Raw genomic sequence first — 54,419 nt, 5'->3', positions numbered from 1 at the left:
CGCCGCCGACGATGATGACCGTCCAGATGAATCCGATGAGCACGCCTTCCATGCGTCCCACCATATACGGTGTCCGGGTGGCCGTGCCCCTTGTCGGCCGCCCGGCTGCGTCGGAAGGTGGGAGCATGATCCGGATCGGTTCCATCGTGTGGGGCGTGCGCGACCTTCCGCGTGCCGTCGGGTTCTGGTCGGCTGCGCTCGGCTACCGGCCGCTGCGGGAGCCGGACGTCGACTGGGCCATCCTCGTCCCCGTCGCCGGGGTCGGGCCGCAGCTGGCGCTCAAACTGGTCGGCAGCGAGGCGAATCCCTCGCCGCGGCACCATCTCGACCTGTACGCCGACGATCAGCAGGCCGAGGCGGCGCGGCTGCGCGGGCTCGGCGCGGCCGACGTCGAGTGGGAGTACGAGGACGGCGCCGACTACGTGGTCCTCGCCGATCCGGACGGCAACCGGTTCTGCGTCATCGCCGCCGGGGAGAAGGCAGCCGAGCCCGCGCAGGAGGCCGCGGGTTCCGGTTCCTGAGTGCGCGAACGGGATATCCGCTGCGCTGAGAGGTCCTTCAGGTCGCCCCAAGGGGGCACCCACCCTGGCCGTGCACACTGGGTGCCGACACCCTTTCTGGTGAGGTGTCCTCCGACCCGGCTGGAGCCCGAGATCCCCCGACGCAAGGCTCCAGCCGGGTCTTCTTCGTCTCCGGCGGAGGTGCCTCGTGCGGGTCGGCTAGGCTCGGCCGGGTGACCGACACGCGATGCCCCTGCGGGACCGGCGAGACCTACGCGAACTGCTGCGGGCCGCTGCACGCCGGCGCCGCGGCTCCGACGGCCGAGCGGTTGATGCGGTCCCGGTTCAGCGCGTTCGCGCTCGGGGACGCCGGCTACCTGCTGCGGAGCTGGCACCCGTCCACGCGGCCGGAGGCGCTCGAGCTGGATGACGGGCTGCGCTGGTACCGGCTGGACATCGAGTCCACCGAGCGGGGCGGCCCGTTCGACCGGGACGGCGTGGTGGCGTTCACCGCGTACTACAAGGGCTCCGAGCGCGGCAGCGTGCACGAGGTGTCCCGGTTCGTCCGGGAGGGCGGCGACTGGTTCTACGTCGCCGCGCTCTGAGCGCGAGCGACGAAGCGCGAGCGAGGGAGTGTCAGCGCGCGGGCTCCACGTACCGCTCCCACAGCCACACCGACAGCCCGACCACCGCGAACGCGACGGCGGCGATCACGACCGCGACGACGCCGGCCCCGGTCTGCGCCAGCGACGCCACCGGAAGCAGCAGCGCGAACAGCACCGTGTAGACGACGAGCGCCAGCGCCAGCCAGAGGAGGCGTGACCACTGCAACACGGCGCGTCCGGCGAGCCGGCCGAACGGGAGCAGTGCGATGGAGGTAGAGCCGATCGCGACGAGGGCGAGGGCGTTCACCAGCTCCACCAGGAACGCCGACGGCGCGCCGGACGGCGTCGGGAGGACGCCGACGGCCAGCCAGGCGAGCACGCCGAGGGCGGCGACCGCCGAGAGCTGGACGGCCGCGGTCCGGCCGCGTCCCACGCGTCCCAGCCCCTCGGGGAGCACCGCCCCGAGCACCAGGCCGAACAGGAGGGCCGGCTCCAGGCCGAGCAGCCGTGAGCCGATCGCGGCCACCGCGACGACGACGAGGAGGCCGGGCCGAACGACCGTCCGCGCCACCCCCACGCCGAGGTGCCGGGTCATGCCGCGGGCCGAGAGGACCCAGATCGCATTGACGGCCGCGATCGCGAGCGAGACGGCGGCGAGCAGACGGACGTACGCCGCGGCGTCGTGGACGGAGGTCGACAGGGTCACGAGCAGGGCCGCGGCGACGCCGACGACCGGCGCGAGCCACACGGGCTGCCCGGCTCGCGGTTCCGGACCGCCCGGTGCGCCAGGTGCGACGGGCGCACCGACCTCCGTCGCGGCACCGCGCCCGCCGAGCAGCGCGTCCGCCTCGCCGAGTTCGGCGGCGGCCCGGTTGCGGCCGAAGATCGAGGCCCGCGCCTCGCGCGGCTCTCGCGGGCGCGCCAGCGAGGCCACGAGCAGCCGGCCCGGGAGCACCAGCAGCAGCAGAGCCGCGACCGCCAGGCCGACCGAGCGCAGCCAGCCGGGCACGGACGCCGCCGTGACCACTGGCGCCGAGGCGGTCGTGAACGGCGTGGAGGTCCAGCCCTTGGTGTCGGGATGCGTCGGTCCGGACGAAGCGGAGGGCGGCGCCGGGGTCGTCGGCGGCACCGCGGGTGCGGGAGCCGGGGCCGGGGTGCTGGGTGCTTTCTTCGGCGTCGTCGCGCCGGCGCCGGCCTCCACGGTGACCGCGACGGTGTTGCTGCCCGCGCTCACGTTCCCGGCGGCGTCGCGTTGCAGGGCAGAGATCAGGTAGTCGCCCGCGGGGAGGGTGGCCGAGCACGACCAGGCGCTGCCGGCGACCCCCGCGGCGCAGACCACGGTCGTGCCCTTCGAGGTGCTCGCGTAGACGGTGACGGTGCCGCCCTGCTGGCCGGCGCCGCCGAACCCGATCGGCGCGCCGGCGGCGACGGTCGTGCCGGGCGCGGGTGAGGTGAGGGTCGGGGCGGGCGGCGCGACGGTGTCGACCTCGACGGCCACCGGCGCGCTGGGGGCCGACCGCGTGGACGAGAACGAGGCCACCTGGGTGGCGGTGATCGTGTGCCGGCCGTCGCCGAGCCCCTGGATGACGCAGCCCCAGTTGCCGGCGCTGTCCGCGGGAAAGGTGCAGGATGCGCCGGTCTCGGCGGTCACGGTCACGGAGGCGCCCGGGTAGGCCGTGCCGCGGATCCCGCCGCCGGTGGCCCCGCCCTGGGCGGAGGCGATGACCGGCGGAGAGAGCACGTCGACGCGTCCGCTGTCGGCGAGACCGCTGGAACGCGAGACGGCGCGGACCGGCACGCCGGGCCCGTCGGGGAGACGCTGCAGGGCGCAGCGGAAGGTCCCGTCCGTCGCGGCGGTCACGCTGCACGAGGTGGCGGCGCTCGTCGAGGAGCCGCCGGAGACGTCGACGGTGTCGCCGGGGTCGGCGGTCCCGGAGACGGTGAGCGGGAAGGTCGTCACCAGACCGCTCGGCAGCGGGTCGAGCCTCGGTGGACCCGGCGTCGGTGTCGGGGTCGGGGTGTCGGACGGAGCGGCCGTGTTGTCGGCGGGGGCGGCCGCGTCGGCGAGCGACGGGCCGGAGAGGGCCGCGGAAGCTGTGAGGGCCTGAAGGCTGCGGGATGTGGAGGCGGCGAAGGGGGCGCCTTCCGAGGCGGGCGCGACGGATGTCTGGGCCGACGCGGGCGGCGCAAGCCCGGCGATCGATCCGGCAGCGGACGTGAGCGCGGCGAGCACGAATCCGGACAGCACGGCGACGACCAGCCCGGTCGCCCCCCTGGGCCGGACTGGTGGAGACACGTCCGACATCGATTCCCGCATTCCACCCCATTTGAGGGGCAGGACACGCCTCCTGTCAAACCAGCGGGCCGGATTTGCGGCATACTGACAAGTGGGTCAACTGTCCCACTTCGCGCGACGACGCGCGACGGCACCGTGAGGAGCTTCGATGACGCGCATCGCCCCGGCAGCACGGCGCGCCGCCCTGGTGCAGGCTGCCCTGCGGGTGATCGCGCGGGACGGGATCGCGGCCGCCACCACCCGGCGCATCGTCGCTGAGGCCGGAATGCCGCTGGCCAGCTTCCACTACGTCTTCGGCTCCCGCGACGAGCTGATGGCCGAGTTGGTGAACACGGTCGTGGCGGGGGAGCAGAGCGATCTGGAGCCCGCGCTCGACCCGGCCACGGCGCCGCCCGGGCTGCGAGCCGCGATCCGCTCCGGCCTCCAGCACTACCTCGACGGCGTGCGGGCCGACCCCGACCGCGAGAAGGCGATGTTCGAGTTGACCCAGTGGGCGCTCCGCGAGCCCGGCTTCTCGCCGCTGGCCCGCCGCCAGTACGACCGCTACTACGAGCTCGCCGAACGGGCCGCGCGCGACGCCGCCGAGCTCACCGGGAGCGCCTGGCGCCTCCCGGTCGCGGAGGTCGCCCGGCTGCTGGTGACCCTCACCGACGGGCTCACCATCGCCTGGCTGGTGACGCGCGACGACGCCGCGGCCGAACGCGCCCTGGACTTCGCGGCGGACGCGCTAGCCGCGCTCGCCGACGCTCCGCAGCCCGTGAGCGCCCATTCAACCCCCGCCCACTCCGCCCCTTCCCACGCGGCCCCCGCTCGCCCCGTCCCCTCCGCCCTCGACCCGAACCCAGGTGCCCGATGACCAACACCTCGACGCCGGCCGTCTTCGCCGAACCCACCCGCCGCGTCCCCGGCCGCTGGATCGCCGCCTTCGCGGTCGCCTGGCTGGGTATCTGGATGGCGCAGCTCGCGCCCATCCAGAAGCTGCTGCCCGACCAGGTGCAGGCGCAGCTGCACACGACCTACTGGGTCGACAACGTCGTCGCCTTCGGCGTCATCTCCGGCATCTCCGGCGTCTGCGCGATCGTCGCGTATCCGCTGACCGGCGCGCTCTCCGACCGCACGACGAGCCGGTTCGGCCGCCGCCGGCCGTGGATCGCCGGTGGCGCCGCACTGTTCGCGGTGTCGCTCGTGCTGCTCGGCCTGCAGACCACGATGGTCGGGATCGGAGTGTTCTGGTCGCTCGCTCTCACCGGCTTCTGCGTGCTCACCGCGGCGCTCACCGCGACCATCTCCGACCAGGTGCCCGTCGGCCAGCGCGGCTACGTCTCCGGCTGGATCAGCGCGCCGCAGGCGATCGGCATCATCCTCGGCGTCTCGCTCGTCACCTACGTGTTCGTCGGCGCGCTGGTCGGCTACACCGCGATGGCCGTCCTGCTGGTGCTGCTCGTGCTGCCGTTCCTGTTCGTCCCGGACGCGGTGCTGCCGCCGCACCTGCGCGAGCGGATGACGTTCCGCGGCGTGATCGAGGGGCTCTGGATCAGCCCGCGCGAGCATCCCGATTTCGGCTGGACGCTGCTGAGCCGGGTGCTGGTGAACTTCGGCAACGCGTTCGGCACGTCGCTGCTGCTGTACTTCCTGGAGTTCGGGCTGCACGATAAGCACGCCGACGACGACCTCCTGGTGCTGATCCTCATCTACATGGTGTTCGTCATCGTCGCGTCGCTGGTCCTCGGCCGGCTGTCCGACCGGCTCGGGAGGCGCAAGGCGTTCGTGTTCGTGTCCTCCGCGCTGCAGGGTGTCGCCGCGCTGCTGCTGGCGTTCGTGCCGGAGCTGTCGGTCGCGATGGTCGCCGCCGGGCTGCTCGGCCTCGGCTACGGCTGCTTCCTCTCGGTCGACCAGGCGCTCGCGACCCAGGTGCTGCCCGACCCGGAGAACCGCGGCAAGGACCTCGGCATCATGAACATCGCCACGGCCGTGCCGCAGGCGATGGCTCCGCTGTTCGGCGCCGCGATCGTCGCGGCGCTCGGCGGGTTCGTCGGGCTGTTCGTGCTCTCCGGCGTGTTCGCGTTCGCGGGTGCCCTCGCGGTCGCGCGGGTGAAGGCGGTGCGCTGATGACCACGATCGACCTGACCGCCAAGCCGGCGGCGGCTGAGCGCACCTGGACGACGCCCGATGTGTTCTGGCCGGCCCTCAGCGCCGCGACCGCGCGCCTCGATCCCGCGTTCGGCGTGCTGCACCTGCCCGCGCTGCGGCACAACACGCACGACATGCTGCGCCGGGCAGCGGGCAAACCGATCCGGGTGGCCTCCAAGTCCGTGCGGGTGCGGTCGGTGCTGGACGCCGTCCTGGCGCTCCCCGGCTATGCCGGCGTGCTCGCCTACACGCTGCCCGAGGCGCTGTGGCTGGCGGAGGGCGACGCCGATCACGCGCCGATCGAGGACGTCGTCGTCGGCTACCCGACCGCCGACCGGGCGGCCATCGCCCGGCTGGCCGCGTCGCCCGAGCTGGCCTCCCGCGTCACGCTCATGGTCGACTCGCTCGCGCACCTCGACCTCATCGACGCGGTCGTGCCGCCGGCGCAGCGGGAGACCATCCGGCTGTGCCTGGAGCTGGACTCCTCCTGGGACGCCCCGGTGCTCGGCCACATCGGCGTCTACCGCTCCCCGCTGCACCGTGTCGAGACGGTCCGCCAGGTGGCGGAGGCGATCGTGCGGCGTCCCGGCTTCGCGCTGGTCGGAATGATGGGCTACGAGGCGCAGATCGCCGGCCAGGGCGACAACCCGCCCGGCCGCCCGGCGTGGGGCGCGACGCTGCGCTGGATGCAGAAGAACTCGCGCGAGGAGCTGATCGGCCGCCGCGGTGCGGCCGTCGAGGCCGTGCGCGGGCTCGCCGACCTGGAGTTCGTGAACGGCGGCGGCACCGGGTCGCTGGAGTTCACGGCCTCCGACCCGTCGGTGACGGAGATCGCGGCGGGCAGCGGACTGTTCGGCGGGCACCTCTTCGACACCTACCGCGGGTTCCGGCCCGCACCCGCGGCGTCGTTCGCCCTGTCGGTGGTCCGCCGGCCCGACGAGCGCACGGCGACGCTGCTCGGCGGCGGCTGGATCGCCTCCGGCCCTCCCGGGCCCGACCGGCTCCCGAAGATCGAGTGGCCGACCGGGCTGGCGATGGTCGAGCGCGAGATGGCGGGGGAGGTGCAGACCCCGGTCATCGGCGCCGCTGCCGGGATTCTCCGCGTCGGGGACCGGGTCTGGCTGCGGCACACCAAGTCGGGCGAGCTGAGCGAGCACGTGAACGACTTCCAGCTCGTGGACACGGTGGACGGCCGGGCCGCGGTCGTCGGCACGGTGCCGAGCTACCGCGGCGAGAGGAAGGTGTTCCTGTGACGGCGAGCGGGGGAGTGTGGCGGAACTGGGGCCGCACCGAGTCCGTGCGCCCGCAGCGCGTCGAGCGGCCGCGCGACGCCGAGGCCGTGCAGCGCGCGGTCGCGGCGGCTGCGAAGCAGGGGATGCGGGTCAAGGCGGTCGGCGCCGGACACAGCTTCACGGGGATCGCCGCGGCGCCCGGCGTGCTCCTCGATCTGGAGGACGTCAGCGGCGTCCTCGACGTCGACCTGGAGTCCGGGAGGGTGCGCCTCGCCGCGGGCACGCGCCTCCACCAGCTCCCGCGGCTGCTGCGCCCGTACGGGCTGGCGCTGGAGAACATGGGTGACATCGACCGGCAGACCGTCGCGGGCGCGACCTCCACCGGCACCCACGGCACCGGCGGCTCCTTCGGCGGCCTGGCCACCCAGATCGTGGCGGTCACGCTCGTCTCCGGCGCCGGGGACCTCCTGACCGTGTCCGAGGACGAGAACGCCGACCTGCTGCCCGCCGCCCGGCTCGGGCTCGGGGCGCTCGGGGTCATCGTGGACATCACGCTCCAGTGCGCCCCGGCCTACCTCCTGAAGGCGGTCGAGCGTCCCGAGCCGCTGCAGCAGGTGCTCGACAGCTATCTGGAGCGCTCGGAGCGGGAGGACCACTTCGAGTTCTACTGGTTCCCGCACACCGAGACCGGACTGACCAAGACGAACACCCGGCTGCCGCTCACCGAGGCGCGCGCCCCGCTGTCGGCGGCCGGCCGCTGGGTGGACGACGAGCTGCTGGCCAACGGCGTCTACCGCGGGGTCTGCGCGGTCGGGACGGTCGTGCCGGGGATCATCCCGCCGTTCAGCCGGCTCGCCCAGAAGCTCACCGGCAACCGTGATTTCACGGACCACTCGCCGCAGGTCTTCGTCACCAACCGCGGGGTGCGGTTCCGGGAGATGGAGTACGCCCTCCCGCGCGCAGCGGTACCCGGCGCGCTCGCCGAGGTGAAGGCGCTGATCGAGCGGAAGGGCTGGCGGATCTCGTTCCCGATCGAGGTGCGCTCGGCGGCGGCCGACGACAACTGGCTGTCCACGGCGTACGGCCGGGAGACCGGCTACATCGCGGTGCACCGCTACTTCCGGGAGGACCCGACCGAGTACTTCACCGCGGTCGAGCAGATCATGCAGGCGCACGACGGCCGCCCGCACTGGGGGAAGATCCACTACCGCGACGCAGACTCGCTGCGCGCCGTCTACCCGCGCTTCGACGACTTCCTCGCCGTCCGCGACCGCCTCGACCCCGAACGCCGCTTCGAGAACGCCTACCTGCGCCGCGTCCTCGGCCCGTAGGCACCCGCCGAGTACGCGAATTATCTGCGTACTCGGCGGTTTCCGGCTGATTATTCGCGGACTCGGCGGGTGCTAGGGGGTGCGGCGCTGGAGGGTGAGGGCGCCGACGACGATAGCGGCGACGGCGAACGCGCCGATGATGAGGAGCTGGCCGCCGATGTACGCGGCGTCGTGCGAGTTCGTGGAGACGGCGTTGAGCGCGTCCACCGCGTGCGAGAGCGGCAGCCAATCGCTGATCTGGCGGAGGCCGTCCGGCAGCTGATCGCGGGGGATGAAGATCCCGCCGAGCAGGATCTGCGGGAACACGATCAGCGGCATGAACTGCACGACCTGGAACTCGGTGCGCGCGAACGCGCTGGCGAACAGACCGAGCGTACTGCCGAGCACCGCGTCGGTGACGGCGACGGCCACCATCAGCCAGACGTCGCCCTTGATCTCCAGGCCGCACACCCACACGGCGTAGCCGACCGCGACCAGCGCCTGCACCACGGCGAGCAGACCGAACGCCAGCGTGTAGCCGAGGATGAAGTCGCCGCGGCCGAGCGGCATCGACAGCAGCCGCTCGAGCGTCCCCGTCCGGCGCTCCCGCAGCGTCGTGATGCTGGTGACCAGGAACATGACGATGAACGGGAACAGCGCCAGGATCGCCGGACCGATGGTGGCGAAGACGGGGGTGTCCGTGAAGATCCAGGCCACCAGGCCGATCAGCAGGGCGGGCACGGCAAGGAGCAGGACGACGGTGCGCGGGTCGTGCCGGATCTGTGTGAGCACGCGGCCGGCGGTCGCGAGGGTCCGGGTGGGGTTCATCGCGCGGTCTCCCCGTGCTCGGTCTCTTCGTGCTCGGTCTCTTCGCTCTCCGCGGCGCCCTCACCCAGCGCGTGCCGGGGGTGGTGCCGCCGAAGCAGGGTCAGGAACGCGCCCTCCGTGTCCGCGGCACCGGTCTCGGCCAGCAGTTCCTCCGGGGTCGTGTCGGCGAGGATGGCGCCCTCCCGCATCAGCAGCAGCCGGTCGCAGCGGGTCGCCTCGTCCATCACGTGGCTGGAGATCAGGAGGCTGGTGCCGCCGTCCGCGAGCCGGTGGAACAGACCCCACAGTTCCACGCGCAGCAGCGGGTCGAGGCCGACGGTCGGCTCGTCGAGCACCAGGAGGTCGGGGGAGCCGAGCAGGGCGGCGGCGAGGGAGACCCGGCTGCGCTGGCCTCCCGAGAGCGTGGACACCAGCTGGCCGGAGTTCGGGCCCAGGTCGGTGGCCTCGATGGCGCGGTCGACGTCCGCCTTGCCGGCGCCGAGCACGCTGCGGAAGTACGCCAGGTTCTGTTTCACCGTCAGGTCGTCGTAGACGCTCGCGGCCTGCGTCACGTAGCCGACCCGGTGGCGCAGCGCCAGCGACCCCGCCGGCTGGCCGAGGACCTCGACCCGGCCGGCGGCAACGCGCTGCACCCCGACGATCGAGCGCATCAGCGTCGTCTTACCGCAGCCGCTCGGGCCGAGCAGGCCGACGACCTGGCCGCGCGGGATGTGCAGGTCGAGCCCGTCGAGCACGGTCGTCCGGCCGCGCTTCACGCGCAAGCCGTCGATGACGACGGCGGCGTCCTCGACGAGGCCGTCCTCGGCGGCGGACGATGAATTCATCATGTGATGAATTATTCGCCTGGAGCCTGCCCGCCGTCAATATCCCCGAACAGATGCCACTGGATGACCGGCCCCACCCGCCGCGCGAGCTCGTCGGGGTCGGCGCTCGCGATGGGCTCCAGCTTGAGGGCGTACCGGGTCATCAGCACGCCGACGATCTGGGAGGCCGCCAGGTCCGCGCGCAGGTCGGCGTCGTCGGCGTGCGTCAGCGCCGCGAGGCGGGCGAAGACCTCCCGGGTCAGGAACTCCCTGAACATCCGCATCCCGGGGCCGCTGCTGAGCACGGTGCGGAGGATGAGCACCATCCGGCCGGCCGCCCGCTCGTCCTGCAGTTGGGTGAGCAGGTACCGCACGAGCGTCTCGCCGACCTCCTCGCGCGGCGCCCCGAGCACCACGCTCAGCACCCGGTCCGGCCGCAGCGGCGCCTCCAGGGTCGCCGCGAACAGGTCGGCCTTGTCCTCGAAGTAGTGGTGCACGAGCGCCGAGTCCACGCCGGCGCGGCGGGCGACGGCGCGCAGGGAGGCCGCCTCGTACCCGCGCTCGGTGAACTCCTCCGCGGCCGCCCGCACGATCGCCGAACGGGTGGAGGCCGCCCCGCGCTCCTTGCGCGGCCGGCCCCTCCTGCGGCGTTCGGCGACCTCACTCACGTGTGCCATTGTGCACCCCGGACCGGGTGCCCTGTCCATCCGCATCGCGGTTGCTTCGAGTGTGATGGGAAGCCCGTGGGAGCCGCATCCGTCCCGGTTAGGATGCTGTTCAGCGCAGTCGATCGGCGCATACACGCTTAGGAGTTCCCGCAATGGAATGGCTCATTCCGGTCATCATCGTCGTCGTGCTCGTCGCGATCATCGGAATCTACTTCTGGGCCACGTACAACTCGCTCGTCACGCTCAAGGTGCGGGTCGACGAAGCGTGGAGCGACATCACGGTGCAGCTCAAGCGTCGTGCCGACCTCATCCCCAACCTGATCGAGACGGTCAAGGGCTACGCCGCGCACGAGCGCGGAGTCTTCGAGTCCGTCACCAAGGCGCGCGCCGAGACGCTGTCGGCGCAGACGCCGGGTGAGGCATCCGTGGCCGAAGGGCACATGCAGACCGCGCTGAAGAGCATCTTCGCCGTGGCGGAGGCCTATCCGCAGCTCCAGGCGAGCCAGAACTTCCTGCGCCTGCAGGCCGACCTGGTCGACACCGAGGACAAGATCCAGGCCTCGCGCCGGTTCTACAACGGCGGGGTGCGCGAGTTCAACACCAAGATCAAGGTGTTCCCGAACAACCTGTTCGCCCGCCGTCTCGGCTTCAGCGAGCGGGAGTTCTTCGAGGTCGACAACCTGGCGGCGATCGCCGAGCCGCCGCGCGTTCAGTTCTAGGGCGTCGATGTACAGGGCTATCGCCAGGAACAAGCGCAACACCGTCTTCATCATCCTGCTGTTCCTGATCCTCATCGGTGCGCTCGGATGGCTGTTCTCGGTCATCTACAACAGCTGGGCGATCCTGGCCTGGGTCGGGATCGGCGCCATCGTCTACGCCGTCTTCCAGTACTTCATGGCCTCCAGCCAGGCGCTCAGCATGTCGGGCGCGGTGCCGATCACGAAGGCCGACAACCCGCGGCTCTGGAACGTGGTCGAGAACCTGTCGATCACGACCGGCACGCCGATGCCGGCGGTGTACATCATCGACGATCCCGCGCCCAACGCGTTCGCCACCGGACGCGACCCGCAGCACGCCTCCGTCGCCGCCACCACCGGCCTGCTCGACATCATGAACGACGCCGAGCTGGAGGGCGTGATGGCGCACGAGCTCGGGCACGTGCGCAACTACGACATCCGGCTCTCGATGATCGTCTTCGGCCTCACCGTCGCCATCGGCCTGATCGCCGACATCTTCCTGCGGATGGCGTTCTTCGGCGGCAACAACCGCAATAACAACAACGGCGGGGGCAACCCGATCGTGCTGGTGTTCGGGCTCGTGGCGGCGATCATCGCGCCGCTGGTCGCGACGCTCGTGCAGCTCGCGGTCTCCCGTCAGCGCGAGTACCTCGCGGACGCCACCGGAGCGATGACCACGCGGCACCCGGACGCGCTCGCGAACGCGCTCCTGAAGCTCCAGGACTACGGCCGGCCGATGCGCCGCCAGAACAGCAGCATGGCGCACCTGTGGATCGCCGAGCCGCTGAGGCCCAGCCTGATGAGCCGGCTGTTCTCGACGCACCCGCCCATCCCTGAGCGCGTCGACCGACTCGAGAAGATGGGCTCCACCTTCTAGCGGAGCCGGTCTTCGGCGATTCGTGCCGAATGTGCGCTTTGGCGGCGGCATTCGCGACATTCGTCACGAATGTGCGCGCGGGCGGGTCACGCCTCGGCGGCCTCCAGCTCGGCGGTGCCGGTGTAGCGGTAGCGGACGCGGGTGCCGACGGCGGGCTCGTCCAGCGGGCGCCATTCGGTGCCGGCGTTGTTCGCGCCGTCGACCACGTCGATGTCGCGGATGAGGTCCGCGGGGGCGCCGTCGCGGTAGCCGGCGATGACCTCCGCGTAGACCGAGGAGTCGGGGTTCAGCAGCACCGCGATGTAGTGGCTGGACTCGCGCACGTCGTCGGTCGTCACCCACATCCGGTTGTCGAACTGCACGTGCGCGCGGCCGTCCGCGCCCCGTTTGACCCCGGTCACGATGCCGTCGAGCCAGCGTTCGCCGTCACGGTAGGCGAAGAGCTCGCGCATGGGCTGTTCGTAGTCGGCCTCGTCGGCGTCGTCGGCGTCCAGGTACTCCAGCGGTGAACTCATGCCCCGCACCTTACCCCTGCACCCGGCGTCGCCGCGAGGGACGAACTCAGAAGGCCGTGGGCGCCGCCAGGGCGAGCTCGGCGGCGAGCAGGGGCGCGAGGTCGCCTCGCGCGCCTTCGGCGACCTCCACCCCGCCCAGGCCCTGCCAGGCCGCGGTCTCGCCCAGCAGCGGGACCAGGCGCTCGGCCACCCGGCCGCCGTCGCCGGACTCCGTCCACGCGGACTGCACCCGCAGCACGCCGGCCTGCCGGTCGCTCTTGAGGTCGATGCGGCCGACGAGCTCGTCGTCGAGCAGGATCGGCAGCGAGTAGTAGCCGTAGACCCGCTGCGGGGCGGGCGTGTAGATCTCGATGCGGTAGTGGAAGCCGAACATCCGCAGCGCCCGGTCGCGGAACCAGACGACCGGGTCGAAGGGCGACAGCAGCGCGGCTGCCTCGGTGCTTCGCGGCTTGCGCGCGTCGCGGTGCATCCAGGCTTTGACCGGCCGTTCGCCCGCCCCTGTCCAGCCCTTCACCTCTACCGGGACGACCTCGCCCGCGTCGGCGAGCTCCTTCATCGCCACGGCCACCGCGGGGCCCTTCAGCCGGTAGTAGTCGGCGAAGTCGCGGAGCGTCCCGATGCCGTGGGCGACCACCGAACGGCGCATCAGCTCGCGGATGGCGTCGGCGTCGTCCACGGTGCGGTCGAGAACGCTCGCCGGGAGGACGTCCTGCACCAGCCCGTACCGGCGCTGGAACCGCGTGCGGCCGGCGATCGCCACCTCGCCGAACAGGAACATCCGCTCCAGGGCGCGCTTGACCTCCGACCAGCCCCACCAGGGACCGGAGCGCCGGTTGGCGTCGTGCTCGATCTCGCTCGCGGCGAGCGGCCCCTTCGCGGCGAGCTCGCTGCGCAGCCAGGACAGCGTGGTCTCGTGCGCGGCGAACCAGGCGTTGCCGGTCGCGTAGCGCTCCCGGTACTGGCGCATGCGCCAGCCGAACAGCGACCAGTCCTCCTTGCGCACGAACGCGGCCTCGTGCGCCCAGTACTCGGTGTGCGGGCCGCGCGCGTCGAAGGTCAGCCGGTCGAGCAGAGTGCGGTCGTACGCTCCGAGCCGGGCGAACGCCGGGAGGTAGTGGCTGCGCTCGAACACGTTGACCGAATCGATCTGCAGCAGGTTGAGCCGGTCGATCAGCCCGTTCAGCTGCCGCGTGCCGACCACAGCCGGGCGCGGGCGCCCGAAGCCCTGGGCGGCGAGCGCGATGCGGCGCGCGAGGGCGGGGGAGAGCTGTTCGACCACGGATCGACCTTAGCGGCAAGGTCCGACACCGGCCGTTCACCTCACGGTCACCCCCCGCTGGCCCACGCGTATCCCAGCCTCCCTAGCGTGACGACGAGCCGGGCCGCACCGCCCGGCCGACAACCCGACCTGGAGGAATTCCGTGATCAACACGCGCGCCCGCATCGCCGGACTCGCCGCTGCGGCGACCGTCGTCGCCCTCTCGCTCGCCGCCTGCTCCGGCGGCGCCGACGCCAGCAGCGCCGCCGCCAGCACCTCGGCCGCCTCGGCCACCGACGTTGCCTCCGCCGGCGGCATGTCCGCCCTGGTGGCCGCCGCGAAGAAGGAGGGCAGCCTCAACATCATCGCGACGCCCGGCGACTGGGCCAACTACCAGGAGATCTTCGACGGCTTCACCAAGAAGTACGGCATCACGATCAACCCGAGCCAGGACAGCGCCTCCAGCCAGGAGGAGATCGACGCCGCCAAGAAGCTGAAGGGCCAGGACACCGCTCCGGACACCTTCGACATCGGCTCGTCGGTCGCGCTGGCGAACACGCAGTACTTCGCCCCGTACAAGCCGACCGGCTTCAACGACATCCCGGCCGCGCAGAAGGACAAGGACGGCCTCTGGAAGGTCGGCTACTACGGCGTCATGTCCGTCGGCTACGACGCGAACAAGATCAAGACCGCGCCGAAGTCGTTCTCCGACCTGCTGAAGCCGGAGTTCAAGGGCGCCGTCGCGCTCAACGGCAACCCGACCCAGGCGGCCGCCGCCGCCGGCGCGGTCGCCTACGCCGACCTGCAGAACGGCGGCACGCTGGACGACCTGACCCCGGGCATCCAGTGGTTCACCAAGCTGAAGGCCGCGGGCAACTGGAACGCCGCCGACGGCAAGCCGAACACCATCGCCTCGGGGGAGACCCCGGTCCTGCTCGACTGGTCGTTCAACCAGAAGGGCTACACCACCTCCGACACCATCAAGTCGGGCGGCGTGAACTGGAAGTACGTCGTCCTCCCGGGCACCGCGTACGTCGGCTACTACAACCAGGCCATCAACAAGGACGCGCCGCACCCCGCGGCCGCGCGCCTCTGGGAGGAGTACCTCTACAGCGACGCCGCGCAGAACGCCTGGCTGAAGGGCGGCGCCTACCCGGCGCGCGTCGACGCGATGGAGAAGGCCGGAACGCTGGACACCAAGGAGTTCCCGGGCAAGCTGGACAAGGTGGCCGTGATGACGGGCAAGCAGGCCACCGACGCCGGTGCGCTCCTCAACGCCAAGTGGGCCAACGCGGTCGGCTGATGACCGAGACCATCACCGCACCCGCGGCCGACGCTGCCGCCGGGATCGCCTCGCGCGACTCCCGGCGGCAGCCGTCGTCGGCGCCCGCTCCCGGTTCCGGTCAACGCCGCAGACGTCGTGGGGTCGCCGCCGCGCTCGGCCTCACTCCGTTCGCCCTCTACGTCCTGGTCTTCCTCGCCGTGCCGACGCTGGTCGCGGTGGGCAGCGGGTTCGTGGACGGCGAGGGCCGCTTCACCTGGTCGAACCTCACCGGGCTGGCCGAGCCGGCCATCGCAGGGTCGTTCTTCGGAGCCTTCTGGCTCTCCGCGGTGACCGCCGTCGTCGGCGCGATCGCCGGAGCCGCGCTCTGCTTCGCGATGCTGGGCTCCCGGCCGGGCGGCGTGACGCGCTCGCTCGTGGACTCCGCCAGCAGCGTGCTCGCCCAGTTCGGCGGCGTGATGCTGGCGTTCGCGTTCATCGCGACCATCGGCGCGCAGGGCCTCGTGACGGTGCTGCTGCGCAACCAATTCCACGTGAACATCTACGCGAACGGCGTCTGGCTCTACACGGTGCCCGGCCTGATCCTCCCGTACCTGTACTTCCAGATCCCGCTCATGGTCATCACTTTCCTGCCCGCGCTGGAGGGCCTGCGCCCGCAGTGGCTGGAGGCGACCGCGACCCTCGGGGGCACGCGCTGGACCTACTGGACCCGGGTCGGCGGCCCGATCCTGCTGCCGTCGTTCCTCGGCAGTCTGCTGCTGCTGTTCGCCAACGCCTTCTCGTCGTACGCGACCGCCGCGGCCCTGGTGGGCCAGGCCAACAACATCGTGTCGCTGCAGATCCGGCAGGCCCTCATCTCCGAGACCGTGCTCGGCCGCGCCAACCTGGCCGGCTCGATGGCGCTCGGGATGCTCCTGGTGATGATCGTGGTCCTGCTGGCCTACTCGGCGCTCGTGCGCCGCACCGCGCGGTGGCAGCGGTGAGCGGGGGAGCACCGCTGCGGCTCGGGCCGGGACCGGTCGTCCGTACGGTGATCTGGGTGGTCCTCGGCGCGTTCTTCCTCATCCCGCTGTTCTCGATGCTGGAGTTCACGCTGCGCACCGCGACGCCCGGCGTGTACAGCTTCGACCGCTGGGTGGCCGTCTTCGGCGGCGGGACCACGCGCTACGACCGCGTCTACCAGGGCCTGGGCAACTCGGTGGTGCTCGCCGCCGTGACGGTGGCGATCGTCCTGCTGGTGCTGCTGCCGACGATCGTGCTGGTCGAGCTGCGCTTCGCCCGGCTGCGCCGCCTGCTGGAGGCCGTCTGCCTGCTCCCGATCATGATCCCGGCGATCGTGATGGTGGTGGGGCTCGCGCCGACGTACGCGGTCGTGACCTCGATCTTCGGATCGGGGTCGTGGACGCTGGCGTTCGCGTACGGCATCACGGTGCTCCCGTACGCCTACCGCGCCATCCAGAGCAACGTCGCAGCGGTCGACCTGGTGACGCTGAGTGAGGCCGCGCGGTCGCTCGGCGCGGGCTGGGGGTCGGTGTTCTGGCGGGTGCTCACCCCGAACCTGCGGCGCGGCATCCTCGCCGCCTCCGCGCTCTCGGTCGCGGTCGTGCTCGGCGAGTTCACGATCGCGTCCCTGCTCAGCCGGGTGAACCTGCAGACCTCGCTGCTGCTGGTCTCCCAGTCCGACCCGTTCGTCGCGGTCATCTTCGCGCTGCTGGCGCTGGTGTTCGCGTTCGTCCTCCTCGTCGTCGTCGACCGCGTCGTCGGCGCCCGCCGCCGTGTGCGGCGTCCTGTGAAAGGCACTCCATGACCGTCCTGGAATCCACCGTCGCCGCCTCCCGGGTCGGCTCCACCGTCGAGCTGGACGGGGTCGTGCGCGACTTCGGCGGCGGAGCCGGCCTCGCCGGCTTCTCGCTGGCGGCGCGCTCGGGGGAGTTCATCGCCCTGCTCGGGCCGTCCGGCTGCGGCAAGACGACGGCGCTGCGTGCGCTCGCCGGGCTGGAGCGCGTCGACGGCGGTCAGGTGCTCATCGACGGCCGGGATGTCACCGACGAGCCGACCAACCGCCGCGACCTCGGAATGGTGTTCCAGTCGTACTCGCTGTTCCCTCACCTCACTTCCGGCCAGAACGTGGAGTTCGGGTTGCGGATGCGCAAGGTCGGCGCCACGGATCGGCGGCGGCGCGCGGCCGAGGCACTCGAACTGGTCGGGCTCGACCACCACGCCGACCGCTACGCCCACCAGCTCTCCGGCGGCCAGCAGCAGCGCGTGGCGCTCGCCCGAGCGCTGGTCACCGAGCCGCGCGTCCTCCTGCTGGACGAGCCGCTGTCGGCGCTCGACGCCAAGGTGCGCGTGCAGCTGCGCGAGGAGATCCGCCGGATCCAGACCGAGCTCGGGATCACGACGTTCTTCGTGACCCATGACCAGGAGGAGGCGCTCGCCGTCGCCGACCGCGTCGCGGTGATGCGGGCGGGCGCGATCGAGCAGATCGGGACGCCGGAGGAGCTGTACCACCGGCCGGCGACCGCGTTCGTGGCGGACTTCGTGGGGCTGACCAACCGCGTGCCTGGCACGGTCGCGGGAGGTGTACTGCGAGTTCTCGGGCAGACGGCGCCGCTCGCGTCTCCGGCGGCGGACGGACCGGTCACGGCGTTCATCCGTCCGGAGGATGTCGTGCTGGGCGTCGACGGCCTCCCCGCCGAGGTGCTGACGACGAGCTTCCTCGGCGCGGTCAGGCGGACGCGGGTCCGGCTGGCGGACGGATCGGAGCTCGCCATACAGCACGGCGCGCGCGACCTCCCCGCGCCCGGCGAGCGCGTGCACCTGACGCTCTCCGGCACCCCCGTCACGGTCGCGCCCGTCGACTAGCCCGCCTGGCCTCCCTCGAGGGGCCCTGCGAGATCAGTGGAGGCACGGTCGCGCACCCGGGGCGGCGTCAGTAGAGTAATCCTCATGTCTGGCATCGTCCCGGGGACGGACGCCGAGTACTCGGACGCCATCGACCCCTCAACCTTCGTGAAGACCCTCTCGCCGGGTGACCTGGTCACTCGGATCCGTCCGGGCGACATCCACTGGTGGCCGCCCTTCTTCTTCCCCATCGACACCATCAGCCCGACCCACACGGTCGGCAAGGGCCGCACCAACCTGACGCTGATCGCGTCGGACATCCTGCAGACCGACACCACCGGCACGCCGTACGCGTCGTTCAGCTACCGGCAGGTCCCGTCCGGCGGCCCGGGCGTCTCCGTCCACTTCGACCCGGGAGCGTACGGGGCGACGGCGGTCGCGAGCTACGTCATCGAGTTCCTCATCGCCACGAGTGGCCCGGTGTCGCTCACGGTCGGCGGTTACGCCGGCGCGGGCACGGTGACCGGCGCGGGCGTGAAGACCGTCAACGGGAACGTCTCGGTCTCGGTCGGCCTCGGCAACGTGCCGCCGGGTCAGGTGACCTACGCCTCCATCCAGCAGACGTCCTCCGGGCCGGGCTGGCAGTGGTTCTCCACCTCGATCGAGCACCCGCCGCTGGTGTTCGAACCCTGACCGCTATCCCTCGAGCGGGGCGCGCGGTCCGGCGATCGCGCGCTCCGGCCGGAGCGGGGTGGAGCGGTGGTGCAGACATGAGGATCGGCCACGCCCTAGGGCGGCGCGGCGACCCGGTGGAGCGGGGCGCATCGGGCGCCGCGATTCCCTGAGCGTTTACACAGGATCGGCACGGCCGCGCACCTAGACTGGCGGGCATGGCAGAGAGCGGCGCTCCCGCAGCGCAGAGTCCGTCCGTCCCGCCGGCGCGGGCCCGCTTCCTCAAGCGCCGGCGCGACCTCGACGCGCGCGTCCGCCCGGCCGTCCAGGAGGCCGAACCGATCGAGGCGTCGCTGCCGCACGGCGTGAGGTTGGCCGGGGCCTGGTCGTGGCGGTTGCTGGTCATCGGCGCGGTGATCGCGGTGGTGGTCTTCCTCATCGTCCAGCTGCGGCTGATCGTCGTGCCGGTGCTCATCGCGGTGCTGCTGGCCGCATTGCTGGTGCCGTTCAAAGACCTCCTGATCCGCCACCGCTGGCCCCGCTGGCTGGCGATCGTCACCACGCTGCTGACGCTGATCGTGGTCGTCGGCGGCCTGTTCTACCTGGCGATCTGGCAGGTCACCCGGGAGAGCCAGGACCTCCAGACCCAGTCGGTGGCGGCGTTCGAGCAGTTCCGGAACTGGTTGACCACCGGTCCGCTCGGCCTCACCAAGGATCAGATCGACGGCGCCTTCCAGTCGCTCTGGTCGTCGCTGCAGCAGGACAGCCAGGTCTACATCTCCGGCGCGCTCTCGATCGGCTCCACGCTGGGCCACGTGCTCACCGGCGCGCTGCTGACCGTGTTCAGCGTGCTGTTCATCCTCATCGACGGCCGCAGTATCTGGGGTTGGATCGTGCGGATCTTCCCCAAGAACGCGCGGGCCGCGGTCGACGGGGCGGGGCAGGCCGGCTGGCTGACCCTCCGGAACTTCGCCAAAGTGCAGGTGCTCGTCGCCTCCATCGACGCGCTCGGCATCGGTCTCGGCGCGTTCTTCCTCGGCCTGCCGCTGGTGCTGCCGATCGCCGTGCTGGTGTTCCTCGGGTCGTTCATCCCGATTGTCGGAGCGGTGCTCACGGGGGCTCTCGCCGTGTTCGTCGCTCTCGTCTTCAAGGGCTGGGTCTTCGCGCTGATCATGCTCGCCGTCGTGCTGCTCGTGCAGCAGGTCGAGGGGCACGTCCTCCAGCCGCTGATCATGGGCACCGCCGTGAAGGTGCACCCCCTCGCGGTCGTGCTGGCGGTCGCCGCCGGCTCGCTGCTGGCCGGGATCCCCGGGGCGCTGTTCGCCGTCCCGTTCGTCGCGGTGCTCAACGTGATGGTGCACTACGTGTCGTCCGGCGTCTGGCGGTCACGGCCACCGGAGGCCACCACGGCTCCGGAGGGCGCGATCTGGGAGACCGTGCCGAGGGCCCGGCGGGCTCCACGCGCGTAGGGGTCGCATACAGTCAGCGGAATACGACCACGAGTAAGCTGTGCGAGTGGATACCGCGACCGATCCGACGCGCACCCCGTTCGCAGGCCCCGGCCTCGACGAGATCGAGGCCGCGCGCGCGATCGTGGCCCGGGTCGCCCAGCCCACGCCGCTCGAGACCTCCCGGTACCTCACCGACGTGCTCGGCGCCCCGGTCATCCTCAAGTGCGAGAACCTGCAGCGCACCGGGTCGTACAAGATCCGCGGCGCGTACCACCGGCTCTCCAAGCTGACCGCCGAGGAGCGGGCACGCGGCGTCGTCGCCGCCTCCGCGGGCAACCACGCGCAGGGTGTGGCCTTCGCCGCTCGCGAGCTCGGCATCCACGCCACGATCTTCATGCCCGTGGGCGTGGCCATCCCCAAGTTCCAGGCGACGCGCGCGTACGGCGCGGACGTCGTCCTCAGCGGCAGCATCGTGGACGAGACGCTCCGCGCCGCCGCCGACTTCGCCGCCGAGACCGGTGCGGTGCTCATTCCCCCGTTCGACCACCGGGACGTGGTCGCCGGGCAGGGCACCCTCGGCCTCGAGATCCTCGACGAGGTGCCGGATGTCCAGACGATCGTCGTGCCGATCGGCGGCGGCGGCCTCATCTCCGGCGTGGCGAGCGCGGTCAAGCAGCGCGCGGCGCGCGAGGGGCGCACCGTCCGCGTGATCGGCGTGCAGGCGGCCAACGCCGCCGCGTACCCGGCGTCGCTCGCGGCGGGGGAGCCGACCGAGATCGGCCTCGTCGCGACCATCGCCGACGGCATCGCCGTCAGCAAGCCGGGCGTCCTCAATTTCGAGATCATCCGCGACGCGGTGGACGCCGTGGTGACGGTCACCGAGGACGACATCGCCCGCGCACTGCTGGTGCTGCTGGAGCGCGCCAAGCTCGTGGTGGAGCCTGCCGGCGCGGTCGGCGTCGCCGCGATCCTCGCGGGCCTCATTCCGGTGGACGATCCGGCCGGACCGGTCGTCGCGATCCTCTCCGGCGGCAACATCGACCCGCTGCTCATGCAGCGCGTCATCGCGCACGGCCTCGCTGCCTCCGACCGCTACCTGCGGCTCTCGATCATGCTCCCGGACCGGCCGGGGCAGCTCGCGCGCATCGCCGAGATCCTCGCCGGCGTGAACGCCAACGTGGTGGAGGTGCTGCACACGCGGCACGGCAACGGCCTGCAGCTGAGCCAGGTCGAGCTCGTCGTCTCGGTGGAGACGCGCGGCACCGAGCATCGCCAGCAGGTCATCCAGGTGCTGCGCTCGGCCGGCTACGACCCCGTCCTCGAAGAGGAATGACAAAAACCGCCGAGTCCGCAGATTGTCTGCGTACTCGACGGTTTTCGGCGGAATTCTCGCGTACTCGCGGGTTACTGGCCGGTGTAGGTGTCCACCTTGGAGATGACGACGGGGATTTGGCGGCCGTTCGGGGCGGTGTACTCGGTCTTCTCGCCGACCTTCAGGCCGAGGATGGCGGCGCCGAGCGGGCTCTGCTCGCTGTAGACGGGGAGCTCCGTGCCGGCCGCGATCTCGCGGTTGCCGATCAGGAAGACGCTCTCGTCGCCCGCGATGGTCGCCGTGATGACGGTTCCGGGCTCCACGACGCCGTGGCTCTCCGGTGCCTCGCCGACCGTGGCGCTGCGCAGCAGGTTCGTGAGCTGCACGATGCGGGCCTCGATCTTGCCCTGCTCGTCCTTCGCGGCGTGGTAGCCGCCGTTCTCCTTGAGGTCGCCCTCCTCGCGGGCCGCCTCGATGCGCTTCGCGATCTCGTTACGGCCGTTGACGCTGAGCTCCTCGAGTTCGGCCGACAGACGGTCGTACGCGTCCTGGGTCAGAAAGGTGACCTGAGACTCCTGGGACATGATGAACTCCTTCGCGCCTGCACGGCGTTGGCCGCTTCGGCTGATGGCCGGCTGGAACCGGTGGGTAAAGTAGACGCCCCGGCCTCGGCCGGGGCGTATCCAGAGAATGTTAGGTCAGCCAGCAGGTGTTAATCAAACCCGTGTTGCTCTGCTGGATGGTCCGGATCGTCTCCGTGTGCGTCGTCACACGGGAATCGGCGCCGGGATAGCTGACGATCCGCCAGCCCACGATCGCGTAGTCGGAGTTGAGTGCCTGCAGCGCGCAGGTGACGCCGGTGCCGGGCTGGGCGTTGATCGTGAAGGTGATCCGCACATGGTGGGCGTCGGGGATCACATAGGCGGTGTCGGTGGTCTCCAGGTCGGCCTGGTTGTTGTCCCAGCCGGCCCAGAACACCCAGGCGGTCACGACGGCGACGACGCCGAGCGCGCCGCCGATCAGCAGCCAGCGGTCGCGGCGCCGGCGCTTCGGGGTGCGGCCGTAGCGGGATTCGAGGGTCTCGGACGGCGCCTCGGTCACGCGTGCCATGTCCTCGCCGTCCGCCTCTCAAGGGCTTCGTTCATGCCCGCCGTCGGGGCGACGGTAGGCTGAGACAAGACTAGGAGACGAAGCTGTGAATCGCGCTTCGCGCCTCCTGAAGCCGTTGATCCGAAAGCGAAGTCAGCCATGCGTCAGAACCACCCGTCCAGCGCGTCCGTGGCGGCCGTGTGATGGGGGAGCTGCTGCTGAAGGCCGGCCTGTGGCTGGCAGCGACCCCGACGCCGTCGCCGACCTCCGGCCCGAGCGACGACGCGGTCACGCCCGGCGTCGTCGGGTTCACGGTCACCTTCCTGATCGCGGTCGCCGCGGTACTGCTGATCCTCGACATGACGCGGCGCATCCGCCGGGTGCGCTACCGCGACGAGATCGCGCAGAAGCTGGATGCCGAGAAGGCGGAGCGGCAGGACGACGCGGACGGCGACTCGCGGGGCTGACCTCGCCCGGCGTCAGCGTTGCAGGCGGCGTCAGCCGTTGTAGGCAGGATGCAGCGCGATCAGCAGCGTCGCCGTCCAGTGGCAGAGGAACGCCAGCACCGTCAGAGTGTGGAAGATCTCATGGAACCCGAACACGCCGGGGAACGGGTTCGGCTTCTTCATGCCATAGATGACCGCGCCGATCGTGTAGAAGACGCCGCCCACGCAGACCAGCACCATCATCGCCACGTTGGCGTTCAGGAGGTCGACGATGTACATCATCGCCGCCCAGCCGAGCAGCAGGTAGATCGGCACGTAGAGCCAGCGCGGCGCGTTGATCCAGAAGACCCGGAAGCCGATGCCGAGCAGCGCGCCTCCCCACACAATGCAGAGCAGAAGGATGCCCTTCTGCGGCGGGAGGGCGAGCACGGCGAGCGGTGTGTAGGTGCCGGCGATCAGCAGGAAGATGTTGGCGTGGTCGATGCGCTTGAGCACAACCTTCGTTCGGGGGCGCCAGTTGAAGCGGTGGTACAGCGCCGAGTTGCCGAACAGCAGCATCGAGGTGAGCATGAACACCGCCGACGCCCATTTGGCGGGGGCGCCGTGCGCGAGGGAGATCAGCACGATGCCCGCGGCGATGGTCACCGGGAACGTGCCGGCGTGGATCCAGCCGCGCCAGGTCGGCTTCAGCTCGGCCGGGTGGGCGGGGGAGGCGTCCAGCAGCGGGATGTTCGGCAGCAGCGGGCCGTGCGACTCATCCTGTTTGACCGCCGCGTCGGCGGCCGGCAGGTCGGAGACCGGCTCGGCGAGGAGTTCGGCGACGTCCTCGGGCTCGGGGGCGTTTCGCGGAGTCATGCAGCAAGATTAGGGCAGACGGGTGGCCGCATGCTGGGAACCGGGCGCGTCACGGGGCGCTAACGTAGCTGCGTGAGCAGACGCAGTTCCGAGACGGCCAACGGGTTGCTCTACGGCCTGTACCAGAAGCGGCTGCGACGCGACATCGCGGGCCTCGGCCCGGAGTCGCTGCCCCGGCACGTCGCGATGATCATCGACGGCAACCGGCGCTGGGCCCGCCAGGTCGGGATGACGACGGTCGCCCACGGTCACCGCGCGGGCGCGGCCAAGATGCGCGAGTTCCTGGAATGGTGCGACGACCTCGGCATCGAGGTGGTGACGCTCTACCTGCTGTCGTCGGACAACCTGACCAACCGGCCGAGCTCCGAGCTCTCCGACCTGATCGAGATCATCGCCGAGCTCGCCGACGACCTCTCCCGCTACCGCGACTGGCGGGTCAAGCACGTCGGCTCGGCGACCGGGCTCCCGGAGCCGCTGGTGACCGCGCTGGCCGACGCCGAGAAGCGCACGGCGGACAAGAAGGGCATGCACATCAACCTGGCGGTCGGCTACGGCGGCCGCAAAGAGATCACGGACGCAATGCGCAGCATCGTCGCCGCTCACTCTGCGGAGGGTGGCAGCCTCGAGACGCTGGCCGACCTCCTCACCCCCGATCTCATCGGCGAACACCTCTACACGGGAGGCCAGCCCGACCCCGATCTCGTCATCCGCACCTCGGGCGAGCAGCGGCTCAGCGACTTCATGCTGTGGCAGAGCGCGCACAGCGAGTTCTACTTCGTCGAGGCGCTCGGGCCCGACCTGCGCGAGGTCGACTTCCTCCGCGCGATGCGCGACTTCTCCCGCCGCCAGCGACGCTACGGCTCCTGACCCGAGCCCCTGGCGAGCCGCCGAGTACGCGCGAAATCCGCTCAAAACGCCCGAGTACGCAGAGAATTCGCGTACTCGGCGGGTGCGACGGCAGGATGGTCCCCGGAGGTCACGATGACGACGATCGAGGAGTTCGCGGCGGGGTTCGGCGAGGAGCCGGGGTACCTGGACTACGGCCGGGTCGGCCCGCTGTCCGCGACGGTGCGCGCGGAGACGCTGGGACAGTACGAGGCGCTCGCGAAGGCGCGGTTCGGCACCGTCGACCGGATGGGCGCCGAGACCGACCGCGTCCGCGACGCGATCTCCTCGCTGACCGGCTTCCCGGCCGACCAGATCGCGTTCCAGCCGAACGCGTCCAGCGGACTCATGCACGCCGCGTTCGGCCTCACCGGCGGCGACGTGTTGCTGTCGCGGGGCGAGTTCCCCAGCGTGACCTACGCGGCCGTGCGGGCGGCGCAGGCGATGCGCGTCGTGACGCCGGTCTGGCTGGAGACCGACCACGGCCGCGTCACGCCCGCGCAGCTCAAGGAACAGCTCACCGACTCCACGAGCGCGGTGATGGTGAGCCTGGTGGACTCGCGCACCGGCTACCTCGCGGACATCGACGGCATCCGCCAGGTGATCGGGGATCGTCTCCTCATCGTCGACGCCATCCAGGGCTTCGGCGTGACCGACGCCCCCTACGAGGTCGCCGACGTCGTCGTCTCCGGCGGCCAGAAGTGGACCAGGGCGGGCTGGGGGACCGGCTTCCTCGCGCTCAGCGAGCGCGCGATCGAGCACCTGACGCCGGTGTTCAGCGGCTGGGTCGGCGCCGGCGCGGGTGAACGATGGGACGAGGTGCTCGAGCCGGTGAAGGGCGCGGCGGCCTTCGCCGTGTCGAATCCCGACCCGATCGCCGAGGCGCGCCTCGCCGCGGCGCTGGAGGAGATCGCCGCCGTCGGCGTCGCGGAGATCGCGGCGGCCATCTCGGACAACGTCGAGCAGGTCATCGACCTCGCCGACGAGTTCGCCATCCCGGTGGCCTCCTCGCGCAACCCCGCGGAGCGCGCCGGGATCGTCGTGCTGGAGCCGCTGCCCGAGCAGCTGACCGTCCTGGCGGCGTCCCTGTTCAACCACGGCGTCTCGGCCAAGGTGCGCAGCACGAACGTTCGGATCAGCGTCCACGCCGGGACCACCGAGGAGACCCTGGACATGCTGCGCGCCGCGTTCACCTCCTACGCCTCGGCCGCCTGATTCGCGCCTCCCACAACTGGGGGTGAAGTTCACCTGAACGAAACACGACACGCGGCATTCTGAGCCTCCCGTGTCGGTCGTGCGGCGTACGTTCGACTCATCGGGCACGGCGCCCGATCGAGACGGCCACATAAGTTCGTTTCGAGACCCAATGGCCGGCTCGCCAATGATCCGCCGGCTCCAGCGGAAGCGGAGCGGCGGGGTGGGAGTGGTCGTGGCTGAATCAGGAACCCGGCAGTTCGAGTCGGCATCCAGCACCATCCGTCAGAGTGAGCGCACCTACGTGCTCGACACCTCGGTGCTGTTGTCCGACCCCAAGGCGATCTTCCGGTTCGCCGAACACGCTGTCGTCATCCCTGTCGTCGTCGTGAGCGAGTTGGAGGGGAAACGCAACGATCCCGAGATCGGGTACTTCGCGCGGCAGGCGCTGCGCAATCTGGACGACCTGCGCGTGAAGCACGAACGGCTCGACTTCCCGATCCCGGTCGGGGAAGGCGGCTCGCTCCGCGTGGAGCTGAACCACTCCAACATGTCGGTGCTGCCGAGCGGGATGCAGCTGGGCGACAACGACTCCCGCATCCTCGCGGTGGCGATGAACCTGGCGAACGACGGGCTCTCGGTCACGGTCGTCTCCAAGGACCTCCCGATGCGCGTCAAGGCGTCGTCGATCGGGCTGGCGGCGGAGGAGTACCGGCACGAGCAGGTCGTCGACAGCGGCTGGACGGGGCTGGCGGAGATCTCGCTCGGCAGCGACCAGATGAGCTCGCTCTACGAGGAGGAGTGGATGCGCACCCCGCTCGTGGACGGGCTCCCCGTCAACACGGGTCTGATCGTGCACTCGGACCGCGGCTCGGCGCTCGGGCGCGTGGTCGCCGACGGCGAGGTCAAGCTGGTGCGCGGCGACCGCGACGTCTTCGGGCTGCACGGCCGCTCGGCGGAGCAGCGGCTGGCGATCGACCTCCTGCTGGACCCGGAAGTCGGCATCCTGTCGCTCGGCGGCCGGGCCGGCACCGGCAAGTCGGCGCTCGCGCTCTGCGCGGGGCTGGAGGCCGTGCTGGAGCGCCAGCAGCACAAGAAGATCATGGTGTTCCGGCCGCTGTACGCGGTCGGAGGCCAGGAGCTCGGCTACCTGCCCGGCGACCAGGGCGAGAAGATGAACCCCTGGGGCCAGGCGGTGTTCGACACGCTCGGCGCGCTGGTGTCGCAGAACGTGCTGGACGAGGTGCAGGACCGCGGCATCCTCGAGGTGCTGCCGCTCACGCACATCCGCGGTCGCTCGCTGCACGACGCGTTCGTGATCGTGGACGAGGCGCAGTCGCTGGAGCGGAACGTGCTCCTGACGGTGCTCAGCCGCGTCGGGCAGAACTCGCGCGTGGTGCTGACCCACGACGTGGCGCAGCGCGACAACCTGCGCGTCGGCCGGCACGACGGCGTCGCGTCGGTGATCGAGACGCTGAAGGGCCACCCGCTGTTCGCGCACATCACGCTGACCCGCTCGGAGCGGTCGGCGATTGCGGCCCTCGTCACGGAGATGCTGGAGGGCAACGAGCTGGCCTGAGTGCGAGTCGGGCCTGAGCGTGCGAGTCGGCGGAGGGTGAGCCGGCAGGCGAAAAAGCGCAGCCTGCTGGGGAGAATTTCGGGATTCTCGTATTTTCTGTGGAATTGTGATCAGGCCATGCCGGCGCGCCTAGCGTGACGGCATGGGAGAGAAGACGATCCGGATCGTTGTCGCGGCCGGCCTGAGCGTCGCCCTGCTGGGGGCAGGTCACCTCGGACCGGCCGCGATCGGGGCGCTCTATCTCGCGGCCGTCACGCCGGCGCTGGTCCAGTACGACGTGCGCGAGCTGCGGCTGCCGGACGCTCTGGTGCTGCCGGGGGCGGCGTTCGTGGCCGTGGGGGCGGTGTGGAGTTCCCTCGGTTCCGCTGGCTGGCTCGTGGTGGGCGCGGCGCTCGCGTGCGGTGCGGGCGCGCTCATAGGGTTCGCGGTGCTGGCGTCGGGCGGCGGCCTCGGCATGGGCGATGTGAAGCTCGCGGCGGTGCTGGCCGGGGCGCTCGGGGCCGTGGCAGCCGAGCGCGGGCCGCCGCTGGGGGAGGTCGTGGCGCTGGTCGGGTGCTGGATGGTCGTGTCGTTCGTGGCCGGGGCGGCGGTGGCGTCGATGGTGTTCCGGGGCCGCGGACCGGCCGGAGGCGGCGCAGCGTTACCGCCGACGGAACTGCCGTTCGGGCCGGTGCTGCTGGGGGCGTTCTGGGGATTCGTGCTGCTGGGCTGACCACGCGCGAGACGGCGAAGCGCCCCTTCCGACGGTGCGGAAGGGGCGCCTCGATCGAACGGTTGCGAGCGGACCGGTCCGGGTCAGCCCGGGTGGGTCATGCTCAGCACGTCGAGGGCCGAGTCGAGCTGCTCCTCGGTGATCTCGCCGCGCTCGACGAAGCCGAGGTCGATCACGGCCTCCCGCACGGTCATGCCCTGGGCGACGGCGTGCTTGGCGACCTTGGCGGCGGCCTCGTAACCGATCACGCGGTTGAGCGGCGTGACGATGGACGGGCTGGACTCGGCGAACGCGCGGGCGCGGTCGAGGTTGGCCTCCAGGCCCGCGATGGTCTTGTCCGCGAGCACCCGGCTGGCCTGGGTGAGCAGACGGATCGACTCCAGCAGGGCGGTGCCCATGACCGGGATCGCGACGTTCAGCTCGAACAGGCCGGACGCGCCGCTCCAGGCGATGGTGGCGTCGTTGCCGACGACCCGGGCGGCGACCATGAGGACGGCCTCCGGGATCACCGGGTTGACCTTGCCCGGCATGATCGAGGAGCCCGGCTGCAGGTCGGGGATGTGCAGCTCGCCGAGGCCGGTGTTCGGGCCGGAGCCCATCCAGCGCAGGTCGTTGCAGATCTTTGTGAGGCTGACGGCGATGGTGCGGAGCGCTCCGGAGGCCTCCACGAGGCCGTCGCGGTTCGCCTGGGCCTCGAAGTGGTTGCGGGCTTCGGTGATCGGTAGCTCGGTCTCGGCGGTGAGCAGCTCGATCACGAGCTGCGGGAAGCCGATCGGGGTGTTGATGCCGGTGCCGACGGCGGTGCCGCCGAGCGGGACCTCCGCCACCCGGGTCAGCGCGGCCTGGACGCGCTCGATGCCGTACCGGATCTGCGCGGCGTAGCCGCCGAACTCCTGGCCGAGGGTCACGGGGGTGGCGTCCATGAGGTGCGTGCGGCCGGACTTGACCGCGGTCGCCCACAGCTCCGCCTTCTCCTCGAGCGCGACCGCGAGGTGGTCGAGCGCCGGGATCAGGTCGTCGATGAGCGCGCCGGTGACGGCGATGTGCACCGAGGTCGGGAAGACGTCGTTGGACGACTGCGACGCGTTGACGTGGTCGTTCGGGTGCACCGGGCGGCCGAGGCGGCGCGAGGCGAGCGTCGCCAGCACCTCGTTCATGTTCATGTTCGAGGAGGTGCCGGAGCCCGTCTGATAGACGTCGATCGGGAAGTCCCCGTTGTGTGCGCCGGAGACGACCTCGTCTGCAGCGGCGGCGATGGCCTCGGCCACGTCCGCGTCCAGGACGCCGAGGCGCGCGTTCGCGAGCGCCGCCGACTTCTTGATGCGCGCGAGCGCGGCGATCTGAGCCGGCTCGAGAACCGATCCCGAGATCGGGAAGTTCTCGACGGCGCGCTGGGTCTGCGCGCCGTACAGGGCGGCTGCGGGAACCCGCACCTCGCCCATCGTGTCGTGCTCGATGCGGTACTCGGTGCCCGCCTGCGTGTCCACCACGGTGTGTTCTTCCTTTCTGGGCCCGGGCGCGTCAGCGTCCGGGTGTTGGGTCGGCGACCGGTTCGGCCAGACCGACGACGGCGTCGGGGACGACCCGACCTTCCTGGAGCACGTAGTTCGCTCCGACGATGGCGAGGAGATTGGCGGCGACGGCGTCGCTGATGATCTCCGATCGCGCGAGAATCTCTGCGACGGTGTCGCGCAGGTGCAGGCGGCCGACTTCGGCGGCGTCGACCTCGGCGGGCACGACGGCCTGGCCGGGTGCGGTGCCGGCGACCTGGTGCACCGCGGGCACGATCGGCGCGATCAGCTGCGCGATGTGCGGCGGCAGCGGGTCGGCGCCGTCGGCCTGGGACTCGATGGCGGACGCGACCGCACCGCAGGCATCGTGGCCGAGCACGAGGATGAGCGGCACGTTCAGCACGGCGACGGCGTACTCCAGCGAGGCGATCGCGGAGTCCGAGGCGACCTGTCCGGCGTTGCGGACCACGAACGCGTCGCCGAGGCCGAGGTCGAAGATGATCTCGGCCGCCAGCCGCGAGTCGGCGCAGCCGAAGATCGCGGCCACCGGGTGCTGCCCCTGTGCAACGCTCTCCCGTCGTTCGACGTCCTGGCGGGGGTGTTGGGGAGCTCCCGAGACGAAGCGCTCGTTGCCTGCCAGCAGTTCGTTCCATACGCGGCCGGGACGGGTCGTGGGCATTTACTTTCCTCCTGGGGTGGGTGAGCCGAGGGAGCGGAGCTGGTCGGTCAGTGATGAGGCGACGGTGGTGAACTCGGAGTCGTCGGCGGTGCCGAACACGACCACGGTGCTCGTGCCGGCACCCGTCACGAGGGCGTACTTCACGTTGCCTGCGTCGGAGGAGGCACGGTTGTCGTAGACGTCCCATTTCACGCCGCCGATCTCACGGGTGCCGGCGATCCGGGTGCGGTTGACCTGGTCGGCGACCCAGCTGTCGTTGGCGCCGAAGCCCTGGGTGATGCCGATGTACTGGCTCTTCGGCGTGAGCAGCCCGATGTACCAGGCGTCCACGCGGTCGGACGTCTTGGTGCGCAGTTCGGCGCTGTTGGAGGTCCAGCCTGAGGGAAGCTTCGGCACGACCAGCCGGTCGGGCTCGCTGCCCTGCGCCTGCTGGGCCACGGCGGCGTAGTCCACAGCAGGGGCCGACGCGGTCGGGTTGCCGCGGGGGACGATCAGCACGATGACGGCGACCAGCGCGACCGTCGCGATCAGCGAGTAGACGAGGTTGTTGACCGTCTGCCGGTTGCGGTGGTCGGCGGAGTTCTGCGCCTTGCGGGCGGCGGTCTCCTCCGGCGTCTCCGGGCGGCCGAGCTCGGCGACGACGGCGGGAGGCTTGGCCCCTCGGCTGGTGCGGGACGTGGGGCTCATTCGGGTTCTGACACGCTCCGTGCGCCGGCCGCCGCACCGGCGCGGGCGGCGTCGAGCCGTGCCTTCGCGCCGATCAGCCACTCCTCGCAGTGGCGGGCGAGCGCCTCGCCGCGCTCCCACAGCGCGATGGACTCCTCCAGCGTGGCGGAGCCCTGCTCGAGCTCGGTGACGACGCGGACGAGCTCGTCGCGCGCCTCCTCGTAGCTGAGCGCGCTGATCTCCGAGGTGGGCATGATGTCCATTCTATTTGTCTCGCTGGGCGGGCGCTGGATCGGGGTCCGCGGGCGAGGGGAGTGGGTCCCCGGCGGTGGCCGCGAACGCGCCGCCCGCCACCGTGACGCGCACCGCGCTTCCGGCCGGAGCCTCCGACGGCGCCGTCACCACGTGCCCCGCGTCGTTCTGCACGATCGCGTAGCCCCGGTCGAGCGTCGCCTGCGGCGAGAGCGCGCGCAGCTGGCCGCGCAGCTCCGCGACGCGCGTGCGCTCACGGTCGACGCAGCGCTCCACCAGCTCCACGCCGCGGGCGACGTAGCGGGTGAGCTCCTGCGCCCGGGAGTCCACGATCCACGTCGAGGAGGCCAGCGCCGGCCGCGTGCGGAGGTGGCCGATGCGGTCGATCTCGTGCGTGATCATGTGCGTGAGCCGGGTGCCGATCCGCGTGCGGGCCTGCTGCACGCGCGCCAGCTCCTCCGCGACGTCCGGGACGACCCGCTTGGCGGCGTCGGTCGGGGTGGAGGCGCGCAGATCGGCGACGTCGTCGAGCAGCGGACGGTCGGCCTCGTGGCCGATCGCGCTCACGATCGGGGTGGCGGCCTCCGCGGCGGCGCGCACCACGCGCTCGTCGCTGAAGCCGAGCAGGTTCTGGAAGTCGCCGCCGCCGCGCGCGACGATGATGACCTCCACCTCGGGGTCGGCGTCGAGGATCCGGATCGCCGAGACGACCTCCGGGACCGTCCGGTCGCCCTGCACGGCCGCGTGGACCACCCGGAAGCGCACCTGCGGCCAGCGCAGCTGTGCGTTGCGCAGCACGTCCTTCTCCGCGTCCGAGTCCTTGCCGGTCACCAGGCCGATGGTGTGCGGGAGGAACGGCAGCCGCTTCTTGCGCTCGGCCGCGAACAGCCCCTCTGCCGCGAGCTGGCCGCGCAACCGTTCCAGCCGCTCCAGGAGGTCGCCGAGGCCGACGTGCCGCATGTCGCTCACCTGCATGGTGAGGCTGCCGCCCTTGACCCAGTAGTTGGGCTTCACCGCCGCGATCACCCGGTCGCCCTGCTTGAGGTCGGCAGGGATGCGCGCCTTGACCGACGACCAGATGCTGAAGCTGATCGTGGCGTCCTCGCGGAGGTCCTTCAGCTTGCCGTAGACGTTGCCGCCGGAGACGCCCCACTGCGTGATCTCGCCCTCGACCCAGGCCGTGCCGAGCCGGTCGATCCAGCCCCGGATACGATCGGCGAGCAGCGCGACCGGCCACGGGGCGTCGAGGGTCGGCGGACCGGGGTTCATGGTCGGCGTACCCGTCGCCACTGAACCGCCCGACGTACCGCCAGCGACCTGTGCCACCCGGCCTCCCATCCGTTGATCAGCGCCCACCGCGTACGATCGAGGGGTGAGCGATGCGACCATCAGCCTCCCCATGCCCCGGATCCCCGTCAGACGGGAGGCCGGCGAGCGCGGGCGGCTTCAGGATATCCCGGTCCAGGGACACAAGCGCGTGCTGCTGGCGGCCCCGCGCGGGTACTGCGCCGGCGTCGACCGCGCCGTCGTGGCCGTCGAGAAGGCGCTGGAGCACTACGGCGCTCCGGTCTACGTGCGCAAGCAGATCGTCCACAACGTGCACGTGGTGTCCGAGCTGGAGCAGCAGGGCGCGATCTTCGTGGACGAGGTCGACGAAGTGCCGACGGGCGCGCACGTCGTGTTCTCGGCGCACGGCGTCTCCCCCGCGGTGGTGAACGCGGCGGCCGACCGCGGCCTCCTGGCCATCGACGCCACCTGCCCGCTGGTCACCAAGGTGCACCGCGAGGCGGTGCGCTTCGCCCGCGACGACTTCGAGATCCTGCTGATCGGCCACGAAGGCCACGAGGAGGTCGAGGGCACCGCCGGCGAGGCTCCCGAGCATGTGACGCTCGTGAACGGCCCGGACGACGTCGACCGCATCCAGGTCAAGGACCCCGACAAGGTGGTCTGGCTGTCCCAGACCACGCTGTCCGTGGACGAGACGATGGAGACGGTCCGCCGGCTCCGCGAGCGCTTCCCGAACCTCCAGGACCCGCCCAGCGACGACATCTGCTACGCCACGCAGAACCGCCAGGTGGCGATCAAGAAGGTGGCGGAGGACGCGGACCTCGTGATCGTGGTCGGCTCCGCCAACTCCTCCAACTCGGTGCGCCTCGTGGAGGTCGCGCTCGAGTACGGCGCGAAGGCCGCCTACCGCGTCGACTACGCCAGCGAGATCCGCCAGGAGTGGCTCGACGGCGTGGCGACGGTGGGCGTGACGAGCGGCGCGTCGGTGCCGGAGGTGCTGGTGCAGGAGGTGCTCGCCGACCTCTCCGGCGCGGGCTACTCCGAGGTGCAGGAGGTCAAGACGGCGGAGGAGGATCTGATGTTCTCGCTGCCGAAGGAGCTTCGCAAGGACATCAGCGGCAAGCAGGACGCGCGGGCGCTCGGCGGCCGGTCGGGGAGCTGACGCTCTAGAGCGTGCGCGCCGACGCCGGATCGGCCGCCGCCGACCCGCCGAACATCGGCCGGTAGGCGGGCGTCTCGACCAGCTCCACCACGTCCGCCACCACCACCGAGATGTTGTCGCGCGCCTGGTGCAGCAGCGCCAGCGCGACCAGCGCGTCCGCGGCCTCCTGGGGAGTCGCCGCGGCCGCCAGGGTCTGGGTCACGTCGAGGATCGGCACGTAGTCGGTCAGGCCGTCGCTGGTGAGCAGCCAGCGGTCGCCGCGGCGCGCCGGCTCCGACGCCACATGCAGCGCCGCCGCGTCCTCCGCGTCGCCGCCGAGCACATGTGTGACCACCGACCGCAGCGGATGCGACGCGACATCGCCCTCGCCGATCGCGCCGGTGGCGAGCAGCTCGCGCACGAGCGAGTCGTCCTCAGTGATCTGCGCGAGTCCGCCGTCCCGCAACCGGTAGGCGCGGGAGTCGCCGGTGTGCGCGACGGCGATGCGCTCGCCGTCGGAGAAGACGCCGACCAGGGTGGTCGCCATCCCGGACAGCGCGGGGTCCATCCGGACGCGGAGGGCCAGGTCGGAGTTCGCGATCGCGACCAGCTCGCGCAGCCGCTCCTCGCCGGGGACGCGACCCTCCGTCGCGTCCAGCATCGACGCGAGCCGGATCGCGACCGTCGCGGAGGCGATCTCGCCCGCCGCGTGCCCGCCGACGCCGTCCGCGACGAACGCCGACCAGGCGGACGCGTAGAGGGAGTCCTCGTTGCCCTCGCGGTAGTCCCCGCTGACCGAGGCGCTCCCGGTCTCGAAGCCGAGCGGCGCCGGCGCGGCGGGCGGTGCGCCGGAGAGGATGTCGTCGGCGTTGTCGGCGATCCAGCCCATCAGCGGCAGCAGGTGGCCGGTGACCTCCCGGCCGCGGGTGGTGAGGCTGTAGTCGACGCGCGGCGGGACCGTGGGTTGGGCGGTGCGCAGGACGAAGCCGTCCTTCTCCAGTGTGCGGAGGGTCTGGGCCAGCATCTTCTCGCTGATGCCCTGCACCGTCCGGCGCAGTTCGCCCCAGCGCAGGTCGCTGCGCGCGAGCGCGACCAGCACGAGCACGCCCCAGGTGCTGGTGACGTGGTTGAGCACGATGCGCGAGGGGCACTCCGAGGGCAGCACCCCGTCGGTGAAGCCGAGGGCCTCGAACGACTCGAATCTGGTGTCCACGTCAGTAACTTACCGAAAAGTGGGTACCTCCGACAGGGAAGTTTTCCGGAGGGACGCCGGTTGCGAACGACGACCGACCGAAAGGAAACACTATGACCATCGTCGTCACCGGAGCCACCGGACACCTCGGACGCCTCACCGTGGACGCCCTCCTCGACCGCGGCGTGCCCGCCGCCGACATCCGCGCCCTCGGGCGCAGCGCCGAGCGGCTTGCCCCGCTGGCCGAGCGCGGCGTGCAGACCGCCGTGATCGACTTCGAGAGGCCGGAGACCCTGGACGCGGCGTTCGCCGGAGCCGACGCCCTCCTCCTCGTCTCCGGCTCGGAGGTCGGCCAGCGCATCCCGCAGCACCGCAACGCCATCGACGCGGCCGTGCGCGCGGGCGTCGGCCGCCTGGTCTACACGAGCGCGCCGCACGCCGACGACACCGACCTGGTGCTCGCGCCGGAGCACGCCGAGACCGAGCGGCTCCTCGCGGACTCCGGCCTCCCGGTGACCGTACTGCGCAACAACTGGTACACCGAGAACTACGTCGGCCAGCTCGACGCGGCCGCCGCGACCGGCGAGCTCGTCGGCAGCGCCGCGGACGGACGCGTGGCCAGCGCCTCCCGCAAGGACTACGCGGAGGCCGCGGCCGTCGTGCTCACGACCGACGGCCACGATGGCGCGGTCTACGAGCTCGCCGGGGACGTCGCGTGGACGTTCGACGACCTCGCCGCGGCCATCGGCGAACTGCTCGGCCGCCCGGTCGCCTACCGGTCGGTGACGCCGGAGGAGCACGAGGCTGCGCTGCGCGAGGCGGGCCTCGACGAGGGGACCGCGGGCTTCGTGGTCGCGCTCGACGGCAACATCCGCGACGGCGCTCTAGCGGACGCGCCCGGGACCCTCAGCGAGCTGATCGGCCGGCCGACGACACCGCTCGCCGCGGGGCTCGCGGAGTCGCGCGCGGCCTAGGCGGAGGTCGACGCCCCGGGAGTGGGCGCCGGGCTCGTCGGAACCGGCGAGCTCGGCGCCGGGGTGGTCGGGCCCGGCGTGGCGGGGGCGATCCCGTTGTAGTAGTCGAGCAGCACCGGGTCCGTCGAGAAGATCAGGCCCAGGATGACGAAGAGCGTGATGAACGCCACGATCCCGGCGATGAGCGGGACGTAGAACGCCAGCCGCTTCTGCACGAGCAGCCAGACCGAGAGTCCGAGCGAGATCGCCCAGATCCCGGCCATCGCGATCGTGCCCGCGGTGATCAGCGGGGCGACGGAGGGGTCCTGGGTGTACGTGCCGAGGTTCAGCGAGGAGTGCATGAGCTGCATCACCGCCGGCAGGCCCTGCAGGGTGCCGATCGTGTAGGACATTCCGAAGAAGCCGATGACGAGCAGCACGATCGTGGTCGTGACGTTCCAGCGCGGCGCGTCGGCGCGGAGCTGGGGGCTGGACGGGTACGGGCGGCTGTAGCGGTCGGGTCCCTGCGGGCCGCCGGGGTGCGGACCGCCGGGGTGCTGGCCGCCGTACGGCCCGCCGTCCTGCGGGCCGGCGTCGCGCCGCCCACCCCAATACCCGGGCTCCGGCGGCGCGGCGGGGGGTTGCTCGACCTCCGACGCCGCCGGGCTGTGGTGCGTGGTGTCCAGCCGGTCCGCATCCTGCGGGGGCTTCCACACCCAGCCGGGAGGGGCGAGCTCGCCGTATTTCGGGCGCGGTCGTTCGTCCGGCGCCTTCTCCGGGTCGTGCTCGCTCATCCCCCCAGCCTACGTTCCCCTCGGCCCCGTAGAGCGCTACTTGCCGGAGTGACCGGCGCTGCCGAGCTGCTGCGTGGCCTCCACGACGCGGGCGGCCATGCCGGTCTCGGCGACCTTGCCCCAGGCGCGCGGGTCGTAGACCTTCTTGTTGCCCACCTCGCCGTCGACCTTGAGGACGCCGTCGTAGTTCTCGAACATGTAGCCGGCGATCGAGCGGGTGAACGCGTACTGGGTGTCGGTGTCGATGTTCATCTTCACGACGCCGTTGCGGACCGCCTCGGCGATCTCGGCGTCGGTCGAGCCGGAGCCGCCGTGGAAGACGAGGTCGAGCGGCTTCGGGCCGGTGCCGTACTTGGCGGCCAGACCGTCCTGGATCTCCTTGAGGAGCTCCGGGCGCAGCTTGACGTTGCCCGGCTTGTAGACGCCGTGCACGTTGCCGAAGGTGAGCGCGGCCATGTAGCGGCCGTTCTCGCCGAGGCCCAGGGCCTCCACCGCCTTCTCGACATCGGCGAGGGTCGTGTAGAGGGCCTCGTTGGAGCCCTCGTGACGGACGCCGTCCTCCTCGCCGCCGACGACGCCGATCTCGACCTCGAGGATGGCGTTGATGGCCTTGGTGCGCTTGAGCATCTGCTGGGCGATCTCGAGGTTCTCGTCCAGCGGGATCGCCGAGCCGTCCCACATGTGGGACTGGAAGATCGGGTTGCGGCCCGCGCGGACCTCCTCCTCGGAGGCGGCGATGAGCGGCAGGACGAAGTCGTCCAGGGCGCCCTTCGGGCAGTGGTCGGTGTGCAGCGCGACCGTGATCGGGTAGTTCTTGGCGACCTCGGTCGCGAACTTGGCGAACGCGAGCGCGCCGGTGGCGCGGGCCTTGACGGTCTGGCCGGCGAAGTAGTCGGCGCCGCCGGTGGTGACCTGGATGATGCCGTCGCTGCCCGCCTCGGTGAGGCCCTGGAGCACGGAGTTGATCGTCTGCGACGACGACACGTTGAACGCGGGATACGCGAAGCCGCCCGCCTTCGCCTTGTCGAGCATCTCTGCGTACTGGTCCGGCGTGGCGATGGGCATTGCGGCTCCTTGGGGATCGGGGTGTCGAACGGGACTCATCATACCGACGCGGGTCCGGTGCCCAGCGCTCCTCCCCTGATGCGGGCGACCTCCCCTCGATACACTGGCTTCGCCGTCGACCGGCGGCCCGATCGATTCGTCCGGGAGGACCCATCATGACCAGCACCGACACCGCGTCCCTCTTCCTTCACCCCGACCGGAACCTGGCCATGGAGCTGGTGCGCGCGACCGAGGCGGCGGCGATCCGGGCCACCCCGTGGATCGGCCGCGGGGACAAGAACGCGGCGGACGGCGCGGCCGTGGACGCGATGCGCAAGTTCCTCGGCACGGTGAACTTCGACGGGCTGATCGTGATCGGCGAGGGCGAGAAGGACAACGCCCCGATGCTGTTCAACGGCGAGCACGTCGGCAACGGCAGGGGCCCTGCCTGCGACATCGCGGTCGACCCGATCGACGGCACCTCGCTGACCGCCGCCGGACGTCAGAACGCGCTCTCGGTGATCGCGGTGTCCGACCGCGGCACGATGCTGGACGCCTCCAGCGTCTTCTACATGGACAAGATCGTCACCGGTCCGGAGGGCCGCGGCGTGGTGGACCTGTCGCAGTCGATCGGCGACAACATCCGCGAGCTGGCGAAGGCGAAGGGCAAGCCGGTGGGCGAGATCCGCGTGGCCGTGCTGGACCGGCCGCGGCACGAGGGCCTCATCGAGGAGATCCGCGCGGCGGGCGCCGGGACCCGCCTGATGCTCGACGGCGACGTCGCCGGCGGCATCAACGCGGCCCGCTACGAGTCGCGCATCGACCTGTGCGTCGGCATCGGCGGCAGCCCGGAGGGCATCACCACCGCGTGCGCGATCAAGGCGATCGGCGGCTTCATGCAGGGCCGGCTGGCGCCGAAGGACGACGCCGAGCGCGCGCAGGGGATCGCGGCGGGCCTCGACATGGACAAGGTCTACAGCGCCGACGACCTGGTGAAGGGCGACAACACCTTCTTCGTCGCGACCGGTGTCACGGACGGCGGATTGGTGGAGGGCGTGCGCCGCAAGGGCCCGATCATCCGCACCGAGTCGATCGTGCTGCGCTCCAAGTCGGGCACCATCCGCCGCGTGGTCGCCGACCACCTCGCCGAGAAGTGGCTGTCGGCGGACGAGCTGTAAGGCGCGAATTCGCGCGCCGACATTCGTGACGAATCGTGAGGGGTGGGCGCCGCGTCAGGCGGCGCCGGAGTCCTCGGCGCGGTCCTCGGTGCGGTCGGCGGCGCGGGCTCGCTCCTCGAGTGCGAGCTTGTCGATGCCGTGCATGTCGCGGGCGTCGTCGGCGGCCGGCGGTTCCACCCGGAGTCGTGCCTCGGCCAGCGCGTCCAGCTCGTCCACGAGCTCGAACGCCGTGAGCTCTCGCGGCGCCTCCTCGATGCCTTCCAGGACGCCGATCACCTTGGACTCGTCGAGCGCGCCGAGCTTGCGCGCGGCCGGGAAGACCTGACGCTCGAAGGAGCCGACGAAGCCGTTGTAGTCCTTCACCGTGCGCTCGATCGAGCGGCCGAGCTTCTCGATGTGCCCGGCGGTGGTGCCGAGGCGGCTGTACAGCGTCCGGCTGAGGTCGAAGAGCTGCTTGGCCTCCTGCGTCAGCACGTCCTGCTGCCAGCTGAACGCGACGGTCTTCAGCACAGACCACAGCGTCACCGGGGAGGCGAGCGCCACCCGCTTGCCGAAGGCGAACTCCATGATGGAGGGGTCCGCCTCCAGCGCCGACGACACGAGCGACTCGCTCGGGATGAACGCGATGACCAGCTCGGGGGAGGACTCCAGGCCCGTCCAGTACGCCTTGCTGCCCAGCGTGGTGATGTGGTCGCGCACCGCCTTCACGTGCTGCTTGAGGAGCGCCGCGCGCTGCGCGCCCTCGGCGCCGGTCGCGGTCGCGGGGATCTGGCTGGCCTCGAGGTAGGCGTTGAACGGCACCTTGGCGTCGAGGGCGATGCTCTTGCCGCCGGGGAGCCGGATGATCATGTCGGGACGCCCGGCGCCGGACTCCGAGTGGATGCTGGACTGCACGTCGAAGTCCACCCGCTCGATCAGGCCGGCCGCCTCCACGACGCTGCGGAGCTGGGTCTCGCCCCAGACGCCGCGGGTGCTGTTGGAGCGCAGGGCGGAGGCCAGCGACTCGGCGGTGCTGCGCAGCCGCTCCTCCGACTCGGCCGCCGACCGCAGCTGCTGGGCGAGCTGGCCGTGCTGCTGGTTGCGCTGGGTCTCCAGCTCGATCACCTTGCGCTGCATGTCGCTGAGGCTCTCGCGCACCGGCGCCAGCGCCTGCAGCACCTTGCTCTCGGCGCGCTCGCGCTCGGTCTGCGCGAGGGCTTCGGCGCGGTGCCGCTCCTCGGTCTCGCGCAGCCGCTCCTGGACGCCGCGCAGCTGCTCCTGCAGGGCGTCGACGCGGGTGTCGGCCGCGGCGAGTTCCGCGCGGAGGCCCGCCTGCGCGGCCGCCTCCTCCGCCCGCACCTCGAGCAGCTCCTTCTCGTGGCGGGCGGCGACGATCGCCGGGTCCTCCACCGTGGGCGCTGCGGCCTCGCGGCTCCGGAGCAGCCGGGCGACGGCGTATCCCGCTCCCGCCGCGCCGACGAGGAGACCGAGCAGGAGGCCGAGGAGCAGTGCGGGGAAGTCCATGCGCTCAGTCTCGCAGGGGCCGCCGACAACGGCCGCGAGCGACGGAGGGCGGGGCGGGAAATCGTCCCCGCCCCGCCCTCGGCGTGCGCTGTCCGCCGGCTCAGCGGGTGAACCGCTCGCGCAGTTCGGCCTCCAGCGCCTCCAGGCTGCGTCCGCGCGTCTCGGGCAGGGCGCGTGCGACGAACACGACCGCGCCGACGCCCACGACGGCGAACAGGAAGAACGTGGGCGAGATCCCGAGCCCGTCCACGAGCTGCGGGAACAGGAACCCGACCAGGAAGTTCGTCAGCCACAGGATGAGCGCGGCGAGCCCGAACGCGGCGCCGCGGATGCGGGCCGGGAAGATCTCCGCGAGCATCAGCCAGGTCACCGGGGAGACCGCGCCCTGCTGGAAGGCGAGGAACGTCACCGTCAGCGACAGCACCACGAACGGCAGTGCGGGGGTGCCGGCCAGCACGGCGGAGGCGCCCCCGACGAGCAGCAGCGAGGTCGTGGTCCCGATCAGTCCGGTGATCAGCAGCGGTCGCCGGCCCACCTTGCCGAGCAGCGCGATGCCGACGAAGGTGGCGAGCACCGAGATGACGCCGTTGGCGATCTGGCCGATGAGCGCGCCCTGCTGGTCGAAGCCGGACTTCTGGAGGATCTGGACGCCGTAGTACATGATCGAGTTCACGCCGGTGAGCTGCTGGACCATCGCGATCCCGAGACCGATGACGAAGACCCGGCGGATCCACGGCACTCCGAGTTCCTTCAGCAGGGGCGTGCGCACGGCGCGCTCCTCGTGGCGGCGGATCTCCTCGGCCTCCCGCTCGGCCTGCTGCTCGGCGCGGATGCGACGGAGCACCGCGAGGCCTTCCGCGAAGCGCCCGTGCAGGATGAGCCAGCGCGGGCTCTCCGGCAGGACGAGCATCCCGAAGAACAGCACAACCGCCGGCAGCGACGCGACGACGAGCATCCAGCGCCACACGGCGGCCTGCTCGGGGACGACGGAGGCGAGCACGGCGTTCACGACGAACGCTGCGAGCTGGCCGGAGACGATCATCAGCTCGTTCTGCGTGACGATCCGGCCGCGCCGGGCGGCGGGGGAGAGCTCCGCCAGGTACATCGGGACCACGACGGAGGCGCCCCCGACCGCGAGGCCGAGCACGAACCGGGCCGCGATCATGACGCCGATCGTCGGCGCGAACGCGCACGCGACCGCCGCGATGAAGAACACGACCGCGAGCGCGCCGATGAGGCCGCGGCGACCGCGGCGGTCCGCGATCCGGCCGCCGAGAAACGACCCGAGCGCCGCGCCGAAGAGCAGCGACGACACGATCGTGCCCTCCTCGAGCGGGGTGAGCGGCCGCTGGTCGAACTGCATGAACGGCAGCGCGCCGCTGATGACGCCGGTGTCGTAGCCGAAGAGGAGGCCGCCGAAGGTGGCGAGCACGGCGACCCTGCGGAGGAATCGCCGGGCGCGGGGATCATCGGGAGGAGGCGGGGTCGAGCCTGTGGCGGCACGGATGCCGGGGGCCGTCTGCGCGGCCTCCGGATGAGGGGATGCGGTCATGGTCGCTCCTTCGCGTCTTGTTGCTATGTCTGGACATTAGAACGTGACGCGTGAAGACGCAATGCTTTTATTACCGAGGTGTTTATGCCCCATCGGTGCGTCGCCGCGATCGGGCCAAGAGGGACGCGCGGGAGCGCAGGGACGCAGGGCCCAGGCGCCCACGCGCACGGGCACCGGGCCCTCGAGCCGGGGGAGCGCTTACGCGGCCGCAGCCATCCCGATGCGCCCGACGCGTGCGCCGGTCAGGGCGGCGAGGTCGTCGATCGTCGCCGCCTCGTGGCGGCGCGCGGCGTGCACGACGATCGCCGCGCAGGCCTCCGCGTCGGCGAGGGCGTCGTGGTGGTTGAAGTCCTCGAACCCGGCCGCCATCGCCGCGACCGGGAGCCGGTACGACTCCAGGTGGTACGTGCGGCGGGCGACCTGGAGGCTGCACAGGTAGCGGTATTCGGGGCACGCGACGAGGGTGGCGGCGCACGCGGCGCGGATGACGCCCATGTCGAAGCCGGCGTTGTGGGCGACCAGGTGGTCGTCCTCCGCGAACTCCACCAGGTCGGCGAGCTGGTCGACCCAGCCCGCGGCGCCGGTGACGTCCTCCGGGCGGATGCCGTGGATGCGGATGTTCCACTCCTGGAAGACGTCGTGTCCGAGCGGCGGCCGGATGAACCAGCTCGCGCGGTCGACCACGCGGCCGTCGCGCACCTTCACCAGGCCGACGGAACAGGCGGACGCCGCTGAGGAGTTCGCGGTCTCGAAGTCGATGGCGGTGAAGTCCAGTGGCACGCCCGAATGCTCGCACGCCCCACCGACGTCACCCGCTGCGCACCGCCGAGTACGCCCGAATTCAGCCTGAAACCGCCGAGTGCGCGAACTATCTGCGTACTCGGCCGTTTCAGGCTGAATTCGGGCGTACTCGAGGGGTGCGGGGGTGGCCGGGGTAGGGTCGCGGGTATGCGGGAGCGACGGGAGCGGGAGGCGCACGCGCGAGCGTTCGACCGGGCGGCGGAACTGTACGACCTGGCGCGGCCGCAGTATCCGGCGGACGCCGTCGCCTGGCTCACGGAGGGCGTCACCGGCCCGGTCGTCGACCTCGGCGCCGGCACGGGCAAGCTGACGCAGGCCCTGGTCCGGAGCGGTTTCGACGTGATCGCCGTCGACCCCTCGCCGCAGATGCTCGGCGTGCTGGCCTCGCGCGTCCCCGAGGCGGACACCCGCTTCGGGGCGGGCGAGAGCATCCCCGTCCCCGATGGGAGCGCGGGGTTGGTCGTCGCCGCGCAGGCCTGGCACTGGGTGGACCGAGAGCGCGCCGTCCCGGAGGTCGCGCGCGTGCTGCGGCCCGGCGGCAGGGTCGGGCTGGTCTGGAACGACCGCGACGAGAGCGTCGACTGGGTGCGCGAGCTGGGCGAGCTGATGGGCGCGGGGGAGGCGCACTTCGGCGAGGAGGAGGAGCCGGAGGTCGGCGCGCCGTTCGGTGAGCTGGAGCGGCACGACGTGCACTGGGTGCAGTCGCTCACGCTCGACGGGCTGCTCGATCTGGCCCGCTCACGCAGTTACTTCATCACCAAGGACCCGGACGCGCAGGCGGCGGTCATCGCGTCACTGCGCCGTTTGCATCGCGAGCATCCGGAGCTGGCGGGGACGGAGCGGATCGAGCTGCCGTACGTCACGCGCTGCTACCGGGCGACACTGGGCTGATTCGCGGGGCGCTGGGCTGACGCCGGGCGGCCGGCCGCCGCAGTCGCCCGTAGAATGGACGACCGTGGCTCTCACTATCGGTATCGTCGGACTCCCGAACGTCGGCAAGTCGACCCTCTTCAACGCGCTGACCAAGAACGACGCCCTCGCGGCGAACTATCCCTTCGCGACCATCGAGCCGAACGTCGGCGTCGTGAACCTCCCGGACCCGCGCCTGGACAAGCTGGCCGAGCTGTTCGGCAGCGAGCGCATCCTCCCGGCCCCGGTGTCGTTCCTGGACATCGCCGGCATCGTGAAGGGCGCGAGCGAGGGCGAGGGCCTCGGCAACAAGTTCCTGGCGAACATCCGCGAGGCGGACGCGATCGCGCAGGTCGTCCGCGGCTTCTCCGACCCGGACGTCGTGCACGTCGCGGGCAAGGTGGACGCGGCCGGCGACATGGAGACCATCAACACCGAGCTCATCCTCGCCGACCTGCAGACCCTGGAGAAGGCGGAGCAGCGCTACGAGAAGGAGGTCAAGGGCCGCAAGCTGGAGCCGGTCGTCCTGGAGACGGCCCGCGAGGCGATCGCGTTCCTGAACGACGGCAAGCCGCTGTCGGCCTCCGCCATCGACCTGGAGCCGATCCGCGAGCTCGGGCTGCTGACGGCGAAGCCGTTCATCTACGTGTTCAACGTGGACGAGGACGTGCTGACCGACGAGACCCGCCGCGCCGAGCTCGCCGCCCTGGTCGCCCCCGCCCAGGCGGTCTTCCTCGACGCCAAGCTGGAGTCCGAGCTGATCGACCTCGACGCCGCCGACGCCGCGGAACTCCTGGCCTCCACCGGCCAGACGGAGAGCGGCCTCGACCAGCTCGCCCGCATCGGCTTCGACACCCTGGGCCTGCAGACCTACCTGACGGCGGGCCCCAAGGAGTCCCGCGCCTGGACCATCAACAAGGGCTGGAAGGCCCCCCAGGCGGCCGGCGTCATCCACACCGACTTCGAGAAGGGCTTCATCAAGGCCGAAGTCATCTCCTTCGACGACCTCGTCGACGCGGGCAGCGTCGCCGAGGCGCGGGCGCGCGGGAAGGCGCGCATGGAGGGGAAGGAATATGTGATGCAGGACGGGGATGTTGTCGAATTTCGGTTTAATGTGTAGCTCTGTGTTCGGAACGGATCAGTTCGCGCCCCGCTAGGGGGCGAAACTCCTCCGTTCTTCGTTTCTGCGGAGCCTCCCACCGGATCTCCTCCGTTTCGCGCCTGGCTGGCACAGTCAGAAGTGAGGCGAGCCTCGACACGCCGACGGTCGGACCGTCGCAACGGTGATCGTACGACGCCTCCCTCCCGGCGTGCGGTCCGAACGCCGAAACGGAGTAGTTCCGGTCGCCAAAGCGCTGCAACTGCTCGGAGCGGAGAACGCGAGGCGCTACCTCTTGGCAAAATCCTCCGTTCTGACGCCCAGTGAAGAGGTGAACAGGCGGGGGCGTCAGAGACTGGTCCTGACGTTAGTGGCCGATTTGGAGGATGTCGGCTCCGGCGCATAGATTAGAGCCAATCGACCCCCTCCCAAGCCTCTCGAAGAAGCTCAAATGGGAGGGGCCTTTTCTTTTCGAGGTGCGTGTGAAGCCGAGCCTATCCTGGGACGAGCAGGTCGCCCTGATGCTCAGCCGAGGCCTCTTAGTCAACGACGACTCAGCCTGCGCCCGCTTCTTGGCTGCTACGAACTACTACCGTTTTTCAGGCTACGCGCGGTACTTCCAGAAGGCCCCGCACCTCGGCGATAACGACTTCCGGCCAGCCACCACGTTCGATGAGATCCGTGCCGTCTACGACGCAGACGAGGCGTTGCGCAACGCCCTCGTCCGGCCGCTGGCGCAGGTTGAGCTAGTGCTTCGTTCTCACGTCGCCCACGTTATTGCCGATCAGCATGGCGCTTACGGTCAGTACCTGGAGGAAGACTTCTACACCGACGTGGGCGCCGGTGAGCCGACTGTCGCCTCCTGCCTGCGCGACATCGACCGGAGCAGGGACCGCCACATCCTGCGCTACCGATTCGATGACGACCGGTCGGATTACAGCAAGTTGCCAGTATGGTCCGCTGTTGAAGCGTGGTCGTTTGGGACCTTGTCGAAAGCCATCGAGCGTGGAGGCCGCGGGTCTTTGGCCGACTCCGTTGCTACCAGCATTGGCGTCGCCAAGGCCGGCTTCGCCTATCGGGTGAAAGCGCTTGTCTACCTTCGCAACCGGTGCGCACATCACAGCAGGCTGTGGCACCATTCGGTCATTGACGCAGGGCCCACACCGAACAACGTTCGAAACAGGGCCAAGAGGCTCGTCGGACAGTTCGGACCTCGGTCAGTGATCGACGTGATCGCGTCGCTCGATGACATGGCGGTGCGGAGCAAAGCAGGGGATCCGGTACTCCCTTCCCTCGCCGACAACCACAGTCGCGAGTCCGAATTCTGGAGAGGCCTAACAACGCCGCAAGGTTCTCGAGACCATGCAGCGGAGCCGCGCGACATTCGACGTTGAAGCCGCTCGTCGGCGGAACGTGCCGGAGTTCCGCACGGCGTTGTCACTGGACATTTCGAGGAGCCAGCGTGGCGCGCTGAGTTGCTTGCGAGCGAGCACGACGATGAGCACGTGCGCCCGAAGAATCCGTCCGAACCGCCCGCTGATCGGCTTCCACCGACGCCCGATAAACCAGTGGCGGGATATTACAGGTGTCCGGGACCGGGTTCCTATTGGCTCTATTACGACGGCGGGACCTGGGTCGGCCGCCCCACTGAACTCGCCTGGTACCAGCGACCCATGACGGCCTTGCGCGGCCGGCCGCCGGTTTGGGCTTCCTTTGTGTTCGTCCTTGCCATTGCGGCAGTTGCAGTCGTCGTATGGCTGGCTCGCTAGCTGAGCCGCCGCCGTGGCACAGCGGAGAGCGTCATGCTTTTCCGCAACGTAACGTGGTGGAGTTCCGCTTCAACGTCTAGGCATCCCCGCCGTTCACCACCCCTGCGACCCCGCCACCCCCTTGAAGGGCCCGACGACGGCGCTCGTGATCCAGCCGCCGTAGAAGCCTCCGGGCTGCGGTGTGACGACTTCGCCGTCGACCGTGCACTCGTCCATCTGCTGCGCGTAGACGGCGACGCGGTCTCGGAGCGGCTCGAAGCCGGGCGAGGGATGCGGGTAGTTCCACGCGCCACCGGACCGCACCTCGCCTCCGCCCCGCACGTCGAGATATCGTGCGGTGCCTTTGAACTCGCAGAACGACGAACCGTCGGCGTCGACCAGCGCGCCGGGTGCGAAGTCCGCTATCGGGAGGTAGTAGACCGGCGGATGGCTGGTCTCGAGCACCCGGACGACATCCCGGGTTTCGACGATGAGCCGGCCGCCCAGACGGATCACCACAGCGACGTCGACGCGCTCGATGCGCGGCGGCCTCGGGTAGTCCCACACGGACTCCTGCCCCGGTCCTGGAATCTCGGGGCGCGGTCGGGGCACCTGTTCACTCTACGTCCGCGGTGCTTCACTGGAGCATGGCCGCCTCACCGATGTTCCCGCTCGGATCAGTACTGTTCCCATCCGTGGCCATCCCGCTGCGGGTTTTCGAGCCGCGGTATCTCACGTTGGTCGGGCGATTGCTCGATGAGGTCCAACCGGGGTTCGAGTTCGGCGTCGTCCTCATCGAGCGGGGAAGCGAAGCCGGGGGTGGCGACCAGCGCGCCTCGGTCGGGACGATGGCGCGTCTGGTGAGCGCCGCCGCGGGAGCCGATGATCTGCTCATCGTCGGCGTGGGGACCCAGCGGTTCACGGTCGAGCGCTGGCTCGACGAGGACCCGTATCCCCGGGCCGACCTCTCGATGCTGCCGGAGCTGGAGTGGTCCGAGGCGCTCGCGCCCCTGCGGGCCGAGGCCGAAGCGGTCGTCCGCCGCGTGATCGCCCGTGTCGCGGAGCCGCAGTCGGATGCCGGCATCGAGCTGTCGGACGATCCCGTCGCGGCGGTGTGGCAGCTGGCGGCGATCGCCCCGCTGGGCGAGTACGACAGGTACACCCTGTTGAGGTCGACATCGATGGGGGGTCTCCTGCGTCAGACGATCGATCTGACGCTCGAGGCCGAGGAGCTCTGGTCCGCCGAGGGAGGCAGCTGACCACCGTTCGAGCAGGGCGACGACAGCTCGCACCAGTGGCGGCGGCGTGTTGTGGCGTGCCGCGGTCGTCTCGCAGGTTAGCTTCGATGGACGGGGTCGCCGTGGGCCCCTCCTCCGTACACCCCCCTCGACCACGATTCGGATACCGAAATGTCTGCAGGCCGCCCGGCAACGTCGCTTTCCGTCGTTCGCGGCTGGAGGCTGGTCGCGCTCTGTCTCGTCGTCGCGAGCGTCGCCGCATGGGGCGGGCTGGTCGCCCCGAGGGCGTACGCGGACAACTATCCGTCGTGGGCCGACGTGCAGGCCGCTCGCTCCAACGAAGCGGCCAAGCAGGCTGAGGTCACGGCGATCACGAACCTGGTCCAGACGCTCAAGACGCAGGTCAAGGCGGCCGAGGATCTTGCCATCCAGCGAGGCAAGGAGAACGAGGCCGCGCAAGCCGCGCTCGCTGTCGGCAAGGAGAAAGCCGACCGCCTCGCCGCCCGGTCGGCCGCCCTGAAGGCCACTGCGGAGGCGTCGCGCCGCGAGGCCGCTGTAGTCGGCGAGAAGCTGGCGCGTTCCGGCGGCCCGGATCTCATGGGCACGCTGCTCACGAGCAGTTCGGTGAATACGGACGAACTGCTCTCCCGCCTCAGCAGCATGGGCAGGCTGACGGCCACCGTCAACGGGATCTACTCCAAGGCTGCTCAGGACGACAACCTCGCGAAGGCCGCGAGCGACCAGGCCGCCTCCGCCAAGAACGAGCTCACCGTGCTCGCGGCGAAGGCACAGGCGGAAGCAGAGAAGGCCGCTGAGGCCCAGAAGCAGATGATCGCGGCGCTGCAGGCCGAGACCGCTCACGAGGGCGAACTCCAGGCGCAGCTCGCATCCCTCACCAGCGCCACGGCGATCACCGAGCAGCAGTACCAGGCGGGGGTCGCCGCCCGGGCTGCGGCCGCGGCCGCAGCCGCCGCGGCAGCTCGTGCTCGGGCCAGGGCCGGCATTTCGGGGCCGATCTCGTCCGACGCCCGGGCCCTCGCGCAGGAGCTGATGGGCTACGTCGACTCCGGACAGCTCGTCGGCTCGTATCCCGACCACATCTTCGAGATCCGCTGGATCGCCGAAGGGCGTTCCGTGCCGAACTGCGGCATCGATACGTCGGTGCTCCAGGCGATGGTCATCGCCGAGCACATGTTCTCGAGCGTCGGCGTCAGCGACATCAACCGGCGCTGCACCGGCCAGATCGAGGGAGCCGGGATCTACTCCCAGCACTACATGAACGGCGGCGGCCACGCCGTCGACTTCTACAGCCTCGGCGGCCAGGGCACCGACGGCGCCGACCGCAACGCGCTCGCCCTCATCCGGACGCTCGACAACTTCATGCCGTACGGCTCGGGCCTCGGGCAGCGGCAGTGCAGGCAGAACGCCGGCGACGAACCGGGCCTGCGCCACTTCCAGGACTTCTACGACACCTGCAACCACCTGCACGTCAACGACCCGATGTGACGGGCCGTCAGCGCCAGCAGGGAATCTGAGCGCGACACGCCTCGATTCTCCTTCCGTACACCGCTCGGAAGGAGAATCGCGCCCGTGTCTCCTGCCTCAGCGCCCGCGGCCTACGGCTCCGTCGTCAGCGGCGCATCCCCGATCACCGTGTGCAACCAGATCCAGCTCCCGTTCGAACTGCCCCGCACCAGATCGACATGCACCGTCTCGTCCGCCGCGATCGGTCCCACCCCGACGTGCAGCGTCCGCGCCTGCGGCGCGTCCAACGTCCAGCTCTGCGCCACCACCCCCGCGTTCGCCGACGCCTCCACCGTCAGCACGGCTCCCAGGTCGAGGAAGAACGGCGCCACCGCCCAGGCGAGGTCGTACGACCGGGTCTCCGTGATCCCGAAGTCGGAGGGCGTGAACCGCACCGAGATCCGGAACCAGTCCGGCGCCTGGGTCGCGTGCACGTCCCACGAGAAGAAGAACGCCGGGTTCAGGTCGGGAGCGAACAGGACGTCGCCGGTCGCGATCCCCGACGGCAGGGTGAGGTCCACGCCCGTTCCGAGCGTGTGGGCGAGGTGACCGGCGTCGAGCGCGGCGATCGTGCCCGGGTACTGACCGAAGTCCGGGAGGCCGCCGAGCTGGCCGCGGAGGCGGTCGGCGAAGTCGGCGAGCTCGGCGCGGTCAGGGCGCCGGGGCGTAGCGGATGAGGGAGGGATGGTGTTCATGGTGCCGCACCCTACGCCGCCGGCGGCGTCGTGGGGATAGGCGAAAACGCGGGCTCAGAACTCCCTCAGCAGCGTCGCCTTCGGGCCCGCGACCAGCGTGCCCGCCGGCACGTCCTCCGCGACGATCGCCCCGGCCGCGATCACCGCGTCGCGGCCGATGCTGACGCCCGGGAGGATCGTCGCCCCCGCGCCGATCCACACGTTCTCGGCGACGTTGATCGGGCCGCCGGTCAGCCAGACGCGGCGCTCCTCCACGTCGACCGGGTGGCCGACCGTGATGAAGGTGACCCGGGGCGCGACCATGACGCGCGGCGCCAGGCGGATGCCGGCGTAGTCCAGGAACGTGCAGTTCTGGTTGATGAACACCCGCTCCGACAGCTCCAGGTTGAGGCCGTGGTCGGTGAAGAACGGCGGGTAGATCGTCACCCGCTCCGGCAGCGGACGGCCGAGGATCTCCCCGAACAGTGCCGCCTTGCCCGCCTCGTCGTCGAACGGCAGCACATTCAGCCGCGAGGTCAGCTCGGTCGCGCGCAGCACGCGCTCCGACATGGCCTGGAACTCGGGGGAGTGGATGCGCATCAGGAGGTCGCTCGGCATCCCACGATCCTCCCTCCGCGCCCGCTGCGCGCCCGGCCGGACACGCCAGCGATGTCGGCGCACGCCAGCGATGTCGGCGCACGCCAGCGATGTCGGCGCCGGACGGTACGCTGCCCGCATGGCTATCGAGGTGCTCCCGGCGACGGGCCGCTGGGACGATTTCGCCACGTTCATGGTGCCGCGGAAGGCCGGCGCCGGAGGCTGCGTGTGCATGTCGTACCGGGACGCGCGCCTGTCGATGCCGGAACGCGTCGACTACATGCACCGCGAGTGCTCGACGGAACCGGGCCCTGGCGTGCTGGTCTACGCGGACGGGGAGGTCGCCGGCTGGTGCTCGGTCGCGCCCGAGTCCACGTACCGGCGGCTCATGAACTCTCGCACCATCCCGCACCTGGACGAGGAGCTCGACCCGTGGTCGATCGTGTGCTTCGTGGTGCGCGGCGGGTTCCGCAAGCGCGGGCTGATGCACGACCTCCTCGACGGGGCGGTGGAGCACGCGCGGGTGTCCGGAGCGCGGCTCGTGGAGGGCTACCCGGTCGAGACCCGGGGCGAGCGGGTGGACGTGATCAGCGGCTACGTAGGCACCGTCGAGCTGTTCGAGAAGCACGGGTTCACCCGGCTGCGGGAGACGGACGCGCACTCGGGCGGCGCGGTGCGGTGGGTGATGCGGCGGGAGGTGGCCTGAGCGCGTCCCGCACGCACGACGGCCGCCGACCCTGCCGGGTTGGCGGCCGCACCCCCACCGGGGACGAGGGCGGAGGACTCACCCCCGGCTGATCCGCCGCCGGTAGATCGCGGTGGCGAACCCGTAGGCGACCACCAGGATGCCGACGCACCAGGCGAGGGCGATCCAGATGTCCCCGGTGACCGGCTGCTGCGCGAACAGCGCCCGGATGGTGTCCACGATCGGCGTCACCGGCTGGTGCTCGGCGAACCAGGCGACCGGGGCCGGCATCGTGTTCGTCGGGACGAACGCCGAGCTGATGAACGGGAGGAAGATCAGCGGGTAGGCGAAGGCGCCCGCGCCGTCCACGCTCTTCGCCGAAAGCCCGGCGATCACGGCCACCCAGGTCAGCGCCAGGGTGAACAGCACCAGGATGCCCGCGACTCCCAGCCAGGCGAGCACGCTCGCGCCGGTGCGGAAGCCGATCAGCAGCGCGACCAGGACCACCAGCACGACCGAGATCATGTTGGCGACCAGCGACGTCAGCACGTGTGCCCACAGCACGCTCGACCGGGCGATCGGCATGGACTGGAAGCGCTCGAAGATGCCGCCCTGGAGGTCCATGAACAGCCGGTAGGAGGTGTATGAGATGCCTGACGCGATCGTGATCAGCATGATCCCGGGGAGCAGGTAGTTCACGTACGAGCCGGAGTCGGGGCCGGTGTTGATGGCCCCGCCGAGGACGAACACGAACAGCAGCATGAGGGCGATCGGCACGATGGTGACCGTGATGATCGTGTCCAGGCTGCGCGTGATGTGCTTCATGGACCGCCCGGTGAGGACGGTGGTGTCTGCGACGAAGTTCGCGGTGGACATCAGGACTCCTTCGACGGCTGCGTCTCCGCGGCCGCGGATGCGGTGGAGGGTGCGGTGGGGGCCGCGGCGGAGGCCGACGGTCCGACGATGGCGAGGAACACGTCCTCCAGGCTGGGCTGCTTCTCCACGTACTCGACCTGCGCCGGCGGGAGGAGCTGCTTGAGCTCGGCGAGCGTGCCGTTCGCGATGATGCGGCCCTCGTGGAGGATCGCGATGCGGTCGGCGAGCTGCTCGGCCTCGTCCAGGTACTGCGTGGTGAGCAGCACGGTGGTGCCGCGGCCGGCGAGGCGCTTGACCGTGTCCCACACCTCCAGCCGGGCCTGCGGGTCGAGGCCGGTGGTCGGCTCGTCGAGGAACACCACCGGTGGCTCGCCGATGAGGCTCATCGCGATGTCGAGCCGGCGGCGCATGCCGCCCGAGTACGTGCCGACCTTGCGGCCGCCCGCGTCGGTGAGCGCGAAACGGGCCAGCAGCTCGTCCGCGATCCCGGCCGGGTTCTTCAGGTGGCGGAGCCGGGCGACCAGGATGAGGTTCTCCCGGCCGCTCAGGATCTCGTCCACCGCGGCGAACTGGCCGGTGAGGCTGATCGAGTCGCGCACGTCGTCGGGGTTGCGAACGACGTCGAATCCGTTGACGGTGGCGGTGCCGTCGTCGGCCTTCAGCAGGGTGGAGAGGATCTTCACCGCCGTGGTCTTGCCGGCCCCGTTCGAGCCGAGGAGGGCGAAGATGCTGCCGGGCTGGACGTCGAAGTCGACGCCGCGCAGCACGTGCACGTCCTTGTAGGACTTCTGGAGGCCGCGCACCCGGATGGCGGGGCCTGTGGTGGGATCGGTGGTCGTGCTCATGAGTTCTTCTCCTGCTCGCGTTCGGCCGCGTCGACGGCCTCGGTGAGGCGGGCGCGCTCCTTGTCGATCCAGCGGGTGCCGACGTAGGCCGCGGCGAACGCCTCGGCGAACTCGACCGGGTCGTCCCCGACGATGTCGCGGACGGGCGCGCCGTCGGCGGCGGCGCGCTCCCACAGCTCCACGAAGTCGGTCATCATCGTGAGGATGGTGTCGCCGTCGACGATCCCGCCGTTGTACATGAGGTAGCGGTTGAGCGCCTTCGCGACGTCGTTGTACGGCTCGGGGAGGGCGTCCAGCCGGCTCTTGATCTGCCGGTACTGCTTCTTCTGCTCGAGCGATCCGGTGACCAGCTCGATCCACTTCGGTGCCATGTCAGTTTCCTCCGTCTCGGAGCTGTTCCAGTCGTTCTGCGAGGAAGCTCCAGGTCCTCCAGAACTCGTCCAGGTATTCGCGTCCCGCTGCGTTGAGCGAGTACACCTTGCGCGGCGGCCCCTTCTCCGACGGGACCTTCTCGACATCCACCAGACCCCGCTGCTCCACCCGGACGAGCAGGGCGTAGACGGTGCCCTCGGCGATGTCCTCGAAGCCCTGGTCGCGCAGCCACGAGGTGATCTCGTACCCGTACGCGGCCCGGCCCGACAGGATGGCGAGGACGATGCCCTCGAGCGTGCCCTTGAGCATCTCCGTGGTCAGCTTCCCCACGACGTCCTCCCAACTACTCAGTGTTGTTGACTACCACTAGATAGTAAGACCAAGTACCGGTAGATAGCAACACTGAATACCGACGTTTTTCTTGCGCGGGAGAAATGGCGACGACACGGGCGAAATCTCCTTCCCGACGCCATTGGGAAGGAGATTCGGAGCAGAACTCCTGCGCAGGCTCAGCGCCCCGAAAAGCCGACCACCTGATCGACGAACCCCGCCGTAGCACCCACCACGAGCTCGCGCACGTCGCGCGCCGTGAGCGCGGACGCCTTCAGCGTCTTCATCCCGTGATCGGCGCCCGCGACGGTCACGATCCGCACGTTCCCGTGCTCCCCGGGCGCCGCCGCCACCGCGGTGCGCAGGAGGTCGGCGCCGCCGAAGGTGTCCCGGTCGCCCTGCAGCACCAGCACCGGGACCGACGGGGTGAGCAACTCCTCCAGGCGCGACGCCTCGGGGCGTCCCGGCGGGTGGAGGGGGAACGCCAGGCACACCACCGCGACGGCTCCGGTCGCGTCGGCGGTGCGGCACGCGACCCGCGCCCCGGCGCTGCGGCCGCCGACGATCACGGGGACGCCGTCGGCGAGGTCCGCGACCGCGGGCGCGGTCTCCAGCCAGGCGGCGTCGAGCGCGGCCGGCTGGGAGGCGACCTTCTTGCCGGCGACCCGCCACGGCTGTTCGTAGCGCGCGACCGTGATGCCGCGGGCGGGGAGCGCGGCCGCGAGCGCGGCCAGGTCGGCGGCGCCGATGCCACCGCCGGCGCCGTGGCCGAGCCAGAGCACGGCGCGAGGGCGCTCCGCGGGCGCGACGACCAGCCGGCCGGGCCCGGCGGTGGTCGGAACGTCCACATCCACGCCTGGAACGCTAGCGGGTATCGCACCGCCGGCGC

The 54,419-nt window shown here is 70.9% G+C and carries 57 protein-coding genes and 1 pseudogene; 29 read left to right on the top strand and 29 right to left on the bottom strand.

Annotated features, from left to right (window positions below; all coding sequences use genetic code 11):
- The first annotated feature begins 125 nt into the window (after positions 1–125).
- Together AC1ROW_RS12215 and AC1ROW_RS12210 are read left to right on the top strand one after the other, a co-directional pair.
- Entirely contained in the window at positions 126–521 is a 396-nt protein-coding gene (locus AC1ROW_RS12215; RefSeq protein ID WP_493019177.1) for a VOC family protein, read from the top strand.
- A 212-nt stretch (positions 522–733) separates the two neighbouring features.
- On the top strand, positions 734–1,105 hold the full coding sequence (locus tag AC1ROW_RS12210) for a YchJ family protein (protein WP_493019176.1): 372 nt from the start codon (positions 734–736) through the stop codon (positions 1,103–1,105).
- Positions 1,106–1,136: 31 nt separating this feature from the next.
- Here the strand turns inward: AC1ROW_RS12210 and AC1ROW_RS12205 are convergent, their stop codons facing one another.
- Complete coding sequence (locus AC1ROW_RS12205; RefSeq protein ID WP_493019175.1) at positions 1,137–3,401, bottom strand: Ig-like domain-containing protein; 2,265 nt, start codon at positions 3,399–3,401, stop codon at positions 1,137–1,139.
- 148 nt (positions 3,402–3,549) lie between these two features.
- On the opposite strand from AC1ROW_RS12205, the gene AC1ROW_RS12200 reads away from it, so the two are divergent.
- Genes AC1ROW_RS12200 through AC1ROW_RS12185 form a run of 4 tightly spaced genes read left to right on the top strand, consistent with a single transcriptional unit; the run spans position 3,550 to position 8,094 of the window.
- Complete coding sequence (locus tag AC1ROW_RS12200; protein ID WP_493019174.1) at positions 3,550–4,257, top strand: TetR/AcrR family transcriptional regulator; 708 nt, start codon at positions 3,550–3,552, stop codon at positions 4,255–4,257.
- A complete protein-coding gene (locus AC1ROW_RS12195) occupies positions 4,254–5,510 on the top strand; it encodes an MFS transporter (protein WP_493019173.1) in 1,257 nt (418 codons plus the stop codon). The genes AC1ROW_RS12200 and AC1ROW_RS12195 overlap by 4 nt, the downstream gene beginning before the upstream one ends.
- Positions 5,510–6,784, top strand: a complete 1,275-nt coding sequence (locus AC1ROW_RS12190; RefSeq protein ID WP_493019172.1) for an alanine racemase — start codon at positions 5,510–5,512, stop codon at positions 6,782–6,784. Before AC1ROW_RS12195 ends, AC1ROW_RS12190 begins: the two co-directional genes overlap by 1 nt.
- Positions 6,781–8,094 (top strand): D-arabinono-1,4-lactone oxidase, encoded by a 1,314-nt coding sequence (locus tag AC1ROW_RS12185; RefSeq protein ID WP_493019171.1) that lies wholly within the window; start codon positions 6,781–6,783, stop codon positions 8,092–8,094. Before AC1ROW_RS12190 ends, AC1ROW_RS12185 begins: the two co-directional genes overlap by 4 nt.
- A 72-nt stretch (positions 8,095–8,166) precedes the next feature.
- Here AC1ROW_RS12185 and AC1ROW_RS12180 read toward each other — a convergent pair whose 3' ends face one another.
- Genes AC1ROW_RS12180 through AC1ROW_RS12170 form a run of 3 tightly spaced genes read right to left on the bottom strand, consistent with a single transcriptional unit; the run spans position 8,167 to position 10,372 of the window.
- A complete protein-coding gene (locus AC1ROW_RS12180) occupies positions 8,167–8,901 on the bottom strand; it encodes an ABC transporter permease (RefSeq protein WP_493019170.1) in 735 nt (244 codons plus the stop codon).
- Complete coding sequence (locus tag AC1ROW_RS12175; protein WP_493019169.1) at positions 8,898–9,728, bottom strand: ABC transporter ATP-binding protein; 831 nt, start codon at positions 9,726–9,728, stop codon at positions 8,898–8,900. Before AC1ROW_RS12175 ends, AC1ROW_RS12180 begins: the two co-directional genes overlap by 4 nt.
- An 8-nt stretch (positions 9,729–9,736) precedes the next feature.
- Complete coding sequence (locus tag AC1ROW_RS12170) at positions 9,737–10,372, bottom strand: TetR/AcrR family transcriptional regulator (protein WP_493019168.1); 636 nt, start codon at positions 10,370–10,372, stop codon at positions 9,737–9,739.
- A gap of 152 nt (positions 10,373–10,524) precedes the next feature.
- Between AC1ROW_RS12170 and AC1ROW_RS12165 the strand changes: the two genes are divergently transcribed.
- Together AC1ROW_RS12165 and AC1ROW_RS12160 are read left to right on the top strand one after the other, a co-directional pair.
- Positions 10,525–11,091: a LemA family protein gene (locus tag AC1ROW_RS12165; protein ID WP_179605411.1), complete on the top strand. Its 567-nt coding sequence runs from the start codon at positions 10,525–10,527 to the stop codon at positions 11,089–11,091.
- A 7-nt stretch (positions 11,092–11,098) separates the two neighbouring features.
- Positions 11,099–11,986, top strand: coding sequence for a M48 family metalloprotease (locus AC1ROW_RS12160; protein WP_493019167.1), 888 nt, complete (start codon positions 11,099–11,101; stop codon positions 11,984–11,986).
- A gap of 86 nt (positions 11,987–12,072) precedes the next feature.
- Here AC1ROW_RS12160 and AC1ROW_RS12155 read toward each other — a convergent pair whose 3' ends face one another.
- Entirely contained in the window at positions 12,073–12,501 is a 429-nt protein-coding gene (locus tag AC1ROW_RS12155) for a hypothetical protein (RefSeq protein WP_493019166.1), read from the bottom strand.
- 46 nt (positions 12,502–12,547) lie between these two features.
- Entirely contained in the window at positions 12,548–13,780 is a 1,233-nt protein-coding gene (locus AC1ROW_RS12150; protein ID WP_493019165.1) for a winged helix-turn-helix domain-containing protein, read from the bottom strand.
- A gap of 142 nt (positions 13,781–13,922) precedes the next feature.
- On the opposite strand from AC1ROW_RS12150, the gene AC1ROW_RS12145 reads away from it, so the two are divergent.
- From AC1ROW_RS12145 to ilvA, 7 genes are all read left to right on the top strand, one after another.
- A complete protein-coding gene (locus AC1ROW_RS12145; protein ID WP_493019164.1) occupies positions 13,923–15,062 on the top strand; it encodes an ABC transporter substrate-binding protein in 1,140 nt (379 codons plus the stop codon).
- Complete coding sequence (locus tag AC1ROW_RS12140) at positions 15,041–16,024, top strand: ABC transporter permease (protein ID WP_493019163.1); 984 nt, start codon at positions 15,041–15,043, stop codon at positions 16,022–16,024. Before AC1ROW_RS12145 ends, AC1ROW_RS12140 begins: the two co-directional genes overlap by 22 nt.
- Positions 16,021–16,848: an ABC transporter permease subunit gene (locus AC1ROW_RS12135; RefSeq protein ID WP_493019162.1), complete on the top strand. Its 828-nt coding sequence runs from the start codon at positions 16,021–16,023 to the stop codon at positions 16,846–16,848. Before AC1ROW_RS12140 ends, AC1ROW_RS12135 begins: the two co-directional genes overlap by 4 nt.
- Positions 16,845–17,906 carry an ABC transporter ATP-binding protein gene (locus AC1ROW_RS12130; protein WP_493019161.1) on the top strand — a complete coding sequence of 354 codons (1,062 nt, stop codon included), beginning with the start codon at positions 16,845–16,847 and terminating at the stop codon, positions 17,904–17,906. The genes AC1ROW_RS12135 and AC1ROW_RS12130 overlap by 4 nt, the downstream gene beginning before the upstream one ends.
- A gap of 84 nt (positions 17,907–17,990) precedes the next feature.
- Entirely contained in the window at positions 17,991–18,578 is a 588-nt protein-coding gene (locus AC1ROW_RS12125; protein ID WP_493019160.1) for a hypothetical protein, read from the top strand.
- A gap of 197 nt (positions 18,579–18,775) precedes the next feature.
- On the top strand, positions 18,776–20,026 hold the full coding sequence (locus AC1ROW_RS12120; RefSeq protein WP_493019159.1) for an AI-2E family transporter: 1,251 nt from the start codon (positions 18,776–18,778) through the stop codon (positions 20,024–20,026).
- Positions 20,027–20,072: 46 nt separating this feature from the next.
- Complete coding sequence (ilvA, locus tag AC1ROW_RS12115; protein WP_493019158.1) at positions 20,073–21,341, top strand: threonine ammonia-lyase; 1,269 nt, start codon at positions 20,073–20,075, stop codon at positions 21,339–21,341.
- 71 nt (positions 21,342–21,412) lie between these two features.
- Here the strand turns inward: ilvA and greA are convergent, their stop codons facing one another.
- Positions 21,413–21,904, bottom strand: a complete 492-nt coding sequence (gene greA, locus AC1ROW_RS12110; RefSeq protein WP_493019157.1) for a transcription elongation factor GreA — start codon at positions 21,902–21,904, stop codon at positions 21,413–21,415.
- Between the two features lie 109 nt (positions 21,905–22,013).
- Positions 22,014–22,430: a DUF4307 domain-containing protein gene (locus AC1ROW_RS12105; RefSeq protein ID WP_493019156.1), complete on the bottom strand. Its 417-nt coding sequence runs from the start codon at positions 22,428–22,430 to the stop codon at positions 22,014–22,016.
- Positions 22,431–22,612: 182 nt separating this feature from the next.
- Between AC1ROW_RS12105 and AC1ROW_RS12100 the strand changes: the two genes are divergently transcribed.
- Positions 22,613–22,876, top strand: coding sequence for a hypothetical protein (locus AC1ROW_RS12100; protein WP_493019155.1), 264 nt, complete (start codon positions 22,613–22,615; stop codon positions 22,874–22,876).
- 30 nt (positions 22,877–22,906) lie between these two features.
- Here the strand turns inward: AC1ROW_RS12100 and trhA are convergent, their stop codons facing one another.
- The gene (gene trhA, locus AC1ROW_RS12095) at positions 22,907–23,710 is read right to left on the bottom strand and encodes a PAQR family membrane homeostasis protein TrhA (RefSeq protein WP_493019154.1); all 804 of its coding nucleotides are present in this window, start codon (positions 23,708–23,710) and stop codon (positions 22,907–22,909) included.
- A gap of 72 nt (positions 23,711–23,782) precedes the next feature.
- Here trhA and AC1ROW_RS12090 point away from each other — a divergent pair, with 72 nt between their 5' ends.
- The 4 genes from AC1ROW_RS12090 to AC1ROW_RS12075 all read left to right on the top strand — a co-directional run bounded on the left by AC1ROW_RS12090 (position 23,783) and on the right by AC1ROW_RS12075 (position 28,080).
- On the top strand, positions 23,783–24,577 hold the full coding sequence (locus AC1ROW_RS12090) for an isoprenyl transferase (RefSeq protein WP_493019153.1): 795 nt from the start codon (positions 23,783–23,785) through the stop codon (positions 24,575–24,577).
- A 114-nt stretch (positions 24,578–24,691) separates the two neighbouring features.
- Entirely contained in the window at positions 24,692–25,810 is a 1,119-nt protein-coding gene (locus AC1ROW_RS12085; protein ID WP_493019152.1) for an aminotransferase class V-fold PLP-dependent enzyme, read from the top strand.
- Positions 25,811–26,018: 208 nt separating this feature from the next.
- Positions 26,019–27,368 (top strand): RNA 5'-3' helicase PhoH2, encoded by a 1,350-nt coding sequence (gene phoH2 / locus AC1ROW_RS12080; RefSeq protein WP_493019456.1) that lies wholly within the window; start codon positions 26,019–26,021, stop codon positions 27,366–27,368.
- Positions 27,369–27,510: 142 nt separating this feature from the next.
- Complete coding sequence (locus AC1ROW_RS12075; protein WP_493019151.1) at positions 27,511–28,080, top strand: prepilin peptidase; 570 nt, start codon at positions 27,511–27,513, stop codon at positions 28,078–28,080.
- Positions 28,081–28,163: 83 nt separating this feature from the next.
- On the opposite strand, the gene AC1ROW_RS12070 is transcribed toward AC1ROW_RS12075, so the two are convergent.
- The 5 genes from AC1ROW_RS12070 to xseA are packed head-to-tail and all read right to left on the bottom strand — an operon-like array spanning position 28,164 to position 32,457.
- Complete coding sequence (locus AC1ROW_RS12070; protein WP_493019150.1) at positions 28,164–29,570, bottom strand: class II fumarate hydratase; 1,407 nt, start codon at positions 29,568–29,570, stop codon at positions 28,164–28,166.
- Between the two features lie 31 nt (positions 29,571–29,601).
- The gene (locus AC1ROW_RS12065) at positions 29,602–30,270 is read right to left on the bottom strand and encodes a carbonic anhydrase (RefSeq protein ID WP_493019149.1); all 669 of its coding nucleotides are present in this window, start codon (positions 30,268–30,270) and stop codon (positions 29,602–29,604) included.
- Complete coding sequence (locus tag AC1ROW_RS12060; RefSeq protein WP_493019148.1) at positions 30,271–30,957, bottom strand: DUF4245 domain-containing protein; 687 nt, start codon at positions 30,955–30,957, stop codon at positions 30,271–30,273.
- Positions 30,954–31,199 (bottom strand): exodeoxyribonuclease VII small subunit, encoded by a 246-nt coding sequence (locus AC1ROW_RS12055; RefSeq protein WP_493019147.1) that lies wholly within the window; start codon positions 31,197–31,199, stop codon positions 30,954–30,956. The genes AC1ROW_RS12060 and AC1ROW_RS12055 overlap by 4 nt, the downstream gene beginning before the upstream one ends.
- Before the next feature lies 1 nt (position 31,200).
- Entirely contained in the window at positions 31,201–32,457 is a 1,257-nt protein-coding gene (gene xseA, locus AC1ROW_RS12050) for an exodeoxyribonuclease VII large subunit (protein ID WP_493019455.1), read from the bottom strand.
- A gap of 130 nt (positions 32,458–32,587) precedes the next feature.
- Here xseA and AC1ROW_RS12045 point away from each other — a divergent pair, with 130 nt between their 5' ends.
- Positions 32,588–33,637 carry a 4-hydroxy-3-methylbut-2-enyl diphosphate reductase gene (locus tag AC1ROW_RS12045; protein ID WP_493019454.1) on the top strand — a complete coding sequence of 350 codons (1,050 nt, stop codon included), beginning with the start codon at positions 32,588–32,590 and terminating at the stop codon, positions 33,635–33,637.
- Between the two features lie 4 nt (positions 33,638–33,641).
- Here AC1ROW_RS12045 and AC1ROW_RS12040 read toward each other — a convergent pair whose 3' ends face one another.
- Together AC1ROW_RS12040 and AC1ROW_RS12035 are read right to left on the bottom strand one after the other, a co-directional pair.
- Complete coding sequence (locus tag AC1ROW_RS12040; protein ID WP_493019453.1) at positions 33,642–34,475, bottom strand: PP2C family protein-serine/threonine phosphatase; 834 nt, start codon at positions 34,473–34,475, stop codon at positions 33,642–33,644.
- A pseudogene (locus AC1ROW_RS12035) lies at positions 34,458–34,829 on the bottom strand (winged helix-turn-helix transcriptional regulator); the annotation flags it as partial. The pseudogene AC1ROW_RS12035 and the gene AC1ROW_RS12040, both read right to left, overlap by 18 nt.
- Positions 34,830–34,921: 92 nt before the next feature.
- Between AC1ROW_RS12035 and AC1ROW_RS12030 the strand changes: the two are divergent.
- Positions 34,922–35,782: an SDR family oxidoreductase gene (locus AC1ROW_RS12030; RefSeq protein ID WP_493019146.1), complete on the top strand. Its 861-nt coding sequence runs from the start codon at positions 34,922–34,924 to the stop codon at positions 35,780–35,782.
- Here the strand turns inward: AC1ROW_RS12030 and AC1ROW_RS12025 are convergent.
- Positions 35,779–36,555 carry a DUF6264 family protein gene (locus AC1ROW_RS12025; protein ID WP_493019145.1) on the bottom strand — a complete coding sequence of 259 codons (777 nt, stop codon included), beginning with the start codon at positions 36,553–36,555 and terminating at the stop codon, positions 35,779–35,781. The genes AC1ROW_RS12030 and AC1ROW_RS12025 overlap by 4 nt on opposite strands.
- A gap of 36 nt (positions 36,556–36,591) precedes the next feature.
- Positions 36,592–37,620: a class II fructose-bisphosphate aldolase gene (gene fbaA / locus AC1ROW_RS12020; RefSeq protein WP_493019144.1), complete on the bottom strand. Its 1,029-nt coding sequence runs from the start codon at positions 37,618–37,620 to the stop codon at positions 36,592–36,594.
- Between the two features lie 155 nt (positions 37,621–37,775).
- On the opposite strand from fbaA, the gene glpX reads away from it, so the two are divergent.
- Entirely contained in the window at positions 37,776–38,777 is a 1,002-nt protein-coding gene (glpX, locus tag AC1ROW_RS12015; protein WP_493019143.1) for a class II fructose-bisphosphatase, read from the top strand.
- Between the two features lie 54 nt (positions 38,778–38,831).
- Here glpX and AC1ROW_RS12010 read toward each other — a convergent pair whose 3' ends face one another.
- The 3 genes from AC1ROW_RS12010 to AC1ROW_RS12000 all read right to left on the bottom strand — a co-directional run bounded on the left by AC1ROW_RS12010 (position 38,832) and on the right by AC1ROW_RS12000 (position 42,612).
- Positions 38,832–40,280: a DNA recombination protein RmuC gene (locus AC1ROW_RS12010; RefSeq protein ID WP_493019142.1), complete on the bottom strand. Its 1,449-nt coding sequence runs from the start codon at positions 40,278–40,280 to the stop codon at positions 38,832–38,834.
- A gap of 100 nt (positions 40,281–40,380) precedes the next feature.
- Positions 40,381–41,832: a sugar porter family MFS transporter gene (locus AC1ROW_RS12005; protein ID WP_493019141.1), complete on the bottom strand. Its 1,452-nt coding sequence runs from the start codon at positions 41,830–41,832 to the stop codon at positions 40,381–40,383.
- Positions 41,833–42,030: 198 nt separating this feature from the next.
- Positions 42,031–42,612: an exonuclease domain-containing protein gene (locus AC1ROW_RS12000; RefSeq protein ID WP_493019140.1), complete on the bottom strand. Its 582-nt coding sequence runs from the start codon at positions 42,610–42,612 to the stop codon at positions 42,031–42,033.
- A gap of 168 nt (positions 42,613–42,780) precedes the next feature.
- On the opposite strand from AC1ROW_RS12000, the gene AC1ROW_RS11995 reads away from it, so the two are divergent.
- The 3 genes from AC1ROW_RS11995 (at position 42,781) to AC1ROW_RS11985 (ending at position 46,035) form a co-directional block, all read left to right on the top strand.
- A complete protein-coding gene (locus AC1ROW_RS11995; RefSeq protein ID WP_493019139.1) occupies positions 42,781–43,524 on the top strand; it encodes a class I SAM-dependent methyltransferase in 744 nt (247 codons plus the stop codon).
- 64 nt (positions 43,525–43,588) lie between these two features.
- Positions 43,589–44,662 (top strand): redox-regulated ATPase YchF, encoded by a 1,074-nt coding sequence (gene ychF, locus AC1ROW_RS11990; RefSeq protein ID WP_493019138.1) that lies wholly within the window; start codon positions 43,589–43,591, stop codon positions 44,660–44,662.
- Positions 44,663–45,117: 455 nt separating this feature from the next.
- Complete coding sequence (locus AC1ROW_RS11985; protein WP_493019137.1) at positions 45,118–46,035, top strand: Abi family protein; 918 nt, start codon at positions 45,118–45,120, stop codon at positions 46,033–46,035.
- A gap of 468 nt (positions 46,036–46,503) precedes the next feature.
- On the opposite strand, the gene AC1ROW_RS11980 is transcribed toward AC1ROW_RS11985, so the two are convergent.
- Entirely contained in the window at positions 46,504–47,001 is a 498-nt protein-coding gene (locus AC1ROW_RS11980) for a DUF427 domain-containing protein (RefSeq protein ID WP_493019136.1), read from the bottom strand.
- A gap of 50 nt (positions 47,002–47,051) precedes the next feature.
- On the opposite strand from AC1ROW_RS11980, the gene AC1ROW_RS11975 reads away from it, so the two are divergent.
- Both AC1ROW_RS11975 and AC1ROW_RS11970 read left to right on the top strand, forming a co-directional pair.
- Positions 47,052–47,648: an LON peptidase substrate-binding domain-containing protein gene (locus tag AC1ROW_RS11975; RefSeq protein WP_493019452.1), complete on the top strand. Its 597-nt coding sequence runs from the start codon at positions 47,052–47,054 to the stop codon at positions 47,646–47,648.
- Positions 47,649–47,798: 150 nt separating this feature from the next.
- The gene (locus AC1ROW_RS11970; protein WP_493019135.1) at positions 47,799–49,133 is read left to right on the top strand and encodes a coiled-coil domain-containing protein; all 1,335 of its coding nucleotides are present in this window, start codon (positions 47,799–47,801) and stop codon (positions 49,131–49,133) included.
- 110 nt (positions 49,134–49,243) lie between these two features.
- Here AC1ROW_RS11970 and AC1ROW_RS11965 read toward each other — a convergent pair whose 3' ends face one another.
- Positions 49,244–49,846, bottom strand: a complete 603-nt coding sequence (locus tag AC1ROW_RS11965) for a hypothetical protein (RefSeq protein ID WP_493019134.1) — start codon at positions 49,844–49,846, stop codon at positions 49,244–49,246.
- 54 nt (positions 49,847–49,900) lie between these two features.
- On the bottom strand, positions 49,901–50,443 hold the full coding sequence (locus AC1ROW_RS11960) for a DapH/DapD/GlmU-related protein (protein WP_493019133.1): 543 nt from the start codon (positions 50,441–50,443) through the stop codon (positions 49,901–49,903).
- Positions 50,444–50,561: 118 nt separating this feature from the next.
- On the opposite strand from AC1ROW_RS11960, the gene AC1ROW_RS11955 reads away from it, so the two are divergent.
- Positions 50,562–51,128 carry a GNAT family N-acetyltransferase gene (locus tag AC1ROW_RS11955; RefSeq protein WP_493019132.1) on the top strand — a complete coding sequence of 189 codons (567 nt, stop codon included), beginning with the start codon at positions 50,562–50,564 and terminating at the stop codon, positions 51,126–51,128.
- 78 nt (positions 51,129–51,206) lie between these two features.
- Here the strand turns inward: AC1ROW_RS11955 and AC1ROW_RS11950 are convergent, their stop codons facing one another.
- From AC1ROW_RS11950 to AC1ROW_RS11930, 5 genes are all read right to left on the bottom strand, one after another.
- Positions 51,207–51,983 carry an ABC transporter permease gene (locus tag AC1ROW_RS11950; protein WP_493019131.1) on the bottom strand — a complete coding sequence of 259 codons (777 nt, stop codon included), beginning with the start codon at positions 51,981–51,983 and terminating at the stop codon, positions 51,207–51,209.
- Positions 51,983–52,828 carry an ABC transporter ATP-binding protein gene (locus AC1ROW_RS11945; RefSeq protein ID WP_493019130.1) on the bottom strand — a complete coding sequence of 282 codons (846 nt, stop codon included), beginning with the start codon at positions 52,826–52,828 and terminating at the stop codon, positions 51,983–51,985. Before AC1ROW_RS11945 ends, AC1ROW_RS11950 begins: the two co-directional genes overlap by 1 nt.
- Positions 52,825–53,199 carry a DUF1048 domain-containing protein gene (locus AC1ROW_RS11940; protein ID WP_493019129.1) on the bottom strand — a complete coding sequence of 125 codons (375 nt, stop codon included), beginning with the start codon at positions 53,197–53,199 and terminating at the stop codon, positions 52,825–52,827. Before AC1ROW_RS11940 ends, AC1ROW_RS11945 begins: the two co-directional genes overlap by 4 nt.
- Before the next feature lies 1 nt (position 53,200).
- Entirely contained in the window at positions 53,201–53,530 is a 330-nt protein-coding gene (locus tag AC1ROW_RS11935) for a PadR family transcriptional regulator (RefSeq protein WP_493019128.1), read from the bottom strand.
- Between the two features lie 179 nt (positions 53,531–53,709).
- Positions 53,710–54,384 carry an alpha/beta hydrolase family protein gene (locus AC1ROW_RS11930; RefSeq protein WP_493019127.1) on the bottom strand — a complete coding sequence of 225 codons (675 nt, stop codon included), beginning with the start codon at positions 54,382–54,384 and terminating at the stop codon, positions 53,710–53,712.
- Positions 54,385–54,419 lie beyond the last annotated feature (35 nt).

It is taken from the genome of Leifsonia sp. GW821-FHT13C09, assembly GCF_058806435.1.
The sequence above is the reverse complement of the archived record's forward strand: the minus strand, read 5'-3'. Positions and strand labels throughout refer to the sequence as shown.

Excerpts from the sequence above, each read along its gene's own strand:
- AC1ROW_RS11955 (WP_493019132.1), top strand. The coding sequence starts at position 50,562 with ATGGCTATCGAGGTGCTCCCGGCGACGGGCCGCTGGGACGATTTCGCC.
- AC1ROW_RS12160 (WP_493019167.1), top strand. The coding sequence starts at position 11,099 with ATGTACAGGGCTATCGCCAGGAACAAGCGCAACACCGTCTTCATCATC.
- AC1ROW_RS12120 (WP_493019159.1), top strand. The coding sequence starts at position 18,776 with ATGGCAGAGAGCGGCGCTCCCGCAGCGCAGAGTCCGTCCGTCCCGCCG.
- AC1ROW_RS12030 (WP_493019146.1), top strand. The coding sequence starts at position 34,922 with ATGACCATCGTCGTCACCGGAGCCACCGGACACCTCGGACGCCTCACC.
- AC1ROW_RS11965 (WP_493019134.1), bottom strand. The coding sequence starts at position 49,846 with ATGAACACCATCCCTCCCTCATCCGCTACGCCCCGGCGCCCTGACCGC.
- AC1ROW_RS12010 (WP_493019142.1), bottom strand. The coding sequence starts at position 40,280 with ATGGACTTCCCCGCACTGCTCCTCGGCCTCCTGCTCGGTCTCCTCGTC.
- AC1ROW_RS11940 (WP_493019129.1), bottom strand. The coding sequence starts at position 53,199 with ATGGCACCGAAGTGGATCGAGCTGGTCACCGGATCGCTCGAGCAGAAG.
- AC1ROW_RS11995 (WP_493019139.1), top strand. The coding sequence starts at position 42,781 with ATGCGGGAGCGACGGGAGCGGGAGGCGCACGCGCGAGCGTTCGACCGG.
- xseA (WP_493019455.1), bottom strand. The coding sequence starts at position 32,457 with ATGAACCCCGGTCCGCCGACCCTCGACGCCCCGTGGCCGGTCGCGCTG.
- AC1ROW_RS12065 (WP_493019149.1), bottom strand. The coding sequence starts at position 30,270 with ATGCCCACGACCCGTCCCGGCCGCGTATGGAACGAACTGCTGGCAGGC.
- glpX (WP_493019143.1), top strand. The coding sequence starts at position 37,776 with ATGACCAGCACCGACACCGCGTCCCTCTTCCTTCACCCCGACCGGAAC.
- AC1ROW_RS12175 (WP_493019169.1), bottom strand. The coding sequence starts at position 9,728 with ATGATGAATTCATCGTCCGCCGCCGAGGACGGCCTCGTCGAGGACGCC.
- AC1ROW_RS12060 (WP_493019148.1), bottom strand. The coding sequence starts at position 30,957 with ATGAGCCCCACGTCCCGCACCAGCCGAGGGGCCAAGCCTCCCGCCGTC.
- AC1ROW_RS11970 (WP_493019135.1), top strand. The coding sequence starts at position 47,799 with ATGTCTGCAGGCCGCCCGGCAACGTCGCTTTCCGTCGTTCGCGGCTGG.
- trhA (WP_493019154.1), bottom strand. The coding sequence starts at position 23,710 with ATGACTCCGCGAAACGCCCCCGAGCCCGAGGACGTCGCCGAACTCCTC.
- AC1ROW_RS12045 (WP_493019454.1), top strand. The coding sequence starts at position 32,588 with ATGCCCCGGATCCCCGTCAGACGGGAGGCCGGCGAGCGCGGGCGGCTT.
- AC1ROW_RS11960 (WP_493019133.1), bottom strand. The coding sequence starts at position 50,443 with ATGCCGAGCGACCTCCTGATGCGCATCCACTCCCCCGAGTTCCAGGCC.
- AC1ROW_RS12180 (WP_493019170.1), bottom strand. The coding sequence starts at position 8,901 with ATGAACCCCACCCGGACCCTCGCGACCGCCGGCCGCGTGCTCACACAG.
- AC1ROW_RS11975 (WP_493019452.1), top strand. The coding sequence starts at position 47,052 with ATGTTCCCGCTCGGATCAGTACTGTTCCCATCCGTGGCCATCCCGCTG.
- AC1ROW_RS12025 (WP_493019145.1), bottom strand. The coding sequence starts at position 36,555 with ATGAGCGAGCACGACCCGGAGAAGGCGCCGGACGAACGACCGCGCCCG.
- AC1ROW_RS12105 (WP_493019156.1), bottom strand. The coding sequence starts at position 22,430 with ATGGCACGCGTGACCGAGGCGCCGTCCGAGACCCTCGAATCCCGCTAC.
- AC1ROW_RS12130 (WP_493019161.1), top strand. The coding sequence starts at position 16,845 with ATGACCGTCCTGGAATCCACCGTCGCCGCCTCCCGGGTCGGCTCCACC.
- AC1ROW_RS12215 (WP_493019177.1), top strand. The coding sequence starts at position 126 with ATGATCCGGATCGGTTCCATCGTGTGGGGCGTGCGCGACCTTCCGCGT.
- AC1ROW_RS12190 (WP_493019172.1), top strand. The coding sequence starts at position 5,510 with ATGACCACGATCGACCTGACCGCCAAGCCGGCGGCGGCTGAGCGCACC.
- AC1ROW_RS12155 (WP_493019166.1), bottom strand. The coding sequence starts at position 12,501 with ATGAGTTCACCGCTGGAGTACCTGGACGCCGACGACGCCGACGAGGCC.
- AC1ROW_RS12165 (WP_179605411.1), top strand. The coding sequence starts at position 10,525 with ATGGAATGGCTCATTCCGGTCATCATCGTCGTCGTGCTCGTCGCGATC.
- AC1ROW_RS12195 (WP_493019173.1), top strand. The coding sequence starts at position 4,254 with ATGACCAACACCTCGACGCCGGCCGTCTTCGCCGAACCCACCCGCCGC.
- AC1ROW_RS11945 (WP_493019130.1), bottom strand. The coding sequence starts at position 52,828 with ATGAGCACGACCACCGATCCCACCACAGGCCCCGCCATCCGGGTGCGC.
- greA (WP_493019157.1), bottom strand. The coding sequence starts at position 21,904 with ATGTCCCAGGAGTCTCAGGTCACCTTTCTGACCCAGGACGCGTACGAC.
- AC1ROW_RS12085 (WP_493019152.1), top strand. The coding sequence starts at position 24,692 with ATGACGACGATCGAGGAGTTCGCGGCGGGGTTCGGCGAGGAGCCGGGG.
- AC1ROW_RS12100 (WP_493019155.1), top strand. The coding sequence starts at position 22,613 with ATGGGGGAGCTGCTGCTGAAGGCCGGCCTGTGGCTGGCAGCGACCCCG.
- AC1ROW_RS12005 (WP_493019141.1), bottom strand. The coding sequence starts at position 41,832 with ATGACCGCATCCCCTCATCCGGAGGCCGCGCAGACGGCCCCCGGCATC.
- AC1ROW_RS11950 (WP_493019131.1), bottom strand. The coding sequence starts at position 51,983 with ATGTCCACCGCGAACTTCGTCGCAGACACCACCGTCCTCACCGGGCGG.
- AC1ROW_RS12125 (WP_493019160.1), top strand. The coding sequence starts at position 17,991 with ATGTCTGGCATCGTCCCGGGGACGGACGCCGAGTACTCGGACGCCATC.
- AC1ROW_RS12055 (WP_493019147.1), bottom strand. The coding sequence starts at position 31,199 with ATGGACATCATGCCCACCTCGGAGATCAGCGCGCTCAGCTACGAGGAG.
- fbaA (WP_493019144.1), bottom strand. The coding sequence starts at position 37,620 with ATGCCCATCGCCACGCCGGACCAGTACGCAGAGATGCTCGACAAGGCG.
- AC1ROW_RS12200 (WP_493019174.1), top strand. The coding sequence starts at position 3,550 with ATGACGCGCATCGCCCCGGCAGCACGGCGCGCCGCCCTGGTGCAGGCT.
- AC1ROW_RS12075 (WP_493019151.1), top strand. The coding sequence starts at position 27,511 with ATGGGAGAGAAGACGATCCGGATCGTTGTCGCGGCCGGCCTGAGCGTC.